Source organism: Streptomyces sp. NPDC104371, from assembly GCF_055583785.1.
Genome location: NZ_JBVJNF010000001.1, coordinates 909100 through 966770, shown reverse-complemented (window position 1 = coordinate 966770; position 57671 = coordinate 909100). Strand labels below are relative to the sequence as shown.

Sequence of the window (57671 nt, the reverse complement as noted above, 5' to 3'; positions counted from 1 at the left end):
TCGCCCGATGATCTTCACCAGCAGGTCCACGGAACTCTCCCGCCGGAACCGGGAGAGTTCGATACGGGTGTCCGCGGGCAGCCCGGTGAAGCGCCGCCACGAGGTGATCAGCACCCGCGAACCGGGCGATCCGGGCAGCAGTGGGGCGACTTGGCCTTCGGAGGTCGCGCCGTCCAGGACGACGAGGACTCGGCCCTCCGCCAGCAGGTCGCGGTACATCTCGGCGCGTTCCTCGACGCTGCCGGGGATGGCTTCGTCGGCCACGCCGAGCGCGCGCAGGAAGCGGCGGAGTACCTCGGCGGGGCTCGTCGGGTGGCCCGGAGCGCCGGACAGATTCGCGAAGAGCTGCCCGTCGGGGTAGTCCGGAGCGAGCCGATGGGCGACATGTACGGCGAGGGTGGTCTTGCCTGAGCCGCTCCGACCCGTGATCACGGTGACGGGGACGACGGTCCGGGGCGCGTCGGTGCGGGTGGAGGCGGCCAGAATGCGCTGGATCGCTTGCGCGCGGCCGGTGAAGTCGGGGATGTCGGCGGGCAGCAGCCGCGGAATCCGGTGCGCCGGAGGTGCCGGAACCACCGGAAACGCGGGGGGAGTCGGGCCGTTGCCGGGCCCGTTCGGCTGGGCGGCGTCCGCCGTGACCTTGATACAGGGCTGGATCCGAGGCGGCGCGTCCCACTCCTCTTCCCCTGCCAGGATCATGCGGTGCAGTCGTTGCAGTTCCGCGCCGGGCTCGATGCCGAGCCTCTCGACGAGCGCTGTCCGCGCCTGGCGGTACGCCTCCAGGGCCTCGGCCTGGCGTCCCGCGCGGTGGAGCGCGGTCATCAGGAGCACCCGCAGGCGTTCGCGCAGGGGGTGGGCGGCGACCAGAGCGCCGAGTTCGCTCACCGCGCGGTGGTGGTTGCCGAGCCGTAGTTCGAGTTCGAGGCACTGCTCCTGTACGGCGAGGCGGCGCTCGTCGAGTTGGACGGCGTTCGCCCGTACCGGCTGGCTGCTGATGTCGGTCAGGGCGTGCCCCTGCCACAGCTCCAGCGCGGCCCGTAACTCCTTGACCGCCTGCTGCGGTTGATGAGCGGCAGCGGCTCGTCCGCCCGCCGCGACCCGCTCCTCGAAGTCATGGAGGTCGAGTTGTCCCTCGGTCGTCCGTAAGAGATAGCCGGGCGAGCGGGTCACGATGGGGCAGGGGTGGGGGCCCGAGGCGAGCATGCGGCGCAGGGCGCAGATGCCGATCTGTACCTGCGTGCGGCTCGTAGCCGGTGGCTTCCGTTCCCATATGGCCTCCACCAGACGGTCGTTGGAGACGACACGTCCCGATTCGAGCAGCAGCATCGCCAGCACCGTGCGCTGACGCTGTCCGCTGACATCGATGCGCCTGCCGTCGTCCACGACTTCGAGCGGCCCCAGAATCCTGAACTGCATGGGCCCCCTCCGAGGCAGTGGCGGCTCATAGAGGGCGATGGCAACCGGCCTGACGTACAGGCCTGCCGGCCTCCAGCGCGCCTGGCGTGTTCGAATATCGGTGCAAGGGGTACGAAAAGCGGATACGGGACGTGCATTCGAATGATTGCATGATCGAAAGGACCCGTCAACGACTCACTTCCCTGGCCGAGCCCGTCAACTCCTTTTCAACGCAGGCGCGTTATGGGGTACCGCTATCGGCGAGTTCCGGGAATGGAACGTCCGAAATTCCATGTTTGAAGTGCGGCACCCCGGTTCTTTCCGGGTGTGAATCCCCGGGGATGATCGGGTTCCGGCCATCGGAAGAGTGCGACGACACGATCTTGGGCGTGCGCGCATGCGGTTCTCCAGGTTCGCGCAAGCAGATCCTGGCGTGCGCCGCATCGGAGCGGGCTACACCAGCGCCCCGTCCCCTACCACGACCCGCAGCGCGGCCTCCGACGGTGAGCCGGGCTCCGCCACGTACACCATGAGTTCCTGGCCCTCGTCCCCGTTCCCGGCCACAGGGAGGATCAGCTTCTCGTAGCCCAACTCCAGCTCACCCACCGCCGGATGCCACAGCCGGTGCCGACCGGTCCGCTTCTCCGCGACCGCCCGTGCCTCCCACAACTCCCGGAAGCGGGGGCTGAGCCGCCGCAGCTCCAGCAGTACCGCGCACAGCCGCGGCTCGTCCGGCGCCCGCCCCGATGCCGCCCGCAACCCCGCCACCAGTTGCTCGCGCACCGCCTCCTGGTCGGCGTGCAGTCGCCCGGCTGCCGGTTCCATGAACATCATCAGGGCGAGGTTGAGCCGGTCCTCGGGGACTTCTTCCAGTAGCGGCCACAACAGCCCCAACGCCCGGTTCCAGGCCAGGACATCCAGCCCATTTCCCAGGACCAGCGCGGGAGTCGCCCCCAACCCGTCGAGCAGCGCCCGCACCTGCGGCCGAACCCGCTGCCGCGGCACCGGCGGTGGGGCGCACACCCCGCCCTCCCCGGCCGGACCGCCCGTCGGCCGCACGGCCACGTTGTGCAGATAGCGGCGCTCGTCCGCGTTCAGCCGCAGCGCCCCGGCGACCGCGTCGAGGATCTCCGCCGAGACCGCCGTAGCCCGGCCCTGCTCGATCCGGGTGTAGTAGTCCACGCTGACCCCGGCCAGTTGGGCCACTTCTTCCCTGCGCAGCCCGCGCACGCGGCGCCGGTTGATCCCCTCGGGCAGCCCCAGCTCGGCGGGTGACAGGGCGGCCCGCCGCCCCTTGAGGAAGGGTCCCAACTCGGAGCGTGCGTCCACCATGCGGCCCAGTATGGCCCAGTGCCGTTCAGCACCGGACCTCCACCCGACCTGGCTCTTCGCCCAACCTGGTTCTGCCGGACCCAGGTTGGAGCGGATCTGGTTACGAGGCGCGGTCCGGCCGATCGTGGATGCGTCAGCGCACCCGCCGGTACCCGGCGGAACGCAACGCACGGCGCCCCACGAAGGAGAGACCGTCATGAAGTACCGCACACTCGGTGGAAGCGGCATCCAGGTCAGCGAGTTCACCCTCGGCACGATGATGCTCGGCGCGTGGGGGACGGCCGACCACGGCGAGGCCGTCCGGATCGTTCATACCGCACTGGACGCCGGAATCAACACCGTTGACACCGCCGACATGTACTCGCTCGGTGAATCCGAGGAGATCGTCGGCAAGGCCCTCAAGGGGCGGCGTGACGATGTCGTCCTGGCGACCAAGTTCCACAACCCGATGGGCGAGGACCCCAACCGCCGGGGCAATTCCCGCCGTTGGATCGTACGAGCCGTCGAGGACAGTCTGCGCCGCCTGGACACCGACTGGATCGACCTCTACCAGGTCCACCGTCCCGATCCGGAGACCGACTTGGAGGAGACCCTCTCGGCCCTGTCCGACCTGGTCCGGGCAGGCAAGATCCGCGCCTATGGCACGTCCGCCTTCCCGGCCTCGGAGTTGGTGGAGGCGCAGTGGACGGCCGAGCGGCGCGGCCTGGTGCGTCCGCGTGGCGAGCAGCCGCCGTACTCGATCCTCGCCCGTGGCATCGAACGGGAGGTACTGCCGGTCGCGCGGAAGTACGGGGTGGGGGTGATCACTTGGTCGCCGCTGAGCGGGGGCTGGCTGTCGGGCCGGTACGGCGGCCCGGACGGGGCGGACCCGCGCACCTCGCGCCACGGCAACACCGGGATGGTGGACTCACTGTTCGATATGAACCTGCCCGGCAACCGGGCCAAGCTGGACGCGGTCACCGAGCTGAAGAAGGTGGCGGCCGAGGCGGGAGTCTCGCTGCCGACCCTGGCCACGGCCTTCGTGCGCAGCCACCCCGCGGTCACCTCGGTCATCATGGGCCCCCGGACGATGGAGCACCTGGAAGGCATGCTGGAGGGTGTGGACGTCCGGTTGGACTCGGCGATCCTCGACCGTATCGACGAGGTGGTCCCGCCGGGAACGGACATCACTCGCGATGTGACCTTCTACGAGCCGCCCGCCCTGACGGACGCCTCGCTGCGGAGGCGGCGCTGAAGGTCAGTGACCGCCCTTGACTCAACGGGCCAAGACCCGGCGGACGTCGGAGAGTTCCGGCAGCGTCCGCTCGGTCTTGGTCCGGGCGTCCCCTTCCGTGCCCACAGTCTTCTCCGTATTTCCCCCTCAAATTCGGCCAGTTCAGAAATTGACCTGATCGCGCTCGAACAATCTTTTGGAATTGACGGTGACTTAGGCCGCGGGCAACCTTGCAATGGAATAGTCGCCGCACAAGAGGGGTGGAGAATGGCGGACGGAAACGGAAGCAAGGAATCTGCTGACAAGCCTTACGTGATCCACGGGCGAGGCAAGGACAAGGCTCCCGCGGGTGCGTTCTCACTCTTCGCCGACATCCACTACAACGTGGATGGAGAACGGGACACGATCCTCGTCATTCCGGCCAGGGGTACGGCGAACAACTTCAGTGACTACGGATTCGACCAGAGTGACGACGGAGTGAGCTCCGTCGTCAACAACACCAACGACGACAACATCCTCTTCACACGCATCAATCAGCGCGGCAGTCAACTGCCCGTCAAGGCCGGCACGTCGATCGGCGACATGACGAAGCTCCCGCTGGAGGGCGGCCGGGACAATTCGTGGAACGACAGGGCGCAGTCCGCCCTCGCCTTCCCCCGGCCGGTGCCGCTCCCGGTCTTCACCGCCCCTGCGGACGGCGGGCAGAGCGAGAACCGCCGCCAGCCCGTCCGGGGCACAGCCGCCCCCGACGTACAGCAGGTCATGCTCTACGAGGGTGCGGAGCACGTGGCCACTCTTCCGGTCAAGGACAGCGCCTGGGAGTACACCCCCGAGGCGGACTGGCCACTCGGGCAGCACAACCTCGCCGCCCTGGCCGTGCGCGACGACGTGACCTCGGGCAAGACCTCTCTGCGCTTCTACGTCACGCTCCCGAGCCCTGTCGTGGACATCAGGTCGCCCCGGAACGGCACGGAGATCGACACCGCGGCCTCGATCGACGGCGTCGCCTTCAACGCCGAGTCGGTGGAGGTCACCGAAGGCGGAACCAAACTCGGCAGCGCCAAGGTGAGCAATCACAACTGGGCCTTCCGCCACCAGGACGGATGGAGCGTGGGCAGCCACACGGTGACGGCGCGGGCCGTGCGCGACGGCCAGGAATCGGCACCGGAGACGGTCACCTTCACGGCGGCGAAGAAGAACCTCACCGTCGACTTCAAGTTCAACTCAAGCTGGCAGGACTGGGAGACCAAGAAGTACATCCACTCCTATGACGTCACCCTGTACGCGGGCGCATCCGACGTGACGCACTGGAATGTCGGGTTCGGTCAGCTTCCGGTCGGGGCGGTGCTCTTCAAGGAGTTCACCCATGCGTTCTGGGGCATGATCGTCGAGGACGGTTCCAACGGGGAAGTCCTCCTCGGCTCGCCCCCCGAGGGTGTCCATGTCGTGCCGAAGGGCGGCAAGCTGAATATCCGCGTCCTTGTGCTCTACCCGACGCAGGACGAGGCGTACAAGCACCTCTACGCGCTCTTCGCCAAGTCCCTTTCCGAGCACTGAGCGTAGCCGTACGGCGATCCCTCGGGGCGAGGCCGCCCACGGCCTCGCCCCGAGGGGGTTGTCCGCGAACTCCCCTGGAATTGTCCGTGATTGGTAACAGAGGCATCCTGCGGCCGTCGGCTCTCGTCCTGGCATGTGGTCGGATGGCGACCAGGGGTCGGCGAGGAACTGCGGGAAAGTGGGGCGGACATGGCACGGCACGGTGGCGGGCGGGGCTGGTACGGCAAGGTGCTCGGGGCGGCGCTCGGGGTGACGGTGCTGGCCGCCGGTGCCTCGGCGTGGACCGCGCAGGCCGGTTCCGCGGGTGACTCGTCGCCCCGTGCGACCGCGTCGGCCGCGCCGGGCGGTGACGTCAAGGCGGTGGGGGTGACCATCGCGCACGCCTCGGAGAAGGGGGACCATGCCGTCAACATCACCATCGACGACGGCCCCGACCCCGCGTGGACCCCTCAAGTACTCGACGTACTGCGGGAGTACGGGGTGAAGGCCACGTTCTGCATGGTGGGACCGCAGGCGAAGGCCCACCCGGACCTCGTGAAGAAGGTGGTCGCGGCCGGGCACCGGCTGTGCGACCACACGGTGTCGCACGACACCGCCATGGACACCAAGTCCGAGGCCTACCAGTCGCAGCAGATCCTCGACGCCGAGCGCATGATCACCGAGGCGTCCGGGGGCGTCCGGCCGATGTACTACCGGGCGCCCGGTGGGGCGTTCACCCCCTACAGCCGCAAGCTGGCCGCCTCCCGAGGCATGCGCCCGCTGGGCTGGAACGTGGACTCCAAGGACTTCGAACGGCCGGGCGCGGACGCCATGGTCGCCACCGTCCAGCGGGAGCTGCCCAACGGGCCGACGATCCTCTTCCACGACGCGGGCGGCGACCGCTCCCAGACCGTCGAGGCCCTGCGCCGCGTCCTCCCGTGGCTCAAGGAGCAGGGCTACTCCTTCGGCTTCCCCACGCACTGAGCCGCCTTCAAGACGTGTGCCGACGGGCGGCGTGCCACAGGTGTGTGTGGCACACCGCCCGTCGGCGACCCGGTCAGGGGCGCAGGATCAACCGGATCGGGTCGCCGGTCTTGTTCGTCAGCCGCTCCACCGCTTCGGCGGCCTGCGCCAGCGGCAGTTCGCCGCTGATCGACGCGGAGAAGTCCAGTCGGCCGCCCTGGAGCAGGGACAGCAACTGCGGCAGCGCGACCGGCATGTCGGAGCCGTAGTGGCCGAGGATCTGCTGCTGGAGGTAGCTGAAGCGGGTGCCGTCGGTGACGGTCAGCGGCTTGTCGGTCAGACCCACGAGGACCAGCCTGCCCTTGCGCGCGAGCACCGAGAGCGCCTGCTCGCGGACGGCCGGCACACCGGCGAAGTCGAAGGCGGCGGCGAGACCGGCGCCACCGGTCGCCGCGCCGATCCGCTCGCGCAGCGCCGGGTCGGCGGAGTCGAGCGCCAGGTCCGCGCCCTGGGCGAGAGCGCGCTCGCGGGCGGTGGGATTGGGGTCGACCGCGATGACGGGGCACGCGCCGATGGCCCGCAGCAACTGGACGGCGTGGACGCCGAGTCCGCCGACCCCCCAGACGCCGACGGCCTCGGCGGGCTTCACGGCACCCGTCACGGTGATCGCGCCCCACGGGGTGGAGACCGCGTCCGGGATGATCGCGCCCTGGTCGAAGGGGATGGCCGCAGGGAGTTCGGTGAGGGCGTTCTCGGCGGAGAGCGCGTACTCGGCCCAGCCGCCGTCGTAGTCCACGCCACGCGTGTACGTGACGCCGTCGCGGATCTCACCCGCGTACAGCACGACCCGCTGACCCGGGGTCCAGCGGGTGACGCCCTCGCCGATCTCCGCGATGGTCCCGGACACCTCGTGGCCCAGGGTGACCGTGTCGCCGCGCAGCAGCAGCGGCGTGAGAGTGCCGTCGATCAGGTGGACGTCCGACAGGCAGACGCCCGCGGCCTCCACCTTCACCAGGACCTGGCCGGGACCGGGCGCGGGCTTCGCCACCTCCTCGATGCGCAGGGTGCGGCTGGGGATGTGCAGCCGGGCGGCGAGCATCTGCTCCATGAATGGCCTCCTTGACACGGCGGCGACCTGGGGCCGCGGGCCCCTCAACGCAAGTCACCTTGCGATGAAACGTACGCTCGCGCTCCGGGTAACGCAAGTAGACCTGCGTTACCATGGATCATGCCCTCGTCCGACCGGAACGCACCGTCCCAGAACGTGCCGCCCTTGCGGCGCCGAGGAGCCCGTATGCGCTCCGCCGTCCTCGCCGCCACCGTGGACGTCCTGACGGAACACGGGCTCGCCGGTACGACCGTGGGCGCCGTCGCCCGCGCCGCCGGAGTCCACGAGACCTCCGTCTACCGGCGGTGGGGAACCCGCGAGAACCTCATCCTGGAAGCGCTGACCGAACAGGTCGACGCGGCGATGCCGGTGCCGGACACCGGACATGTCCGGGACGACCTCGCCGCCTACTTCGGCGCGCTGGCGCGGCTGCTCGCGACGGCGCAGGGCCAGGCGCTGCTCCGGCTGAGCGCCGAACGCGACGACACCCTGCCGGACCGCCGCCTCCCCTTCTGGACCGAGCGCCTCGAACGCGGCGCCGTCATGGTCCGCCGGGGCGTCGAGCGCGGCGAACTCGCACCGGACACGGACCCGGGCCTCGTCATCGAGGCCATCAGCGGCGCCCTGTTCACCCGCGCCCTGATCAGTGGCGCCCCGCTCGACGACACCCTCGCCGCCCGCCTCGTCACCCTGGCACTGACCGGCGCGCTCCCGCGGTCCTCGGCCGAGTAGGTACGGGGCCGCTAGGCCGTGCTCTTCGGTGGGGTCGACGAGCGGGACCTCAGATGGGCCGTGAGCGTCGTCAGGTGGGTCCAGGCGACGGGGTCGGTGCCGTCACCGAAGGGATAGTGCAGGGCGGGGTCGGCCGCGGTGCCGAGCTGCCGGGGCCTGATCGCTACCGGGGGCCTGCGGGCATGGGCCAGGCCGATGGCCCGTACGTCCCGGGCGCCGAGGGTGAAGGCGACCGGTAGGCATGTTGGCCTGTATCACGTGGCGAACTGGCCGATCCACCAGCGCTCCAGGAGGCACTTGGGCAGGTATTCGGACTCGACCTCGACCGGGATGCCCGCGTCGAAGGCCATACAGGCCATGGCCAGCGGCCCGAGAGCCACCAGCCCCTCACCGCGCCTGGACCGATCTTCGTTGCCGGTCCAGTACTCACGGTGCCAGGTGAGTGCCTTCTCCAGGGCGGCGTTGAACGGCTCCGGGTCTTGCCGCTGATACCGGTGGAAGACCTCCAACGGCGGATAGAGGATGTTCAATATGAGTTCGGTACTGGCGATGTGAGGTACCGCCGGGTCTGTTCCGTCGATGGCGGTCACGAGCGTGTCCCACATCTCCGGGCGGCCGAGCCAGGCGTTCTGCAGCGTCTCCACCCAGGCGTAGATGTACTCGTCGAACTCCATCCCCGAGGCGCGGAGGAACGAGACGGGGATACGGGCCAGTTGGTCGAGCCGCTCGTTCTCCCGGCAGATCACGGCGAGGTAGTACGAGGTGAGCCAGTTCCCCGCGTGCAGGTAGTCCTTCGGGCCGGTCGCGGGGAGGTTCTTGATCTGTCCGTGGCTGCCGATCCGGCACGGGACGGGGCCTTCGGGGGCGGCCCCTGAGATGAACAGCCCCGACCCGACCTGCATCGCGTGGACCCACGTCTCCCAGGTCGCGAACTCCTCGACGGCGGGATCCGCCAGGCAAGCCCATTTGGCCAAGGTCAGTGAGTAGCCCAGAGCGTCGTAACGATCGAATTCGGAGGTCTCGAGTTCCGAGAGGATCTCCGCCACGCTCCGGACGATCGGCGCCAAGGCCTCGTCCATGTCGGCAACCGGGAAGTCGTGGCGGGGGATCCGGGTGACCACGTGTCCTGCTCCGTTCGCCGGGCTCGGGGAAGCAGGCCAGGGAGTCGGGGAGTTGTGTCCTGGGCTGCCGTCAACTGGACGACGCCTCAAGGGCGTCAGCGGTTCCACGGGTATCACAGGTCTCTTCGCGCATGCGGAGGCATGCTGCTACCGTGCGTTCGCATAACGCTTGTTGTGTGAATGAGGTCTTCATGTTCTCTCTCCCGTTGCGGGACAACGCCCGCCTCCGTCCGCTCCAGATCGAGCACGCCGAGGAGTTCGCCACCCATATGGACCGGGCCCGCGAGCACATCCGGCCGTGGGTCGGGCCCGCGTTCGTCACCGACGACGTCGACGGCGCGCGGGCCACCTTGCGGCGGTACGCCGAACGGCAGGCCGCGGACGGTGCCCGTATCTACGGCATCTGGCTCGACGACGTGCTGGTCGGTGGTGTCATGTTCGTGGACTTCGACGCCGTCCGGGGCACGTGCGAGATCGGCTGCTGGCTGGAGCCGGGCGCCGAGGGCCATGGTCTGATCACGCAGGCGTGCCGCGCCCTGCTGGAGTGGGCGTTCGCCTCCCGGGGGATGCACCGCGCCGAGTGGCACTGCCGGGCGGACAACGAGCGCAGCTCCGCGGTGGCCGAGCGGCTCGGTATGACGCGCGAGGGTGTGCGGCGCGCGTACTGGCCCTATGGCGGCGCCCGTCACGACAAGGAGATGTGGGCGATACTCGCTCCCGAATGGCGGACCCGGCGATCCTGAGCGCGAACTCGGCCGCATCGACCGGTAGTTCACGTTCGCGTTCATGTTCACGTTGGCGTTCACGTTCACGGAAGCAGTTCCCCGAACACCCACCCGATCGGAGTGCCATGCCTGTGACCGTCCGATGCGCCGTCGACGGGGCCGTCGCCACCGTCACCATCGACCGCCCCGGCAAGCTCAACGCGCTCGACTACGCCACGATCGACGCGCTCGCCGCCGTGCTCGACCAGATCGAGGCGGACGACGCGATCCGCGCCGTCATCCTCACCGGTGCCGGAGAGCGCGCCTTCAGCGCCGGTGCGGACATCGGTGACCTCGCGACCAGCATCGCGGGGGGAGTGGACCAGGCTCTGCGCGAGATCGTACGACGGGGGCAGGGCCTCACCCGCCGGATCGAGCAGTTCCCGAAACCGCTCATCGCGGCGGTCAACGGACTGGCCTACGGCGGTGGTTGCGAGATCACCGAGGCGTCCCACCTGGCCGTCGCGAGCGAGCACGCCACCTTCGCCAAGCCGGAGATCACCTTGGGCTTCCCCCCGCCCTTCGGTGGCTCGCAGCGCCTTCCCCGGCACATCGGCCGCAAGCGGGCCCTGGAGATGATCCTCACCGGAGATCCGATCACCGCCGAGCGCGCGGCGGAACTCGGCATCGTCAACCATGTCGTCCCGCACGGCGATCTGCTCCCGACTGCCCGTGCGCTGGCCGACCGCATCGTCCGGCACGCCCCCACGGCGGTGAGCGCCTGCCTGGCCGCCGTGACGCGCGGCATCAACCTGCCCATCGACGAGGGGCTGGCCGTCGAGGCCTCGTGGTTCGCCGTCACCGTACCCACCGAAGGGGTGGCCGAAGGGCTGCACCGGTTCCTCAGCAGATGAGAACGGGGGGGGCGACCTTCCGTGTCCATACGAAGGGCCGGGTCGCCCCGGCCCTTCCCCTCACCTGATGCGTGCGGTCTCGGTCAGCTCACCGTGAGGTTGGAGTTGCCGCTGCTCTGGTAGCCCTCCGTCAAGAGGATCATGTAGTTGAAGGCGCCCATGTTCATGCCGTGACTGGCCCATGCGTCGAAGTGGTTGCCCGACGTGATGGTTCCCCCCACGCGCTTGGACTGACGCACGCTCCAGTACTGGTCGAACGTCGCGGTCCCGATGATGGAGGGGGCGTTGACCCGCCTCGTCTGGTAGATGTCGTACGTGCCGCCGTCGCTGCTGACGGCGCCCTTGTACGTGCCCGTGGGCCGGTAGGTGCCCCAGCTCTCGATGACGTAGTACTCCACGAGCGGGTTGAGGGTCCACCCGTAGAGCGCCAGATAGCCGTTGCCCGACGGGTTGAAGCCGCCGGAGTAGTTCACGTTCCGGCGGCTGCCGGTGCTCCAGCCCTTGCCGCAGGTGAAGTTCCCGCAGTTGGTCCACGAGGTGCTGTAGTTGCCGCCGTTCCCCAGGGTCATGGAGACCGAACCGCCACCGTCGGTCCAGAACGAGTAGAAGTACCCGTTGTTGGTGCCCGTCTGGTTGGTGGTGATGGTCGTGGCGGCCTGGGCGGTCCCCGGCAGCAGCAGCCCGGAGGCCGCCAGCGCGAGCGCACCGGTACCGGCGCCGGCGAGGAGTCTCCTGCGACTGATCGACGGGGTGGGGGGCTTGTCCTCCATGTGCATGCTTCCTCCTCGGAAGGCTCGTGGAGAACCCGTGGCCGCGTGCTGCGGCCTCGGGAGCACGGTTCGGTCCGCTGTCGTCCCAGCGGGGACCGAAGTCCGGTCGACGAGGACCGAAGTCCTGGGTCAGCGCACACGACGGCTCTCGGGCGGGCCGAGGTAACTCGGCCTGAGACCACCGGTGTTCACGACGAGGTTCTGGAGGACGACGGTGGGGTCCACCATCCAGAACTTCAGCACGTGGATCCCGGACTTCGTGATCCGGTGCGTGGTCGTGGTGACGTTGACGTTGTCGGAGGTGTTCCGCTGCCACTGCGTGTTCATCGTGCCGTCGTCGGAGCCGGTGAGCGTGGTGATGTTCACCGACTGCGGTCGGTCGTCGTCGAAGGAGACCGCGTAGGTGAGCCCGTCGCTCGCCAGGATGTTGTTCCGGGGTGACAGATACGCCGACACTGTGACCGGTCCGGTCGTGAAGAGTGTGACGGTGTACTCGAGGCGGGGGCTGTCGCCTCCCGGGGTCTGCCGGGACGCGGTGACCGGGAAGGGCTCCATGCCCGCTCCGGTCCTGCCGATACCGGGAATGCGCCGCCAGGAGACGGTACTTGTGCCATGGGCCTTGCTGTAGTGGTCGGCCTCGATGGAGACATGGCCGTCTGCCTCGACGAATCCGCGCAGGCTCCGCGAGGACACGTCCGGGTTGTCCACCGGGACCTTGACGGTCACCTTCTGGCCGCCGGGACCGGTGACGGCGAGAGGCACCGTGGTCCTGCCCTTGGGCGCGCGGGACCAGTCCGCCCGGACGGTGACCCGTACCTGGCTGTCGACGCGCCCCCTCGTCGCGTCGACGGACAGCCACGGGACCCCGGTCCGGATCTGGTAGTCGAAGGGCGCCGTACCCCGGTTGAAGATCTCGATGTACGGCACCGGTCCACTGGCATACGGACTGAGCGCGGGCAGGGTGCACTCGGCCGTGGCGCCGGGCCACGCCTGGTCGCTGCCGTCGACGGCGACGCCCATCCGGGCCGCCGAGGACGGGCTGATCCGCTTGACCGCGGGGAAGATGACATCGGGGAGGGCCACGTTGTCGATCTCCGGCTGCTGCCAGGGGGCGTTCGGGCCGTACCGTTCCACATCGCCGTAGTCGATGTGCGGCTGAGTCTGGAACCCCTTCCATTTCCCGTCCGCCACACCGTTGTTGAAGCGGTCGGCGAGAGCCTGGTCATCACGGAAGTACGACTCGGTGGCCGAGGCGAGGGAGTCGGTGGCGGCCCTGCCCTGGTCGGCGTAGAGGAGGTTGGTGAACTGCGCCTGGCGCAGGGCGTAGAGGTTGGCGGTCGCCTTGACCGGATAGAGGACGAGTTCGTAGTAGGCGTCCCGCTTGTGCCGCGGCAGGGCGCTGTCGATGCGCTCGGCCGCGGTGGACAGCTCCTGCCATTCCCGCGTGACGCGTTCCATCTCCCGGTAGTTGGTGATGCTGAACGGCGTCGCCTGGTCGTCGTAGACGACGGCGGAGGGGTCCGTGGGCAGGTCCTTGTCCGGGTCCACGGTGATCTTCCGGTTGAGCAACTCCGGCTTGCGCCGGGCCTGTAGACGTCCGTAGGTGTCCAGGACGGCGGCGATGGCGGTGGCCTGCCCGGGGCCGAAGTTGTCGCGCGCATAGCGATACAGCCACTCGGGGAGGTGCTCGGCCGTCCAACGGCCGGGATTCCACGCGTAGTCGAGGAAGAACTGCGTGGGCAGCTCGTTGCTCTTCAGATCACCGGAGTTGACCACCCACAGGCGCCGGATGCCGTAGGTGTAGGCCTGGTTGAGCTGGTCCCAGACGTTGGCCAGGTTCGCGGTGTCGACCCACTTGTAGTTGCGGCCCGCGCCGACGTAGTCGAAGTGGTAGTACAGGCCGTAACCCCCGCTGTGCGGTGGCAGGGACGGGCTCGGGACCAGGCGCAGATTGCCCCAGTTGTCGTCGTTGAAGACCACCGTCACGTCGTCGGGCGCCCGCAGGCCCTGCTCCCAATAGCGCTGGACCTCCTTGTACAGCGTCCACACCTGCGGAGTCTCCCGCGCCGGTCTGCCGGTGATGTCGGCGATGATCTCGCGCTGCGTGGAGACGATGCTCCGCATCAGGTCGATGCCGTCGCCGTCGGGAAGCGCGGTGTCGCCGTTGCCGCGCATACCGAGGGTCACCACGCCCTCGAACCCCTCGGTCACCTTGCGGCGGATGCCCTCCGCCCAGTACGCCTTGATGGCCTCGGCGTTGTGCCGGAAGCTCCACTCGCCCGTGCCGCCGTAGGGGTCGTGGCCCGGAGTGACGACAGTGCCCTCGCTGTCGCGCACGGCGGGTACGGCGTGCCGGTTCCACTCCTCGATGCCGCGCATCATGGGTGCCTCGTGGGAGGTGCCCATGACGATGCCGTACGCCGTCGCGGTGGCGTGGTTGCGCGGATCGTCCTCGGCGAAGGCGCGCCCCCACACCGCGGGCCAGAGGTAGTTGGCCTTCAGCCGCAGCATCAGCTCGAAGACCTTGGCGTAGAAGGCGTGGTTGAAGCCGCCCGGGTAGCCCTCGGCGAGACCGGGGCCGAAGTGGTCCGGCGCCCAGGTGCCCAGCGCGGGGTTCTCGTCGTTGATGAAGAAGCCGCGGTACTTGACGGCGGGTGTGCCCTGGGTGTGGCGGCCGGGCAGGACATGGAGCAGGTCCTGGTGGCTCGGGGTGGCGTCGGCCCACCAGTACCAGGGCGAGACACCGATGCCCCGGCTGACGTCGTAGATGCCGTAGACGGTGCCGCGTTGGTCGCTGCCCGCGATCACGAACGCGCGGTCGATGCCGGGCAGCGGATGGTCCACCACCTGCTCCAGGGAGGTCTCCCATCGACCGGCGATCCCGGTCACGTCCAGCTTGCCCGCCGCCACCAAGGCGTCGATCAGCGGGCTCTTGCCGAGAGTGCCGACGAGAACGACCTCGCGGCGGCCGGTCGGGAGGTCGTGGGTGTCGTGGGAGAGGCCGGGTCGGACACCCGTGACCCGCTGGAGGTCGTCCCGCAGATCCCCGACCGCGCGGACGACGCCCGGGTGGTCGGCGGCGCTGACCACGAGGGGGGTGGCCGTGCCGTGCTCGACGAGCGGGAAGGTGCCGGGACCGCGCGAGGTGGTGATGTACGCGCCGGGGTCGGTGGGCCGCGCCGGTCTGTCGGACGCGCCCGCCCAGGCGGGGCTCGATGTGCCCACTACGGAGGCGACGGGTGCGGCCAGGGCGGTGAGTCCGGCTCCGAGGGCCAGCGCCGTCCGCCTGCTCGGACCGCGGCTGTCATCGGCCGCCGATGCATGGGAGGCGTCGGGCGGTGGGGTGGTGGGTCTGCGCCGCGCGGAATCCATGCCGTCCTCCATGAGACCGGGAAGCCCCTTCGACTGCCGACCGCCCAGGGCCGTTCGCGGGTGTGCTCTGCGTGGGTGTGCCGTGTGTGGGTGCTCCGGCAGGAGCGGCTGCCGGAAGGTCTCGATGCGGGGAAGGCCTTCGAGGACGGTCCGCGCACCGGGGTGGAGCGTCGAGGAGCATCGAAAGGGGCCGATACGTCTTCCGGAAAGTTTCCGGAAGTTGTCGCGAAACGTTAGGGTCGGGCCGACTGCCCGTCAACCCCCGCAGCATCAACTGCCGTACGCCGTAGCAGGGTTGGCGTACGAGACACGAGGGACGGCGTCGCAGCGCACGGCCTTGGCGATCGGCGATTGCCTATGCTGAGAGAGCGCAGGCGAGGAGGCAGGGATGACAGCACAAGGCGCGGGCCGCGTCACGATCGCGGACATCGCCCGGGAGGCGGGGGTGTCTCTGCCGACGGTCTCCCGGGTGCTCAACGGGCGCGCCGATGTGTCCCCTTCGACCCGCCGCCGGGTCGAGGAGCTGCTGGCCCACCACGGCTACCGGCGTCGCGGCGCCCAGGCCGGAAGCCGGGCGGAACTGATCGATCTGGTCTTCAACGACCTCGACAGCCCCTGGGCCGTGGAGATCCTGCGCGGTGTGGAGGACGTGGCGCATGCCGCCGGTCTGGGCACGGTGGTCTCCGCGGTGCACCATCGCAGTACGTCGGCCCAGCAGTGGCTGGTCAACCTGAGAGCGCGGGCCTCCGACGGCGTCATCCTGGTGACCTCGGACCTGGCCCCCGAGCTGTACCCCGAGTTGAGCCGCCTGGGCGTGCCCACCGTCATCATCGACCCGGCGGGCGTACCCACCTTCGGCATACCGACGATCGGCGCCATGAACTGGGCCGGAGGCCGCAGCGCCGTCGAGCATCTGCTCTCGCTCGGGCACCGCCGCATAGGTGTCATCACCGGGCCGCCGACGCTGCTGTGCAGCCGGGCCCGCCTGGACGGGTACCGGGCGGCGCTGGAGTCGGCCGGTGTGGAGATCGACGACCGGCTCGTCCGGCAGGGGGACTTCTCCCACGAGGCTGGGTTCGGCTCCGGCACCGAGCTGATCGGCCTCGCCGACCCGCCGACCGCGATCTTCGCGTCCAGCGACCAGATGGCGCTCGGCGTCTACGAGGCCGCCCGGCAGCACGATCTGCGCATCCCGGACGACCTCAGCGTGGTCGGCTTCGACGATCTGCCCCAGGTCCAGTGGTCCCCGCCGCCGCTGACGACGGTCCGTCAGCCGCTGGACGAGATGGGTCAGGTCGCGGCCCGTACGCTGCTGCGGCTGATCCAGGGCGAGACCCTGGAGAGCCCCCACGTCGAACTCGCGACCCGCCTGGTCGTCCGCAGCAGCACGGGACCCGCGCGCCCCACTGGGTAGGGTCGTGGGTCACCGAGCTGGAGGGGCAGGGGTATGACCACCGAGATCGTGATCGCGCAGACGACCGTCGACGACGAGGACCGGGCGAAGGCGCTGGCCCAGGGCGCGGTCGAGCGCCGGTTGGCGGCGTGCGCACACATCGACGCGCCCCTCACGGCCGTCTACCGGTGGCAGGGCGCGATCGAGACCGCGCGGGAATGGCGCGTCTCGTACAAGACCACCACGGACCGGCTCCCGGCCCTCGCGGCCTGGGTGACGGAGAAGCACCCGTACGACGTGCCGGAGTGGATCACGCTCCCCGTGACCGGAGGTTCCGAGGCGTATCTGTCCTGGGTCGCCGAGGAGACGGCGGCCTCCTAGCGTCGGGACGCGCGGTCACAGTGTCGCGGTGAAGGAGTTCCATGGCTGACATGACACCGTTCCGCGCGGCGGTCGCGGCATGGGCGGCCGGTGGCCTCGACGGCGAACCCCTGCGCGAGTCGGCCGAGCGGTCGTCCGTCCGGACGGTCGTCCTGCTCGAAGGTCCGAGCGACGTCGCCGCGGTCGACACGCTCGCCGAGCGTCGTGGCCGGAACCTGGCGGCCGAGGGGGTCTTCAACTGCTGCTCTTCAAAGTCGGGTGAGTGAGCGTAACCATGTATGAGTGAGTGTCGTTGTCAGGGTATGAATCTCACGGAATGGGCGAGGACGCAGGGTGTGCATCCGCAGACCGCGTATCGCTGGTTCCGTGAGGGGACGTTGCCGGTACCGGCTCAACGGGTCGGCCCGCGCACGATTTTGGTGAACGTGGGCGTCAGCGCCGCGCGCGAGGCGATCGGCGGGCTGGGCCTGTATGCCCGTGTCTCCTCTCATGACCAGAAGACCGACTTGGAAGGGCAGGTCGCCCGGCTGTCCCTGTGGGCGGCGCGGGCTGGGCACCGGGTGGTGCGCGTGGAGGCCGAGATCGCATCCGGTATGAACGGCGCCCGCCCCAAAGTCAAGCGGCTGCTGGCTGATCCGGATGTGACCACGGTGGTGGTCGAGCACAGGGACCGGCTGGGCCGGATGAACACCGAACTGGTCGAGGCCGCCCTGGCCGCGCATGGCCGCCGCCTCGTGGTCCTTGATGACGGCGAGGCCGAAGACGACCTGGTGCGCGACATGGTGGAGGTGCTGACCTCGTTCTGTGCTCGCCTGTACGGTCGTCGGTCGGCGAAGAACCGAGCCCGAAAGGCATTGGAGGCCGCCGAGCATGGCTGACTCCACACTGCGCACGATCGAGGCGCCGTTCGTTGCGCCGGGCCCGTCCGGGGTGGCGATCCGCACCAGCATCAAGGGCATGTCCCAGCGCGACCGTGAGGTGCTGCCCCTGGTGGGCGCACACCTGGGTTCGCTGGCTTGTGCCGACCTCAAGGCACGTTGCCGGGCGGGTACCGACCACGACAGTGACCAGTGGGCGGAGCGCAAGCGGGCCCTGACCGAGGAGTCGTCCTCCCGCTGGGCCGGGAGCATCACGAAGGCCACCCATAACCAGTGGGGCCTCTCGCGCCGTGCCCAACTCGCCCATATCCACAACCTCGAGGCCGCAGTGCGTGCGCACGATCACGCACCGCCTGTCCCAGCCAGTCGGGGAGAAGGGCACGAAGCGGGCGCCGGGCGGCTACCGCACGAAGCAGGAGTGGTTCCAAAAGACCCGGCGGCTGCATGTACTGGAAGACCGGCTGGAACGCGAGCGGTCCGACCGCGAGGCTGGTGTCGTACACGTGGTGCGGGGCGGGAAGCGACTGGCTCGCAACCGGCACAATCTGGAAGCTTCCCAGCTCACCGAGTACGAGTGGCGCAGGCGCTGGGATGCCGAACGCTGGTTCCTCCAGGCAGACGGGGAGTCGGGGAAGCGTTCCGGGAACGAGACCATCCGCGTCAGCTCTGACGGCGAGGTCGACATCAAGCTCCCGGCTCCACTGGCGTACCTGGCCAACGCCCCGCGCGGCCGGTACATGCTCGACGGCCGGATCATCTTCAGGCACCGCGGCGAGGAGTGGGCCGACCGCGTATCGGCGAACCGTGCCGTCGCCTACCGCATCCACCTGGACGTGGACCGGGGCCGCTGGTACCTCACCGCTTCATGGACGATCCCTCCGGTCCAGACCGTTTCCCTGGCCGTGGCCAGGGAGAACGGGCTCATCGGTGTGGACACCAACGCCGACCACTTCGCAGCGTGGCGTCTGGATGAGCGCGGCAACCCGACAGGAGAGCCCCGCCGATTCCTCTACGACCTCGACGGGCCGGCCACCTACCGGGACGCCCAGGTCAGGCACGCCCTCACCCGTCTCCTTCACTGGGCACGGCGTGAAGACGTCTCCATCGCAATCGAGGACCTGGACTTCGGCATGGAGAAGACACGGGAGAAACACGGCCGCAGGAAGCGGTTCCGCAAGCTGATCTCCGGCATGCCCGTCGCCAGACTGCGGGAACGGCTCGTGTCCATGGCCACCGAACTCGGCATCAGCATCGTCGTCGTCGACCCCGCCTACACCTCCCGCTGGGGCGCCGAACACTGGCAGAAACCCCTCAGCAGCAAGTACCGCAAGACCACCCGCCACGACGCCGCAGGCGTCGCGATCGGGCGACGCGCCCTCGGGTACCGCATCCGGCGACGGACGGCACCGCCCCCACACGACCAGAGAGATCGTGTGGGGCATCGGACCGCCCAGGCCGGACACGACACCCGCGGGCGTGAGGAAACCCGCCCCCGCATCCCCGGACCACGGACACGATCCGTGTCACCGGACGCGGCGAGAACGCGGGTGACCAGCGCATCCACAACCGTTCGGGATACGCCAGTTGACCAGGTTCGGGTCCAAGACTCACTCCTGCTCACTGATTAGGAACGGTCTGCGTCCTGTCCATGGGCGGTGCGATGAGCGTCGGCCGCTTCGCCCGGCTCCTCGGACCGTCCGGCTGCGGGCTGCGCCTGACCGGGCTCTGCGATGCGCGGGAACGCGACTACTACGCGCGAGGCTGGGAGCGAGCCGGTGCGGATCCTTCGGAGTTCTTCGTCTGCGAGGCGGACCTGGAGGACGAGTTGATCCGCGCGCTGGGCGTGGACCTGGTGACGGAACTCGTCCGGGCGGAGGGCGATCTGCGCCCGCTGCGCACCTTCCTGCGCCAGCCCGCGCAGCGGGAGCGCACCGCGGGGCAGCAACTGCGGCGCTTCTTCGGTACGAAGAAGGGGCGAAAGGTTCATTACGGTCGCGTGCTCGCGGAGGCGCTCACCCCCGATCGCGTACCGGCGCCGCTGTCCGGCCTGTTCGCTGTCCTCTGACGCACATCCCTTCGGTGTGCCTCTCTCTGACACGCGCATCGCCGTTCTCGGGCTCGCATCCCAGAGAACCTCAAAGAACTCCCAAGAACCCCCCAAGAGGAGGAGCCCGTTCCGGGTGAGTTAGGTTAGGCATGCCTAAGTAACTCGTTCGGAGGTGGACCATGTCCGCTGATTTCCTGCTGCCCTCAGCTCCCACCCGGCGCACCGCCCTGCGCGGCATCGGTGCCGGCGCTTTCGTGCTCGCCGGAGCGGGCGCCCTCGGTGCCTGTTCCTCCCGGGAGGTCACGGACAAGTCCGGAGCCACCGCGGGGGCCGGCTTCACCATCACCGACCAACGCGGCAAGAAGGTGGCGTTCGACAGACCCGTGCGGCGGATCGCCACCGCGATCATCCCGTCGCCGTCGATGATCGCCGCCGTCGACGGCTCGTACGACCGCATCGTCGGCATCAACGAGTCCACGCTCCAGGCCAACAAGGAAGGCATCTTCGGCACGCTCTTCCCCGAGTCGAAGAAGACCGCCACCATCGCGGGCGCCGACTTCGTCCCGAACGTGGAGACCACGCTCTCGCTCAAGCCCGACGTGGTCATCCAGTGGGGCGACATGGGTAACGAGGTCATCGCCCCGTTGGAGAACGCGGGCTTCAAGGTGATCGGCCTCACCTACGGCACCCAGGAGCAGATGGAGACCTGGCTCGACGTCTTCGGGACGCTCGTCGGCAAGAAGAAGCGCGCCGCAGGGCTCGTCACCTGGATGCACGACGAGGACAAGGCGATCCGCTCCCTGGTCGCACCGCACACCAAGAAGCGCACCGAGGTGCTCTACCTGCGCACCGCCGCCGACGGCTGGACCACCGTCAACAAGTCCCACTACATGAACCACTGGACCGACATCGCCGGTGGCGTCAACGTCGCCCGCGACGAGGCCACCGGCACCCCGCAGGTCTCCGTCGAGCAACTGCTCACCTGGGACCCGGAAGTCGTCTTCCTCTCCGGCTTCGACACCACCACCCCCGCCGACCTCTACGCCGACAAGAAGCTGGCGGGCCTGCGCGCCGTCCGCGCCCGCCGCGTCTACAAGATCCCGCTGGGCGGCTACCGTTGGGACCCGCCGTGCTGCGAGTCCCCGCTGATGTGGCGCTGGGTCGCCCAGATCCTCCACCCGCAGCTCGCCACCCGGCTCGGCCTGCGCGACCGGATCGAGAAGACCTTCGACCACCTCTACGGCTACTCGATCTCGCGCGGCCAGATCGACAGCGTGCTGCACCTCGACATGAACAGCGAGAGCGCCGGCTATGACGGCTTCCGCGCCTGACCTCACGGCGGCGCCCGGCCCGCGGACACCCCAGGCGGAACAGCGGGAAGCCGGTGCCCGTCGCCGACGCCTCGGTGTCCCGCTGCTCGCCGCCCTCACCCTGCTGATCGCCCTCACCGCGCTCGCGGTCGGCCGTTACGTCGTCCCCCTCAACGAGGTCGTGCGGCTGATCGCCGGGCAGTTCCTCCCCGTCGACCGGACCTGGACCGGCACCGAGGAGACGGTCGTCCTCGATGTACGGCTGCCCCGGGTGCTGCTGTCGCTGCTGGTCGGCGGAGGCCTCGCGCTGGCGGGCGCCGCCCTGCAAGGTGTCTTCCGCAATCCGCTGGTCAGCCCGGATGTCATCGGGGTGGCCTCCGGCGCGTCCTTCGGCGGGGTGCTCGCCATGCTGCTGGGCATCGGCTCGTTCGGCGTGGTCACCGGCGCCTTCGGGTTCGGTCTCCTCGCCCTCGCCGTCGTCATGCTGATCGGACGCCTGGGCGGGGGCAGCCCGATCCTGATGATCGTGCTGGGCGGCACCGTCACCGCCGCCTTCTTCAGCGCGCTCGTCTCCTTCGGCAAGTACGTGGCCGACCCCGAGTCCCAACTGCCCTCCATCGTCTTCTGGTTGCTCGGCTCCCTGTCCACCGCCACCTACGCCAAGGCCGTCACCGCCGCCGTCCCGGTGCTGCTCGGCACCATCGTGGTCCTCGCCCTGCGCTGGCGGCTGAACGTCCTCTCGCTGGGCGACGAGGACGCCACCGCGCTCGGTGTGTCACCGCGGCTGACCCGCGGGGTGCTCCTGTGCGCCGTCGCCCTGATGACGGCCGGAGCGGTCGCCGTCGCCGGACTCGTCGGCTGGGTCGGCCTCGTCGTGCCCCACCTGGCCCGCCTGGTCACCGGCAGTGACCACCGGGTGCTGCTGCCCGCGGCGTTCCTCATCGGCGGCGCCTACCTCACCGTCATCGACACCCTCTCCCGGACGCTGACCGCCTCCGAGATGCCGCTCGGCATCCTCACCGCGATCATCGGCGCCCCGTTCTTCATCGTCCTGCTCGCCAGGTCGCGCGACCGGATGTGGTCCCAGTGAGCAGAACCGACCCGCCCCGCGCCGAGGCCCCGGCGGACCGCACACAGGCTGCCGCCTCCGCCGAACCGGTCATCGAGGCCCGCGCGTTGGGCCACCGCTACACCAAGGACCGGTGGGTCTTCCGAGGCGTCGACGTCACCGCCCACCGCGGCCGGGTGTTGGGCGTCCTCGGCCCCAACGGCCGTGGCAAGTCGACCCTGTTGCGCGTCCTCGCCGGACTCACCCGGCCCACCGAGGGCGGTGTCACCGCGCGCGTCCCGGTCGCGTACGTACCGCAGTCCCACGCCTCGCCGTTCGCCTACTCCGTCACGGACATGGTGCTGATGGGCCGCTCCCGGCACGTCAAGGCGTACGCCACCCCCGGCCGCCGCGACCGTGCCCTCACCGCCGAGGCGCTGGAGCGCGTCGGCATGGCCCATATGGCCGACCGCTCGTACGCCGAACTGTCCGGTGGCGAACAGCAGATGACACTGATCGCGCGAGCGCTCGCCGCCGAGTGCCAGGTGATGATCCTCGACGAACCGGTCTCCGCGCTGGACCTGCGCAACCAGGCCCGGGTACTGACTCTCCTCCAGGAACTCACCGCCTCCGGTCTCGGCATCGTCCTGACCACACACCACCCGGACCACGCCCTGCACCTCGCCGACGACGCGGTCCTGGTGCTCGGCCCCGACGACGTCCGTACCGGTCCGGCCGCCGAACTCCTCGACGCCGCCGCCCTGTCCGAGCTGTACGGCATCCCCGTCACCACGGCCCGGGTCGAGGGTCCCCGCGGCCCCCGGGCCACCGTCGTCCCCGACCTCGGCCCCACCCGTACCGACCTGTCCCCCTCTCTCCAGGAGGCCTCCGCATGAGTACCGTCCGCCTCGTCACCATGGGCCGGCCCATGGGCGTACCCGAGTGGCAGACCGCCGAACCGCTCGATGTGTACGACCTGTCCGAAGAGTTGCTGCTGAGCGGAGAGATCAAGGGGCTGTCGATCTCGAACAACATCGACCAGATCTTCCTTGAGCGCCGGGCGCCCCTGCTGGAGAGGTTCGTGCGCGAGGGCGGCCGGGTCCTGGTCAACGGGCATGTCGTGCGCCCGTACCTGCCCGGTCTCTCCCCGTGGCGCGCGCTCGACCACCACGGCCCGGACGATCTGCGCATCAGCCCGGTCACCCCGCACCCCGTCTTCGAAGGCGTCGACCACCTCGAACTCCTCTACCGTACGGGCGTTCCCGGCACCCCGACCGGTGCGGACCTCGCGCGCCTCGGCGTGGCCGGGTTCTACGGCCGCGGCTACCACGCGCGCGTACCCGAGGACGGCACCGTCCTCAACGGCATCGGCCCGCACGCCCTGCCGATCGACATCCTCTACCCGCTCGGCGAGGGCTTCGTCATGGCCCACGCCGGCAACGACCTGTTCATGTTCAGCGACCCCGACCGGTCCACCCGGACGCTCGGACCCCGTCTGCACGCCTGGCTGGAGGGCACCCTCTGATGTACCGACTCGGATTCCTGCACGGCGGCTCCTTCAGCCAGTTGACCACCCTCGCCGATCCGGCGGTCCAGGTCTGGCGGCCCCGTGACATCTACCTTCCGGACGCCACCGAGGGCGACTTCGACGGCCTCGACACCCTCATCGTCTCCGACCGGCTGCACCCCGGGCTGCTGACCAATGTCGTGCCCTGGATACGCGCGGTCGCCGAGCGCGGCGGCACGGTCGTCGTCCTCGGTGAGAACGGCACCCTGGACTGGCTCCCCGGACTGCGCGGATTCCGGCCCGCCGAGACCAACTTCTGGTGGTGGCGCACCCCCGGCGGCGACAACGGCGTCCGCCGCTCCGGCGACGGCCACGAGGCCTGGGACCACCTCACCGAGCGCGCCGTCCGCTGGCACTACCACGGACTCCTCGAACCCCCGGTCGGCGCAACGGCGTTGGCGTACACGGACCTGGAGCGGGACGGCGATCCCGCCACCCAGCAGGTCCTCCTCTACGAGGACCGCGTCTCCACCCCCGGCCGCCTGATCGTGACCACGATGGACCCGGTCTACCACCACGGCTCCCGCTTCATGCCGGGCGCCACACAACTCCTGCTCGGCCTGCTCCGCTGGACCGGCACCACGTCCCCGGCACACCTCAACTGAGGAGCAGGGCAGGGGAGTTGGAGGAGGCTCTCGCAAGTGACGGTAATCAGCGGACAATTCGCTTGATCGCCGCTGTGGGGAGTGGAAGGCTGACGCGCGGTCTGTGATCGCGCAGACGGACTCACGGTGAGGAACGACAGCCCCTGATCCCGGCACCCCACAGCGGCTGCCGCCGACACGCCTGCCCAAGCACACCGAGCCCTCCTGGGCTCAACTGTCCTCCTCATGAGGTGCCCACCATGGACATACAGGTCCAGAACTTCGCCGTCGCCCACCGTCGCCGCCGTCCCGCGGTCGTCGAGGTCGGCGGCTTCGTCGCGGGCTTCACCCCCGACACCGACAGCCCCTACTTCAACTACGCGACCCCACTGCCCGGTTCGGAGCCGTCCGACCGGGACGTGGCAGCCCTGGTCGAGGTCTTCCGGGAGCGCGGCCTGCTGCCCCGGCTGGAGTTCGCGCCGAACGCGGCGCCGCGCGTGGAGCCCGCGCTACGAGCGGCGGGCTTCGCCACCGAAGCGGTGCACGAGTATCTCGTCTGCACACCCGCGACCTTGACGCCCCCTCAGTTCTCCGACGGCGCACCGCCCGTGGACACCCCCACCACGGACGAGGAGTACGCCGCCCTGGACGCCGCGCTCGCCGAGGCGTTCGGCGAACCCATCGCGTCCTCCGCGGCGGGGGTCGCCCGGCTGCGGCGCGTCCAGGAGGGCGGCGGGGCCGTGCGCTTCGTCCGCGCGCCCGACGGCGGTTGTGCCGGTGGGGCGTCCTGTTCCGCCGTGGCCGAGGACACCGCCGAGCTGTCCGGTGTCGGGACCCGTCCGGCCTACCGCGGCCGGGGTATCGCCGCCGCGGTCACCGCCGCGTTGACCGACGCCATGTTCGCCCAAGGGGCGGGCTCGGTATGGCTGGAGTACTCCGGCGACGGATCCCGCCGCGTCTACGAGCGGATCGGCTACCGGCCGCAGGGCAAGCGCCTCTACCTCTCCCTGCCTCCGGAGCGGCGGCCCTGACCGTACGGCGGGGGCGCGTCAGATACGGAAGAGCGAGCCGACGAACTCCGTCAGCAGCCGCTCCTTGAGTCTGGCGGGCAGCGCGTCCAGCAGGGCCAGTACCGGCGCCATCCGCGACGGCAGGCCCTGCGCGTCCCCGCCGAGTCCGGCGAAGGCCAGGATCCCCGCCACGTCCTCCGGTGTGAGGGCGTCGGGGTCGAGCCCGGCGGCCAGGTCGATCACCGCCGGGTCCACGGTCACCGGGTCGCTCGCCCGCGCGACCGCCACCGACGCGGCCAGGTCCGTGAGCAGCGGTCCGACCCGGTCGCTGGTCGCCGGGGTCAGCGTCAGATGCAGGTTCGGCGGCAGGCCGTCGTAGGAGAGCTGCGGCTGGAGGTACCAGCCGCGCTCCCGCATCTCGTCCGCCACCTGGAGCACCCGCCCCGTATCGGGTGTGCCGTCGGGGCCGTACACCGTGAACGCGACCAGGCTGCCCGCCGGTTCGCCGAGTACGCCGACGCCGCCCAGGGCGCGCAGGCCGGGCAGCAGTCGGTCGGCGGCCAGCGCCACACGGCGGGCCAGCGCGGTGTACCCGTCGTCGCCGAGGTGGTGCAGCACCGCCCACGCCTGGGCCAGCAGCCCACCGGACTTGGTGCCCTGCGCGGTGGGGTTGACCACCGGATAGCCGGGCCAGCCGGCATGCGCGAAGTACTGATGGCGGCGCAACCCGTCGTCCCGGTACAGGACGACCGAGGCGCCCTTGTCGGCATACCCGTACTTGTGCAGGTCCACCGAGAGCGAAGTGACACCCGGCACAGACAGGCCGAACGGCTCAACGGGACGGCCCAGTTGAGCAAGGAACGGCAGGTACCAGCCGCCGATGCACGCGTCCACATGACACAGCACACCCCGCCGCGCGGCAGCCGCCGCGATCTCGGCCACCGGATCCAGCACCCCGTGCGCGTACGACGGAGCGGACGCGACCACCAGGACGGTCCGGTCGCTGATCGCGTCGGCGACGGCCGCCGCGTCGGCCCGGAACGTCACCGGGTCGACCGGGACCACCGCCGTCTCGACCCCCAGGTAGTGGGCCGCCTTGTGGAAGGCCGCGTGGGCCGTCGACGGCAGGACCATCCGCGGCGCGGTCACCCCGCGCACGGCACGGGCGTGGTCGCGGGCCGTCTTCACGGCCAGCAGGATCGACTCGGTGCCGCCACTGGTGAACGTGCCCTGCGCGCCGGGCGCCCCGAGAACCGCGGACACGGCGCCCACCACGTCGTTCTCCAGGCGGGCCACGCTCGGGAAGACCGTCGGGTCAAGGCCGTTGACCGTGGCGAACACCCCGTACGCGGCGGCGGCCAGCTCGTCCACCTCGGGCCGCCCGGCGTCGTAGACGTAGGCGAACGTCCGGCCGCCCCGGGTCGGCGCGTCCCCGGCGCGCAGGCCGCGCAGTTCGGCCAGCAGCTCCTCGGCCGACCGGCCCGTGGGCAGGCCGGGCGCGGGACGCTCGGTGGCCTCGGCAGCACGCTCACGGGGCACGGTCAGTTCCTCTCGGTCGCTTCGGGCGAGGTATCGGGGCCGAGGCGCGCGGACGCGCGTCGCCCATAGCCGACGCGTACCGTGCGGGGCGGCCCAGGTCCGCCCTCCGTCTCGCCCGCGCTCGTGGTGTCGGCCCTGCCGAGGGCGCTCATGCCTCTTCCTCGGTCGGCGACGGATCGTCCGGGTCCGTCATCACCAGCGCCGCCAGGTCGAGGAAGGCGTTGGCCGTACGGGTCTTGAGCCGGGAGAGGTGGAACGCGTGCCCGGACGCCAGATGGGGGTCGAAGGGGACGACGACCAGGTCCCGGTGGCGTTCCAGAAGCCCGGAGCGGGCGAGCACGGACGCGGGCTCGTTGCTCACGGTCCGGCTCACGGTGACCACCGCGCTGTCGGCCAGCCCGCCCCACCCGCGGTCCCGCAGCCCGTCCAGGAGCCCGGCGACGGGGTCGTCCTCGTGCGGGAGCGAGGTGCACACGACCAACTGATCGGTGTGCTGGAGCACGGTGTCCGCCATGTCGTCGAAGCGCTCCGCCGCCCAGTCGATCAGCACGATGGGGTAGTATCGGGCCGCCAGGGACAGGATGTGCCGGTACTCGTCGGCGTACGCCGCACTCGACGTGGCCCGCAGCGCCCGGTGGGCCAGCACATGCAGACCCGAGGGCAGGATGCTCGTGCTGCGCCACACCTCCTCGTACGGAGCGTCCGGCGCCAGCCGGGTCAGCGTGCGCGGGGTCGAGGAGGCGTTCGGCGGCAGATGGCTGTGCAGATCTCCGGTGTACGGCGCCCCGTCCAGCGCCAGCGCCGCCTGCTGACGCAGCGCCACGAAGAGCGAACCGAGGACGACCGTCGTGGTGAGCCGCCCGGAGTGAGGGCGCGCCCCGACGAGCGTGATCCGGCGGCTGTGCCGCAGTCGGCGGTGCGCCAGCGCCAGCCTGTGGTCGCGTGCTGTCCGGTCGAAGTAGCCGAAGGAGGGCGGTCGGGGCGGCTCGCTGTCCCGCCTCGGTACCCGTACCTCCCCTCTGGTGCGGCCGGTGACCGGTTCGCTCGGCGGCGCTGCCGTAAGGTCCGCCGGGCCCGGTGTCAGCGCGGGCGGCGCCACGCGCGTGCGAGACACGTCGGGTGCGTCGGCGTCCGGTGCGGGCCGCGCCCTGCCCTCCAGCGCTGCCGCGAGCGCCACGTACTGGGCGAGCTTGTCGGCCACCTCACCGGCCGCCGGACGTACCGCCGGATCGGAGTCCAGGCAGCGCAGGACGAGTTCGCGAAGCTGCTGCCAGGTGTCGCCCGACCACAGGTGCATGCCCTCGGGCAGGCCGTGCGGCGGCACCCGGGGAAGGCTGCTGACCAGCCGGAGGAGTTCACCGAGGGCCCTGATGTTGTCTTCCTTGGTGGGCGGGGCCCCGGCGCCGTGGTACTCGCCGTCGACGGCGCAGTCCGACAGCCCGGTCAGCAGCACCGTCCGCCGCAGCACCACGACCGAGTCCGCCGCCAGATCGGCGGGGACCAGTTCGTTGAGATGGCAGATGCTCAGCGCGGTGGCCAGGTGGAAGCCGAGCTGGAGGCTGGTGAGCAGGTCGAAGGCGCTCGTCCGGTCGGGACCGACGTAGCTCAGCAGATCGCTCAGGCGGGGCGGCTGGGCGGTGGTGGCGTCGATTGAAGGGAAGAGCCGTACCGCGATCCAGGCGGGGCGGCCGTCCAGGTCGGCGTTGAGCAGTTCGGGGGCGTACCGGCCGCCCATCCGCCGTAGGGCCTCCGCCTCGGTGGCCAGCAACTGAGCTGCAGACAGCGGGAGTTCGGGCCGTACAGTGCGCACCGCCACCTCTCCGAGGCGCGGTGCGTGGCCGAGATAGACGATCGTACGGCGGCCCGGCCGGCGCCCGCGCAGCGTGTACGGGCCGAGCAGGACCGGGTCCTGGGCGGTGAGTTCGTGCCAGACCGGCGGCCGGACCACCCGCTGCGGTGGCTCGGGGACGGTGGCCGGGGTCGGCGGGCGGATCCCGAACCGGTGCATCAGCCGTTGCTCCACGGCGGTGAAGGCGGACGATCCGCTCGGCAGCCGGTCCGTACCGTCCGGGTGGGCGAGCCAGGCCGGGAAGTCCGGGGACCGGCCCGCCAGTTGCTCCAGACGGCGACCGATCCGGCGGCTCGTGCGCACCAGTTCGCCGCTGGGGACAGCGTCGAGCAGGGCCGTCTTGGACTCCTCGGTGAAGTCGAAGACGCGATGCTTGGCGGGCAGCGGTCCGGGGACCGGCGCCGGGCGGGGACGCACCAGGCCGCCGAGGAAGACCTCGGCCAGATGAGCGGTGCCCGCCTGCCAGGGCACCGCGGACTGCACCAGCCGCATCACCGGCACGGTCAGCGGGGAGACCGCGGCGAGATGAGCGGCGAGCCGATAGGCCTCGGGGGAGGCCGCGTCCCGGAAGTGCTGGAGGCTGCCCACCTGGCGGGAGGCGAGCGGGGCGTGCTGCCGGGGCCGGGTCAGCAGGGGGAGCCGCACGGTGGTGCCCGGTGAGGTCAGCAACTCACTCCAGGCGCGCAGGGAACCGGCGGTCGGCTCCAGCACCGGGACGGGCAGACCGGTGAACTCGATGGGGAGGACGGGGTCGCTGATCCGCCAGGCCGTGCCCGCGCCGCCGGGCCTGCGGGTGGTGGCCTGCCAGCGGTCGGCCTGGATGCCGGAGCCGTCCCACAGCGCGGGCGGCAGCGTGTGCAGGATCGCCACCGGGCCGTTCTCCGCCCAGGTCAGCAGGGCGTCGTGGACCGCGCCGCTGCGCCAGCCGGAGCCCATGCCGTCGCTCACGACGAAGACCAGGGTCTGCCCGGAGGGGTCGACCAGCGCGGAGGGCGACAGCACGGAGCTGTGCGGGTCGAACGGATGGCCGCGCAGCGTCGGGCCGCCGGGGGTGCGGGTGTCGAGGCCGCGGACCTGGATGGAGCGGAAGGCACCGATGCGCTGGAGGGTCGTGAGCAACTCGGCGGTGAGCCGGTGCCACAGCAGCATGGACAGGCCGTCGTCGACCACCAGGACGAGGTTCAGCCAGCGCTCCTGACGCGGCCGGAGCACGACATCGGGCAGCCGGGTCTCGGCGAGCTGGGCGGCCGTGGCCGCCTCGTCCACCTCGTGCAGCCGAGGGTGGGGCCGTTTGCGCTTCAGCGCTCGCAGCGCCCGCCCGATGGCCAACTCCTCGCGCAGGGCCTTCTCTTCCGGGACCAGCAGGGGCAGCGCCGACGGGCCCGGGTCCGGGGCCGACGGGGGCGGTGTGGTCGGCAGGTCGGGCAGGCGCGGGAGTCGCGGTGCGGCGTGCAGCTCCGGCCGTGTCAGCGGGGGCAGTTCGGGGCCGGACCGCGGGGTGTCCGGTTCCTCGTCCTCGTCCGGGCGCTCGTCCGGTCGCGGTGGCTCCGGGGGCGCGGGCGGGGCCGAAGGCGCCGTGCGGCGCGACAGCCGTGGCAGGGGCAGGTCCTGGCCGTCCCGCGGCAGGCGCCCGGCCAGCCACAGCATGTCCAGCACCTCCTGCGGATCAGGGTCGTAGCCGACACCCTTCAGTACCCGCAGGAGCGCGCCGAGCCGGTCGCCCTCGCGCTCTCCCCACGGTGCGGGCACGGCTCAGACCGTTCCCGTGAGCTGGTGCAGGACGGCGTCCAGCAGCCCGTCGGCGTCCAGGTCCACGCCACCCGTGCGCAGGAACACCGCGTTGAGGAGTTGGTCGGTGGCGAGTTCACCAGGGGCGCGGCGGCGCAGGAACGCCTGGAGCAGGTCGTCCACGTCCGGCAGGATCTCCGGTCCGAGATGCGCGGCGACGATGGACCGCAGCCGCTCCTCGTCGGGCATCGGCAGATCGAGCCGGATACAGCGGCGCAGGAAGGCGGGCGGGAAGTCGCGTTCGCCGTTGCTGGTGATGATGACGACAGGGAACTCGGCGCACTCCACGCGGCCCTGACGCACCGTCACAAGACCGCGGTGGTCGGCCGTCAGCACGTCCACCTCGGCCGACTCCTCGGGCAGCCGGGCGAGTTCGGGAATCTCGAAGACGCCCTCCTCGAACACCGTCAGCAGATCGTTGGGCAGGTCCACGTCCCCCTTGTCCATCTCGTCCACGAGCAGGGCGCGCGGGGTGCGGTGCGGGGCGAGCGCGGTGCCGAGCGGGCCGAGCCGGATGAACGTGCCGATGGAGGGTTCCGCCTCGCCCCGGTCCCGGCTCAGCGTGGTCTCCCGCAACCGCCCGATCGCGTCGTACTGGTAGAGCGCCTCGTGCACGCTGGAGCGGCTGTTGACCGGCCAGCGCAGCAGTTCGCCGAGGCTCAGCTCATGCGCCACCGCGCGGGCCAGTGAGGACTTGCCCGTGCCCGCCGGGCCGGTCACGAGCAGCGGGCGGCGCAGATGCAGGGCCGCGTTGACGATGTCCGCGTGCTCTGGCGCGACCAGATAGGGCAGTGGTCCGGCCGTACGCCCGCCGGGGCTGAAGCGCCGCCAGGGCGGGGCGGGCGGCATGGTGACCGGGCGGGCCACCCCGTCCCCGCGAAAGATCCGCCAACTGCCGTGTGCCGACGTGGTCATCCGTTCTCCTGGGGTTCTGCCAGTTGCAGCCGGGGCAACGAGCGGTCCGCGTCCGACCAGGCGAGGACGGGGCGGCCCGCGTACTGATGGGGACTGCCCAGCCGCATCGCCCGGTACGCGCGCGTGCCCTCCGGCAGTGTGCGCACCGGCACCGGTGACAGCCGGGCCAGGGCAGGGGAGCGGTCGACCCGCTCGCGGTCCCACATCACCACGGGCACCCCCATCAGCAGGCAGGTCTGCACGATCTCGTCACGTGAACGCGGGGGAACGTCCACGGCGACCCGGACGGCGTCCTTCTCGGCCAACAGGGCGCCATAGACCTCACTGCGGCCCTGCGAGGGGTCGTCGAACGTCAACAGCGCGTCCGAGTCGAGAAGTCTCCAGCGGTGGCGCCAGTCGGGATGGAAACGTTCGTGACGGCGCAGGAGTTCCGGGCAGGTGACGACGACGGGGAACTCGGCGCCGAGCACCCCCGGCAGTTCGTCGGGCCCGAACTGATGGCCTTCGGGGTCGGCCATGCCCCACTCGTCCACGGCCAGGTTCAACTCGTCCCGTCCGACCAGGAGTTCCAGCACCGGCCGGTCCCGGTCCGGCGCTGCCCGGTACAGCGACTCCAGCACCCCGAGCAGCTCGCGGGCCACCTCCGCACCCGAGCGGGTGGCCTCGGTGTCCGTCGTCGTCCGGCGGAGGCCACCGCCCTCGTCGCACCACACCCGTAACCGATAGCGGTCCGCACCGGCCCGCTCCACCCGGGCCGTCACCCAGGTCGCGGCCGTCCGCCCGCGCGCCGCGCGCGCCCACTCCTCGGCGTCCGTGCGGCGTTCCAGGAGCGAGGTGTGGGGGATGCCCAGCCGGTCCACGACGGACATCGTCCACAGCCGCAGGGACGCCTGCTGCGCGGACGGCACGAGCGCGGCCAGGTACTCCACCACGCGCAGCAGCCCCGGCACCCGCAGACCGTCGGCGTCGGTACGGCTGTCGCCGGTGAGGCACTCCAGGTGGTCCAGGAGCCTCTTGGCGTCCTCGCCCGTGGGCAGCGCGGCGGCCAACGGCAGTGCGGCACGCGCCACTTCGGGCAGCCGGTTCCGCAACGGCGCGGGCAGGGCGTCCAGATGGCGCGTCAGCTTGTGGTGCTCCCGGGGGGACAGCAGCCGGGGCACCTGTGACATCCGGCCGGCCGCCAGCAGCGGGGGCACCGCCGAGGGTTCCCGTCGGTGGAGCACCTCCGTCAGCGCGGCCAGCGCCCGCGGCTCCGTCAGCAGCAGCGCCGTGAACTCCTCGGTGGTGGGCGCGGACAGACTGTCGTGGACTTCGTATCCGCAGTGTTCCGCGACGGCGCGCGCGTGCTCGATGCGCAGCCCCGAGGCCGGCATGTACCGGTCCAGCAGGTCTTCGAGCATCTCGTACGCCGGATCGTCCGGGTCGGGTTCCGGAGTCTCGAACAGCGTGCCCGCGCCGACCGTCCTCAGCTCGGCCTCGATGCGTTGCCAGGGGATGCTCCAGCTACGCCGTGCGACGTGCTGGGAGCTGTGGGGCAGCGGTCGGCCGGTGACCGGGTCGTGGGGCGGCATGACATGTCCGGCGATGATGCCCACCACCGCGTTGTCCGCGAGCGACCACAGCGGGCAGCCGCTGTACGAGGGGCCGATGGCCATGCCGGTGGCGTCGCCGTCGACGTAACCGACCGCCTCGTCACAGGACTTGACCCGCACGTCCGCGAAGGTGTGGCTCCTGCCGCTGCTGTGCCAGGCGCGCAGCGACTGGCCGATCGCCATCGGCAGCCACTGGGGCGGCGGCATCTGGTGCCGCGGTCCGGACTCCAGCCGCAGGACCGCCAGGTCGCCCAGCCACTCGTGGTCCTTGGCCCCGGGAACGCCCGGTGCGCCGTCCCGGCGGCGCGCGGGCACCCAGTGGGTCACCCGGGCGTCGATCCTGGAGGTGCGGGCCCGGCCGTGCACGGCGACCGGCACGGCGTCGTCGCCCGGGTGCCGCGGATCGAACGGTCGTCGGCCCAGCGCGTCGTTGACGACGTGGGCACAGGTCAGCAGGTGGTCCGCGGTCAGCAGGACGCCCGCGCCCACGCTCTGGGAGCGGACGGGCTCCAGCACGGAGACCACGCAGTGACGCGGGTCCGCCGCGGCCGAGGGGCCCGCCTTCATGAACCAGCCCATCCGTCAGTCCTCGGCGGGCGCGGGCCGCCAGGTGGCCGAGACGGTCAGATGAGCCTGCCCGTTCCCCGCGACGAAGCCCAGCTTGAGATCCTGCCCGATCTGCACGCCGAAGGTGACGTTGATCTCCTGGGGCGGCTTGTCCGTACTCACCACGGCGTCGTGGATCTCCTGGACGATCGGCCCCAACGGCCGCAGCGCGGTACGTACGGTCTCGACGGCGCGGTCGGCGACGCGCCGCCCGCCCCGGGACACCGGAACCGTGGCCCCCATGCCTTCCGGGAGGTCCTCGGCCGGTTCCGCGAGGTCGACCTCGCCGTCCTGCGGAATGAGCTGGAACCGGACGGGCGTCCCGTCCGCCAACTGGAGTTCACTGAAGTCCGACACCCTTGCCATTGTGCCGATGACGGCACCGCCGAGAACCCGGAAGAGGATATTCCGGATCACGTGCAACTCTTCCGTGACCCGGAATCTCGGCAGGCGGCTGCTCCTCGGCCGCGCGGCGGGCTACCCCAGCAGGCTCTCGCCGACCCAGCCGCCCGGTGCGCAGCCGGGCGGGATCGCGAAGACCGCGGAACCGATCGGGGTGGTCCACTGGTTGAGGAGATCGGAGGACGCGAGCCGACGCTGGATCGGCAGGAACTGTTCGCCGATGTCCCGCTGGAAGGCAGCGAACAGCAGCCCGGTGTCGGGCCGTCCGTCGGCGGCCGGGGCGTCGTCGTAGTTGTAGGGCCTACGGAAGATCCGCAGCCGGTCGTCCTCCACATGCGCCCGGCGGATGTGGGCGAACTCGGAGATCACCGGGAAGCCGAGCTTGTCCTTGGCGTCGAAGTCCGGCGCGTCGGCCTCCACCGTGCCGGTGAGCGGGGCGCCGCTGCCGAGCCGTCTGCCGACCGTGAACTCCTTGGCCTTGGTGTCGGCGGCGTCCCAGGTCTCCAACTCCATACGGATGCGCCGCAGAACGAGGGTCGTGCCGCCGCCGCGCAGCCAGGCGGGGCCGCTGTCCGTCCACACGGACCTGGTGAAGACGTCGCCACCGGGCGGCGGGTTGGCGGTGCCGTCGAGCTGGCCCATGAGGTTGTGCTGGGTGACGCCGTCGCTCTGGACGCCGCGACCGCGGCGGAAGCCGCGCTGGGACCAGCGCAGCCGGGCGAACGTGCGCGCGTCCTTGGTGAGCATCCGCTGGGCGTGCGCGACGGTGAGCGGGTCGTCGGCGCAGATCTGGATCAGCAGATCGCCGCCGCTCCAGCGGTCCTGGAGCCGGTCGATGGGGAAGTGGGGCAGGGGCGTGAGCGACGCGGGCCGCTGGTCGTCGAGTCCGGCGGCCTTGAAGAGACCGGGGCCGAACCCGAAGGTGACGGTCAACCGGGCCGGGAGCGCCGCGAGTTCCGCCTCGGTGTCGGCGAGCGCCGCCTGGCCCCGGGTGAGCCGTACGGCGTCGTCGGTGAGCAGGCGCATCATCCGGCCGAGGGCCGCGCGGTCCACCGTCTTGGCCAACTCGAAGCCGAGGAACACACCGTGGGCCTGGGCCGGGGTGGCGATGCCCGCCTGATGCCGTCCGTGGAAGGGGACCTTCTGCGCGCCGTACGCGGCCTCCTTCGGTCGTGCTGCGCCAGGGGCGGGGGCCGGGTCGCCGCTGTCGCCGGTCGCGGCGACGCCGATGCCGGCTCCGGCCAGGGCCCCGCCGACGGTGAGCGCGCCGCCGGTCAGCACTCGGCGGCGGCTGACCCCGGCGGTGCCCTCGGCCGCGGTGGCGGCCGGGGCGGGGTCGATGGGGGTGTCGTCCATGGCCGGGAGGTCAGCCCTTCTTCATGTCGGAGTCCATGCCGGACTTCATGTCGGAGCTGTAGTTCTCCTTGCCGCCCGCGAACGCCTTGGCGACGGAGGTGAAGCGCACGGTCTTGCCGTCCTTGAGCGTCAGGGTCACGGTGACCTCGTCACCCGGCTTCACCGCCTTGTCCAGCCCCATCAGCATCAAGTGGTCGGCGCCGGGCTGGAGTTGGTGGTGGCCCTGGGCGGGGATGACGAAGCCGCCCTTCTTGGGCCGCATGACGGGCTTGCCCTCGACGTCGGCGACTTCGTGCAGCTCCGTCTTCTTCGAGACGGTCGAAGTCGCGGACACCACGGTGACCTTGGCGTCGGTGGTGTTGACCAGCGTGCCGAAGACGGCCGTCATCCCGGAGTCGGCGGCCTTCGCCCACGGGTCCTCCACGGTCACCGGGGCCGCGGCCTTGGCGGGGGTGCTCGCCGTGGAGGAGGGGGACGAGGACGCCGACGAGGACGAGTCGTCGCTCGAGCCGCAGGCCGTGAGGGCGGTGAGGGATATCGCCCCGGCGGTCACGGCGGCGGCGAGGAGGCGCAGGCGGGCGTAGCGACCCTGAGCGGAGTGGGTGGCGGAGGTACGCATGGCGTGATCGGCCTTCTTCGGTTCGGTTGCGGCATCGGTCCCGCAGTCACAGCAGTAGTCGGGGCGGATCGCGCGAAAGTTCCCGGGCGTTCACGACGGATTCGCGGGAACTTTCGGGCGCCCCGAGCCGACGTACTGGTATGTGAAGCGACGAGCCCTCTCCCGTCCGGTCTCCGTACCGGCCCTCACGGCACTCCTGCTGGCCCTGCTGTGGGTCTTCCTGCCCGCACCGTCGGCATGGGCGCACGCGCAACTGCTCGACTCCGGCCCGGCCGCCGACACCGAGGCGGCGAAGACACCCACCGCGGTCACGCTGACGTTCGACAGCCCGATCAGCCAGGAGTACACGACGGTCGTGGTCGCCGGCCTCGACGGGACGTCCTACAGCGACGGCGCGGCGACGGTGACGGGCACCGAGGTACGGCAGAAGGTCGGCCCGCTGCCCAGGGGCAGGATCCAGGTCACCTGGCGCACCGTCGCGGCCGACGGGGCACCGATGCAGGGCCGCTACACCTTCACCAACGCCGACAAGGCGGCTCCCGCCCAGCCCACGCCCGCGTCGCCACCGGCCACGGGGGCTTCTGAGACCACGGGGGCTTCTGGGGCTTCTGAGGCTTCCCCCAACTCCGCGCCTCCGGTGACCTCCACTGACACGGACACGGACACGGACACGGACACGGGCACGGCGGGCACAGGCACGGACGACGCGCCGGACTGGCCCTGGTGGGCGGCGGCGGGCGCCCTGGTGGTCGCCACGATCACCCTCCTGGTCATCGGACTCCGCCGGCCCGCGTGATCAGACGCGAGGCCGTACGGTCCGTATGCCCATGATCAGGAGCGAGGCCGTACGGTGATCGCCACCAGCACGGGGCCCGAGGGGCCGTCGGTCCCGCAGCCGGGTGCCCCGTCGCCGGTGGCGGACGGGCAGCCGCCGCAGCCGCCGGAGGCGCAGCCCCGGCCGAGGTCGGTGGTGGCGAGGGCGCCGCGCTGGACCCAGTACTCGACCATCGCCTCGGCCTCCTCCCGGCTGACCCCCACCCGCTGGGCCACCTCAGCCAGACTCACCCCGCCACCACGGGCGGCGCGGATCTCGGCGAGTACGGCGCGCAGCGCGCCACCGCCGACCGGGGACGGCGCGGGGGCCGGTGCGGGGCGCCGCCACGGCAGACTCACCACAGCAGCGCTCCGATCTGGTACACCGCCACCGCCAGCAGCCAGGCGACGGCCAGTTGGATGCCGGTGCCCAGCAAGGTGAGCCGCATGCCGATCTCCGCCCGCTGCGCGGCGAGTGTCGCCATACAGGGCGTGTAGGCGAGCAGGAAGACCATGAAGGCGAGCACGGCGGGCACCGTGTGGCCGTGCGAGGTGCGGTCGAACGTGGACCGCAGAGCGGTGCCGAGCGAGCCCGCGTGGTGGTTGTCGCCCGGCTGCTGCACCTCGTACGTCTGCGCCATCGTGGAGACCACGGCCTCCTTGGCGACGAACCCGGTGATCAGGCTGGCCGAGGAGTGCCAGTCGCCGAACCCGGCCGGTTCGAACGCCGGGGCGACGGTCCGCGCGGTGCCGCCGAAGACGCTGTGCTCGAGCGGGACCTTGCCGAAACCGCCCTGGCCGCCGCCGAGCGGGATCGCCGAGAGCAGCCACACGGCGGCGACGGTGGCGACGATGACCCCACCCGCCGTACGCAGGAAGGCGCTCAGCTTCTGCCAGGACTGCATGCCCACCACCCGCGCGGTCGGCCTGCGGTACGGCGGCAGCTCCAGCACCAGCGGCTCGTCCGCGAGGTCACGGAACAGGACCCGGCGCAGCAGCCGGCCGATCCCGATGACCAGCAGGATGGACAGCACGTACATGGCGAAGACCGCGGTGCCCGCCCGGCTGCCGAAGAAGACGCTGGCGAGCAGGACATAGACCGTCAGCCGGGCACTACAGGTGACGTAGGGGATGAGCATGCCGACCAGCAGCCGGTGACCGCGATGGGCGAGGATGCGGGTGCCGGCCAGCGCGGGCACATTGCAGCCGAAGCCGACGATGAGCGGCAGGAAGGCGCGGCCCGGCAGGCCGATGAGACGCATCACCCGGTCGACGACGAAGGCGGCGCGGGCCATGTAGCCGGAGTCCTCCAGCAGGGCCAGCAGCACGAACATGATCGCCATCAGCGGTATGAAGGTGAGCAACTGGCCGACGCCGCCGACCAGTCCGTTCAGTACCAGTCCCGAGAGCCAGCCGGGTGCGTGCACCGCCTCCAGCGCGGCGGTCGCGGCGCGGTTCACCGGGCCGTCGAGCAGCGCCTGCAAGCCGTCCTGGAGAGGGACCGCCAGCGTGGTGGTGGCAGTGAAGACGCCCCACATGACGGCGAGGAAGACCGGGATGCCCAGCCAGCGGGAGGTCAGCACCCGGTCGACCCGGTCCGTCAGGGTGGGCCGGTCGGCGGCACGACGGTCGACGGCGACGGCGAGCACCCGGTGCGCCCAGGCGTAGCGGGCCTCAGCGACGAGCGTCTCGGGGTCGTCCTCCGGCAGTTCTACGAAGTCGGTGTCCGGGACCGTACCGTCCGGGGTCGTGCTCTTCGAGGCAGCGCTCTCCGGGTCGGCGGGAAGCAGGCGTCGCCCGGCCTCGCGGGCCTGCTCGCGCAGCTCCTCGGGGACGGTGGGGACGGGCTCGCCGCACAGCAGCGCGAGCGCCAGCCACCGCGGGGCGTAGCGCTCCCCGAGCCCCACCGCCACCAGGGAGGTGAGCGCCGCGGTCTCCTCCTCCAGGGCGCTGCCGAGATCGGCCGGGCGGGGCGGACGAGGGTCCGCGAGCATGGCGCACACCGCGTCGGCCAGGTCGTCCAGGCCCTGCCCCTGGTGCGGCAGGACCGCGACGACGGGAGTGCCCAAGGCGTCGGCCAGTGACTCGGCGGAGACCTTCAGGCCGCGGGCGCGGGCCACGTCGACCATGGTGAGGGCGACCACCACCGGGACGCCCGTGTCCAGGACCTGGCTGAGGAAGTAGAGGTTGCGGGCGAGGTTGGCCGCGTCGACGGTCACCACGACCACTTCGGGACGGCCGTCGAGGCCGTGGTCCACGAGCAGGTCGCGGGTGAGTTCCTCGTCCGGGGAGCGGGGTACGAGGCTGTAGGTGCCCGGGAGGTCGATCAGGGTCAGCCCGTCGGTGTACGCGGTGCTGTCCGGGCGCCAGGTGCCGCGTGCGACGTGAACGGTCTTGCCCGGCCAGTTGCCCACGTGCTGGCGGGCGCCGGTGAGCGCGTTGAACAGGGTCGACTTGCCGACGTTGGGGTTGCCCACGAGGGCCACCCGGGGCACCTCGCCGCGGACGGCGACGTCTCCGGCGTCCTCCACCGGGTCGCAGCAGGGCTTCTCCAGCATCGTGGCGCGGGTGGCGCGGCGCAGTCCGGCGGCCCGGTCCTGGAGCGCCATCAGCGGGCCACGTCCGGCTCGACCAGCAGCGCGCCCGCGGTGGCGCCGTCGAGGGCGACCCGTGCGTCACCCAGGCCCACCAGCAGCCCGCCGGTGGCTCCGCGGGCGATCACGTGCAGCAGCGCACCCGGTACGAAGCCGAGTTCCAGCAGCCGCAGCCGTTCTCCGGCGCGTACGCGGAGACGACGCAGGGTGAGCCGGTCTCCCGGGGCGCAGTCGCGCAGGCGCATGGACATCCTCCCTAGCGTCCGTTCGGACGAACCAAGGCTAGGCGTACCTAACTCGGCAGCGGAAGGCGGGGTGCGCTCAGACGCCTCCACCGGTTCCGGCCACCGGAGCCCGAACGCCTCGCACCGCGCCGCGTCGGCCTCATACCGCGTCGCGTCCACGGGAAAGGAAACGGGAAACAGCACCGTTCGCCTTGTCCGTCCCGTCGGGGTTGCCGCACGCTTTCGTGCGGCAACCCCGTTTACCTGGACGGACGGTCATGGAGGTTCTTCGTGCCGCAGCCGTCCACCCGCTTCGGTGAGGAGTTGAGGAAACGGCGTCTGGAGGCCGGTCTCAGCCTCACCGCGCTCTCCGCCGCCGTGCACTACAGCAAGGCACAGCTCAGCAAGGTCGAACGAGGCCTCAAGGCGCCCAGCCGTGACCTCGCCCGACTGTGCGACGCGGCTCTACGAGCCGACGGAGCGCTGATCGCCCTGGTCGCCGCGCCCGCTGCCGGGACGCCGGAGGCGGTGGCACCCAGTGGCTTCGATGAGGAGGAGTGGATGATGCGACTGTCTCAGGACGGTTCGAGCTGGTTCCAGCCCATGGGCCGACGACAGGTCGTCGGTGCGGGTGCCGCCTCGCTGATGAGCTGGAGTGTGAGTGGCCAGGGGGCCGTCTCCCCGGCCGCCGGGGGCAGCATGCTCGAAGCGTCCCGCTCGCTGTTCACGCACTACCGACGGCTCGGCCAGAGCGTGGAGCCCGGGTTCCTGCTGCCGGGCCTGATCGCGCAGACGCACACGTTACGGGAACTGTCCATGCACGCCGACCCCCGTATGCGCGGCAAGCTGCTGGCCCTCGGCTCCCGCTACGCCGAGTACATCGGATGGCTGGTGCAGGAGACCGGAGACGAACGAGCGGCACTGTGGTGGACACAACGCGCGGTCGATCTCGCCGGAGCGGCCGGTGACCAGGCGCTCTCCGGATATGCGCTGGTCCGCCGCGCGTTGGTCACGCTGTACCAGGAGGACGCGGAGCAGACGGTCGCGCTGGCCCGGCGCGCGCAGCAGGACACGCTCCCGCCGCGCATCCGCGGACTGGCCGCGCAGCGTGAGGCGCAGGGGCACGCGCTCGCCGGCCAGTACGACGCCTGTTTCCGTGCTCTGGACCGGGCCCGGACCCTGCTGGCCCGCCAGGAGAACGACGCCGACACCCCGGTGATCGGCAGCATGCACCTGCCCGACTCGGTCGGCATGGTCACCGGCTGGTGCCTGTTCGACCTCGGCCGACCGCAGCAGGCGGCCGAGGAACTGACCCGGCAACTCGCCCAGGTCTCCCCCGAGGCGGTGAGAACCCAGTCGCGGTACGGCGTACGGCGAGCGCTGGCTCTCGCGTCCGCGGGCGAGATCGACGAGGCCTGTGCGCTGACGGCGACGCTGCTCGACGGAGTGGCAGCGGTCCGCTCCGCGACCGTCACGATCGATCTCCGGCGACTCGCCCGCGTCCTGGGCCGCCACGCCGATCACGCTGCGGTGCGTCAACTGGCGGCTCGCCTCGGCACGTTGACGCGCTTCCCCACCACCTGAACGAGCGCTTGCCCATCACCTGAACAAGCGCCTGCCCATCACCTGAACGAACGCTTGCCCAGCACCTGAACGCACGCTTCCACCATCTGGACGAGGAGCATCACCATGACCGACGTCTTCATCAACTACCGTACGGGCGACGGCGACAAGACCGCGGCCCTGATCGACCACGAGTTGTCGCGCCGCTTCGGACGCGATCGCATCTTCCGTGCGTCGAAGTCCATCGCCCCCGGAAACCCTTACCCCGCCGACCTGTTGAAGGGGCTGCGGAGCAGTTCCGTGGTCCTGGCGGTCATCGGGCCGGACTGGACGAACTTCCAGAACCGGCTGTGCGACCCGGAGGACTGGGTACGCAAGGAGATCCTGGAGGCGTTCACGTGTGAGATCCCGGTCGTCCCCGTACTGGACGGCCGGAAGACGGACCGCCTCAGCCGAGACCGACTGCCGGCGGAACTCGCGTACTTGGCCGACCTCCAGTCCATCCCGTTCGACGGGCACGACACCGAGACGGGACTGAAGCGCCTCGGCGACCTGGTGGCCGAGCTGGCCAAACTGCACGACCTGGACCGGGACGCCGCCACGACGCTCGTGCCCGGCTCGGTGACGAACTCGACCGGAGACATCAACGGAACAGCCGTACAGAGCCGGGACTTCACCGGAGACGTCGGCGGGACCGTCATCAAGGGATCCAACGGACCCGTGCACACGGGAAACGGGAACATCTACCAGAACTCGCGTCACGTCTCGGGTCAGCGGAACTTCTCGGGCGCCGGTATGACGTACTACGAGGGCGACCATCACGGAGACGTCCGGAACCAGTTCGGCGCGCCCGACCGACGCGAGGGCGGCGACAACGGGTGAACGGGTCGCCCTACACGCGAGTCGGTCACGCCCAAGGCCCCATGCACACCGGCATCGGCGATATGTACGTCACCGTGGGCGGTCAGTTGGACGACGCGGACCGGTTCGCCTTCCGGCGCGTAGCAGATGATCAACTGGCTTGGCTACGACGGGCGTTGGTCGCCCCGACCGGCATGGGAGAAGCCCGCGACAAGCTGGCCGACACCGGCACCGTCATCCTGGACGGACACCCGGGAAGCGGCCGGACCTCGACGGCTCGCGTCCTGCTGCGTGAGTACCACCAGGACACCGGCGTCTTCCAGGAACTTCTCCCGGACGACGAGGACGAGTTACCGCTGAGGGACCTGGGACTGGTCGGAGCCGGTGACCGGCTGCTCCTGGATCTGTCGGCCGCCGACTTCCGTCGCTGGACGGCGGCCCAGTCGGACCTCTCCGCTCTTCGCAAAGCGGTGAACGACCAGCAGGCCCATCTCGCCGTCGTCATGCCGCACGGCAGCGCTCTCGACTCCGACTTGCAGTTCTACCGGGTCGAGATCGAACGCCCGGACCCCGTACGGGTCTTCCGGCGCCACCTCCGCGTACACGGCCTGCCGTACGAGCAGTACACACAGGCCGAGTCCGACCCGACCGCCAAGGAATTCCTGAAGGAGTTCCCGCACGAGCAGAGGCCGATGCGCGAGGTCGCGACCTTCGCCGACCTGGTGCGCCGGGCCCGCGAGGCGCGCCCCGACGACGGCTTCGCGGAGTGGTGCGAGACGGCTCACCGGGCGCGGGACGACCGGCGCGAGGCGATCGCCGCACTTGTCGCCGAACGAGCCGAGGGCCCACAACGGGCCTTGCTCATCACCCTCGCCATGCTGCACGGCGCCCATGCCGATGTCATCCATGAGGCGACCCAACTCCTGCTCAGGACAGTCAAGTTCCCTTGGGACGACCGGCCGTTGCTCCAACGCAAGGATCTTGCCGAGCAGTTCAAGGAGGTCTCCGCGGGCACCGGACCGGACGGCCACGTACGGTTCAAGGAGCTGGACTACGACACCGCGATCCGTGCTCACTTCTGGGACCACATGCCCGAACTGCGCCGGTATCTCGGCACCTGGACGGCGCGCAGCGTGGACCTGACCGGACCGCACGTCACCCGGGAGTTGCGCGCCGACCTGGTGGCGCGACTGGCCGCACAGTATCTGCGGACCGGGCACGAGGAAGGCCTGGCGTCCCTGGCCGAGGAGTGGAGCGCCACGACGCCGAGCCGGGCCCGACTGGAGGCCGCGGTCCACGCACTGGCCTGCGGTCTCAACCACCCCGCGTACGGCGGGAGTTTCCGCCGACAGATCTACCAGTGGTGTGCCGTCAAGCAGCTCAAGGGGGAGTTCGCACAGGTCCTCGTCCAGGTCTGCGCGGACGTCATCGCGGTCGGCCACCCTGATCAGGCCCTGGTCCGGCTGTACCACCTGGCTCGCCGCGAGCGCGACAGCACCCGTGCTCTGACCGCGCTGTGCGAGTTGGTGGCATCGAGCAGCCGTCTGCGCCGACGGCTGCTCGACCGCCTGGCACGCTCCGCCCTCTCGCCCTCCGAACTGGGCATCTTCCTGGAGGCCTGTGACCCGAAGCCACTGATCGCCTCCTATGACAACTCACGCGCCCTGATCGAGGAGAGGGGGGTACAGGACTCCGTGACCAGGTGCTGGCAGGCGGTGCTGGGCGGGCTCCCGCGTGCGAAGTGGCAGCGGTACGCGGGACGTTGGCTGCACGCCGCCACCGACAGCGGACGCCGCGGTGACCTGCTGCTGGACCTCGTCGTCGGCGCGGCCGACCGATGCGAGGGCAAGCGCGGCGCCACCTTCGCCGCGCTGTACGCGAGCGCCCGAGCCGCCGAGCGCACCTGCCCCGCGGGAGCCGAGCGGGCCACCGCGACCACCGACCGGTTGCTCCAGAAGATCTCCGCAGCACAGGGCCTCGGCCCGCACACCACGCCGCCGCGGGCGGCATCATCCAGGGGGACCACACCGTGACGACCGGCTGCAAGACGACGACCATCTTCCTCACCACCTTGTGCGGCCTGCTGCTGACCATCCTCGGTCTGACGCAGGAGTGGCCCACGGTGGCCTGGCCCGTACTGGCCGTGCTGCTCGTCGGAGTTCCCGCGGTGGTGTTCAAAGTCGCCGCGGTACGGCGCGGACCCTTGCAGGTCGAGGTCGAGGAACAGCGCACCGATCCGCCCATCGAGCGCAGGGAACTGCACATCAGGCGGGTGGCCCTGCCGAGCAAGTGGGCCGACTACGACTTCTTGTTCTCGGCCACCGTGCGGTGGTACCCGCTCGACGTGCCCGGCACCGATCCCGTCCTCAACCCGGCCGGTCTCGCGGTCGAAACGGTGCTGGACCGAGCACGCCGGATCACCGAGCAGCGGGAGCCGGGCCGCCCCTCCCTGGTCCAGCACGAACTGAGCGGGGCGCTCAGCACATTGAGCCCGGACCCGGCCGGGCATCTGCACGCCATGGCGGAGGACATCACGCTCGTCCTGCGCGAACACGACCAGGAGCGGCTGACCCAGCTCGCGGATGTACGCAAGGACAAGGCGGTGTGGGAACACCAGCGGAAGTACGAGCAGAGCAAGCGTCAGTACTTGAGCGAGGACGTCCTGAAGGACACGGGCAGCGCGGTCGTCTGGTGGCTCGCCAAGCACGACGACCATGTGGAGAAGACCGTGGCGGACCTCGGTCTGCTGGCCCGGCTCACCTCCGCCGCCAACGACACCGACGTACCGGAACGACTGCGTGATCTCATGCCCCGGCCGCACGGCGAACAGCCCGATGCGTACGAGATGCTGGAAACGGCTTCTCCCGTCGAACAAGAGCCGATGCCCGCGGACCTCTTCGAGGCGTTCCTCACCAGCATGGGGATGACGGAGGAGGACGACCGGCGGCCGATGGTGGCCAAGCAGTTCGCCGACGTCCTGCGGACCCAGGACCAGGACGAGATCGCCGAGGAACTCCTGCGCAGGCTCCACCCGCCGACGGGTTTCGCACCGGAGGGCGGTGAGCCACCGGCTTCCGCCCCCGGCACGACCGAGGGGACCCCCGATGGAGAGTGAGCTGACGGCTCTCGCCGCGTCAGGAGCGACCACCCTGGTCGCGCTCATGGTCACCGACTCCTGGTCCCACGCCCGCGAGGTCGTCAGACGGTTCTTCTCGCGTACGGGGTCGGGCAGCGCCGAGATCGCGGACCTCGATGCCGCCCGCGCCAGGCTGCTCGCCGCCGAGGCCGCGGGTGACACGCAGGCGAGGAGCCAGTGGTACGCCTATCTGCGCCACCTCCTCCAGACGGACTCCGCGACCGGCGACGACCTGCGCGACCTGCTCGCATCCCTCCAGAACGTCGCGCGCGCGGAGTCACAACGGAGCGCCGTGACCAACACCGTCAGCGGGGGAACCCAGCACGGCCCCCTCATCCAAGCGGGCCACATCTCCCACCTCACCCTGCACACGGATCCACCCGCCGACCCGGCGTAGGACCCCTAGCCTGGGAGTTCCTGTCGCAGGAGCTGGGCTTCGGCTCGGGGATGACGTGCTGGCGGTGGCTGCGGGACTGGAACGAGGCGGGCGTGTGGCAGCAGGTGCACGAACTCCTGCTCGCCGAACTGCGCGCCGACGACATGCTCGACCTGTCCCGCGTCTCCGTCGATGGCTCCCACCTGCGGGCCTTGAAGGGCGGAGACGCCACCGGGCCCTCACTGGTGGATCGAGGCAAGACGGGCAGCAAGCACCACGTCATCGTCGACGCCAACGGCATCCCGCCGGCCGCCACCGTGACCGGCGGCAACCGCAACGACGTCACCCAGCTCCTGCCGCTGATCCACGCGCCGTGCCGCCGATTCGCGGCAAGCGCGGACGGCCCCGCCGCCCCTACGTGCTCTACGCCGACCGCGGCTACGACCACGACTTCTACCGCCGCCAGATTCGTGCACCCGACGGCCTCCTGCGAAAGGGCAATGTGAGCGTGTTCAGTCGGTACGGCGCCCAGTGATGACGACACCCAGACTGATCACTGCCCTCACCGCCCGTCGAATCGCTCCAGCACAGCACGCACGTGCCTGCTCATGGCGGCACTGCCCTTGTGCCCAGCGTCGTCGAAGACCACCAGTTCCGCGCCTGGCCAGGCCCGCGCGAATTCCCAGGCGGCACTGAGCGGGCAGCTCAGATCGTGCCGGCCATGGATGATCACACCGGGAATCGCGGCCAGGCTCCCGGCACCCCGCAACAGCGCGCCGCCTTCCAACCATCCGTCGTTGGCCGCGTAATGGGCACAGATCCGGGCGAACGCCTGCACGGCGTCCGAGGCGTGGTCGCTGTACGGAGCTGGTTTGCCATGGGGCTCCAAGGAGAGGACGGCATCCTCCCAGGCTGCCCAGTTGAGTGCCGCCTGCGCCCGTACCGCCGTGTCAGGGTCTTCCAAGAGCTTCACATAGGCGGCGACCAGGTCACCATCGCGCTCGCCTTCGGGTATGCCGTTCCTGAACCGCTCCCACGCCTCAGGAAAGAGCCGCGCGACCCCTCCGCGGTACAGCCAGTCCACCTCCGAACGGCCCATCATCCAAAACGCGGGAAGCACCATCTCCGACACTCGTTCCGGATGCCGTTCGGCGTAGGCGACCGAAAGCGCCGAGCCCCACGACCCGCCGAAGAGCAACCACTGTTCAACCCTCAGGTGCGCACGCAACTGCTCCATGTCGCGCAGCAGCAGCTCAGTTGTGTTGAGACGCATGTTCGTCGCAGGATCGCTCGCATGCGGTGTGCTGCGTCCGCACCCTCGCTGGTCGAACAGGATGATCCGGTAGCGCTCCGGGTCGAATGCCTTTGGGGTGCCGGACGGACTCCCGCCCCCGGGTCCGCCGTGAACTATGAGCGCGGGCTTGCCGTCTGGATTGCCGCGCACCTCCCAGTACACGAGATTGCCATCCCCAGTGTCCAACATGCCGTGGTCATGGGCTTCGGTCGAGGTGAAGACAACAGGCATGCAAGAGCTCCTACTTCGGCAATACGGTTGTCCTGGACCGTACATGCATCCCCGCCGCTACCAAGGCGGGCTAACCGACAGCTCATCACCTGGGTCGCCTTCTGTCAGCACTCCTCAGGACCGAGCCCAGGGCCCGCCCGGAAGGTAGGCCCTGGGCTCGGGAGTTGTGTCAGGCGCCGCCGCGTCGGCGGACCAGCAGATCGGCGACCACCGGCCGGTGATCCGACGCCACGGTCGCTACCTCACGGGTGCCGGTCACGGTGATCTCGGGGGAGACCGTCACGAGGTCGATGCGCTGGGCCGGGTCGACCGCCGGATACGTCATGCCGCCGCTCGGCGCGGCATCGGCCAACGGCCCCCACAGCTTGGCCAGTTCGGGCGCGCTCGGTTCGGCGTTGAAGTCGCCGACCAGTACCTTCGGGCCCGAGTCCGCGGCCAGGACGGCCAGCATGTCGTCCACCTGGATCCGCCGGATCGACGGGTCGGCGCGGTAGTCCAGATGCGTCGAGTAGACGTGGACGAAGGCGCCCCGCACCTGGACCGTCACCTCGGCGAAGCCCGGTGCGGGTGCCGGTACCGGATCGGACTCCTGGGTGGACAGGCGGGTGATCTCGTGGTTCTCCGCGCTGATCACCGGGTAGCGGCTCAGCACCGCGACGCCGAACTGACGCCGCTCCGCGTGCCCCTCGGCCGGCGCGAGGTCGTAGATCGGCGCGAAGAAGACCCGCATCCGCAGCCGTCGGGCCAAGTCGCGTGCCTCGTCGGCGAAGTCGCTCCGGGTACCCCAGTGCACGTCGACTTCCTGGAGCCCGATCACATCGGCGTCGAGACCTCGGATCGCCCGCGCGGTGCGGTCGAGGTCGAAGACGCCGTCCTCACCGGCTCCGGCATGGATGTTGTACGTGGCCACGCGCAAGGACACCGGCGGGGCCGCCTGCTTCGCATCGCCGGACCGGAGCGGCGAGGCGGAGCCGGGCGGTGCCGCGCCGAGCGCGACGGCGGCGGCGAGAGCGACAGAGGCCAGCGTCCGGTGAAGTCGATGTCTGCGTGTCACACAGTCCTCCAGACAAGCGTGTGGTGAGACCGAGCCGGATCCCATCCGTACCCAAGGCCCGGGTGGGCGATACCCGTGCCGCGGCGCGCTGTTCACAGGTGGATCCAGCCGAGCGTGAGCGCGAGGACACCGAGGACCGAGCCGACCACCGACACTGAGAAGAGGGCGGCCTCCGGTCGGGAGAAGACCCTGCGCCCCTGCTCACGGCGCCCCATCGCGAACAGCACGGTCGCGGGCGCGTAGAGGATGAACGACACCAGGACGAACTTCAGCCCGGCCGCGTAGAGGAGGAACACGGTGTAGACCGTGGCCAGTACGGCGATGATCAGGTCGCGTCGGGCACCGGGTCGCGCGTGGCGCAAGCCGCCGGTGTGGCGCAAGCCGCCGGTGTGGCGTACGCAGTAGGCGGCGGCGAGCAGATAGGGGATCAGGACCAGGGCACTGGTCAGGTCCAGGGCGAAGTCGAAGGCGTCGTCGGAGAACAACGTGACGACGAGCATGACCTGGGACAGACAGGTGGTCATCAGCAGCGCCGGCAGGGGCACGTCCGCGCGGCTCACTCTGCTGAGGAACCGGGGCATGTCGTGGTCCTTGGCCGCGACGAACAGCACCTCGGCGGCCATCAGCGACCACGCCAGATAGGCGCCGAGCACCGAGATGATCAGGCCTACGCTCACGAACGCCTTGCCCCACGTGCCGACCGCGGCCTCCAGGACCCCGGCCATGGACGGCTGGTGCAACCGCGCGATCCGCTCCATCGGCAGGATTCCGTAGGACACGACGGTCACCGACGCGAACACGGCGAAGACACTGAGGAATCCGAGCAGCGTCGCCCGGCCCACATCCTCACGCCGCCGAGCGTGTCGCGAGTACACACTGGCACCCTCGACACCGATGAACACGAAGACGGTCACCAGCATCGTGCCGCGGATCTGCTGGAACAGGGGCCCGACGTGCGCCGCTCCCTGGATGTTGTCGGCGAAGACGGCGGGCCTGAGCTGGAACAGCGCCAGGAGGACGAAGACAAGGATGGGGACGAGCTTGGCCGCGGTGACGATCCGGTTGATCGCCGTCGCCTCCTTCACCCCCCGCCTGATCAGGAAGTAGAACCCCCACAGGCCCACCGAGGCGAGCAGCAAGGCCGGCACGGTGTCGCCGTTGCCCAGCGCCGGGGCCACCTGCCCGACCGTCGACATGATCAGCACCCAGTAGGTGACGTTGCCGACGCAGGCACTGGCCCAGTAGCCGAACGCCGCGAAGAAGCCGAGGTATTCGCCGAACCCCGCCTTCGCGTAGGCGTAGACCCCGGCGTCGAGGTCGGGGCGTCGCACGGCCAGCGTCTGGAAGACGAACGCCAGCATCAGCATGCCGAAACCGGCGATCACCCACGAGATCACCGTGCCCACGACGCCGCTCGCCTGCGCGAACCGCTGCGGCAGCGAGAACACTCCCGCGCCCACCATCGAGCCCACGACCATCGAGGTCAGGGTCAGGAAGGACACCTTCGCCGCCGGCGAAGCCGCCGCGGGAACGTCGGCCTCCCCCTCGTCTTCGCCATGCACCACCTGCCGAACGTAACAGCGAAACAGTCGTTTTGGCCGTATTGGTCACGTATATGGCGTAGGGGAGGGGAGGACTGTACAGGGGAGACCGCCGCGTGGTGCGGAGCCTTCGCCAAGGGCGTCGGCCTCATGTCATCAGGACACCAGAGGCTCCTCTTCCACCTCCGACAGCTTCACCGTGCACAGGCCCCCGCGCTCGGCCTTGACGTCCGTGACCTTCAACTGCGTGCCCGGCAGGAGAATGAACTCCTCCTCGCCGGTGAACGCCGAGAAGTTACGGATGCCCACGGCCCGCGCCGGCGTCACCTCGAACAGGGTCCGCTTGCCGCGACCGCCGAGGAACGCCTTGGCCACGTGCAGTTCGGACGTGCACGAGGACACGCCCCACCAGGTCACCGTCCGCCCGAGCGGGTACTGCGCCCGCAGATCCAGCGACACCCCGCGCCACAACGGGGCCGTACGGGCGGGGAGTTGCGACACCGCCGAGAACAGCAGCCGCAGATACGGCAGATACGGGACGAGCTTGGTCCGGTCCGGGGACCGCAGGATGGCGTTGATCTCCCGGTAGAACGCGGACTCGCAGGTGTAGAGGTAGAGGGCGGCGATCGCGTCGGCCGGCAGACCGTTCGGCGCCTCGTCCGCCCGCCGCTTGCCGAACTCGTGCGATTCGTCGATGTTCCGGCGCAGCCCGGACAGCAGCGCGGCGACCGGGCCGACGGCCTCGCGGAAGTCCATGAGCGGGGTGTCGAACACGCCCGTGATCGCGGGCAGGACGAGTCCCTCGTCCTTGACGCTGGAGAGGCGGTCCAGATAGAGCTGGTGCAGCTCCATGGTGGACGCGATGAACGTCCCCATACGGTCGGCTATGCCGCCGTCGGCCCCACCGGTCTCCGCTGTGAGCTTGTCCCAGCCGGTGCTCGGCAGCCAGTCGATCCCGTCCGCGCCCAGCGACGCGAGGGCGTCGTTCACCGTGGCGAAGTGGTCGCCCTCGCAGAAGATGTCGCCCTGCGCCGCGGGGTTGGCGTGGTCGATGTGCCGGACCTCGACGTCGGGGTACTTCTCCTGGAGCCGCAGAACGACCTTCTTCAGGCTGCGCGCGTGCGCCCCCCACCAGGCGAAGACGACACCGCGGTCCTCCTCGTCCTCGGCGTTCTGCTTGGCCTTGAGGATCTCCTCGACGATCCGCTCGGCTACCGGCCGCCAGAACTTGGTGTGCCGGTCGGGGCCGACCGCCCCGTCGCTGCTGGCCGTCAGGGCCGCGTTCAGCAGCAGCACACCCTGCGTCAGCATGGCCTGGAACCACTCGGGCGGCTGGACGGTGTCCTGCTTCTTCAGCAGCGCGCGGACGTCCGCTATCGGGGTCTTCTTGGGGATGCCGTACTTCCACATCGCCGCTGCCTTGATGATGCAGCGGATGCTGACGACCCTGCCGAACTGGCTGTCCTTCCAGTCGTGGAAGGTGTTGTCGAACATGGCGATGCCGGTGGCGCTCTCCGGCCGCGGATACGGGTTCTGGCCGAAGACGACGACCTTCCACTTGTGCGGCGCGTTCGGCTTGAGCGCCTGGAAGGTCAGTTCGCGGACCGGGACGACCTCCGCGCTGCGGGACGGGCCGATGAAGGAGGCCGCGTCCGGCTGGGCCTCGATGACCGGCTTCAGCAGCGGAAGCCAGGGCTCACCGCCGCCCTTGAACAACTCCGCGAGCGCGAGCGGGTCGCTCGGGTCGGACGGGGCAGGGGTCTGGGCATCGCTCATGATGGAGGGCTCCGAAAGGTCTGACAGCCGAACTGTGCTGGCACAGGGCATGATTGACGAAGTGCCACGAGAATAGAGGCACCCACTGACAATCCCCTTCCAGCGCTGGTGAGTGGGGAGGGACGACCGCTCTGTCAGTGGGACGCGCTAGCGTCTGGAGCAGTTGAGTGACCGCTTCGATCGGAGTGAACCATGACCGCAGACCGTCTCCGGACGCCGCTCAGGGTCGTACTGACCGACGTCAACACCGCAGTGGTGGAGGCCTGGCGAGCGGCCTTCGCCGACACCCCCGAGATCGAGATCCGCAAGGGCTCGATCCTCGACGAGGACGTGGACGCCTGGGTCAGCCCGACCAACTCCCGAGGCCGGATGGACGGCGGGGTCGACGCGGCCATCAAGCGGTATCTCGGCGCCGGTATCCAACTGCGGGTGCAGAAGGCGATCCGTGATCAGTTCGCGGGGTCGCTTCCGGTGGGCAGCGCGGTCTGCGTCGCCTCCGGGGCGGTCAAGCCGAGGTTCCTGATCTCGACGCCCACGATGGAGACGTCCTCACAGAACGTCAGCGAGACCCTGAATGTGGCCCTGGCCTGCGCCGCCGCGTTCCAGGCGATCCACCAGCAGAACAGGAAGGCGCCGGGCAGCATCCAGTCGGTGGCGCTGGTCGGTATGGGCGCCCACACCGGCCGGGTGCCCGCGCGGGTGTGCGCGAACCTCATGTGGACGGGCCACACCCTCTTCCACGACCACTCCTTCGAGGACTATGACGACCTGCGCCGCACGATCGTCGCCCAACTCGACGACATCGAGAGCGCACCCGTGGAGAAGCGCGTCCGCATAGCCCCGCCGAAGCGCCCCGCATCGCGCCGCTGACCCGGCCGCACGCCACAGGAGACGGCACAGGAGGTCGCGGGCAGGGAGCAAGAGGACACCTGTCGGGCATGCTCTCTGTACCGTGGGGTGGATGAGGCCCGTCACCGTGTCGATCGATGTTCCGTACACGCCCGAGCAGGTCTACGACTTCCTCGACGTCATGGCCCACCACGAGCGGTTCACGAACCACTATCTGACCAACTGGCGCTACAGCGGCCCCGACCGTGGCACAGGAGCCTGTGTCACGGTCACCGCGGCGCTGGGCGGTACGAAGACGGACGTCACCATGGAGGTCGTCGAGGTCGACCCACCGCGGCGCATCGTCGAACGGAACGTCAGCGCGGCCGGACGACGCATAGCGCACGGCACGTACACCATCGATCCACTGCGAACCGGCGGGAGCCGCGTCTCGTTCACGTACGCCTGGGTGCGGGCACCGCTCGCCGACCGCCTGCTGGCGCCCGTCGTCCGGGCCACGATGCGGCGCGCCAACCGCGTCGTCATGCGCCGCCTGGCCGCCGAGTTGACCCGCGACGCGCCCGCTGCCGGATCCTGACGTCGACCCTGCTCGGCCGGGAAAACGCTTGGACGCTCGGTGGGCCGTCGCGGGACACTGCCGTTCCCGGTCCGCCCGTACTTGTACAAATCGGTATCACGGTCGGGCTGTGCCGGGGCTCCGTCGTCGTGCCCCGCCTGTCACAGAACGACCGAGCGTGGGCACCTACTCGTCACCATAGGGTTGGAATGGGATCGCCTGAATCGCGTGAGGTTCCGCCAGGCAGGGGCTCGGTGCTCCTTGCACTCCGTTACTACGGACGGGAGTTGTCCCGTCTCCGGCGCTGGACGGCGCCCGCCATGCTGTTGCCGGCGCTCGGCAACATCGGTATCAACTACATCGCGCCGCTGGTCGTCGCGAAGCTGGTGGGCCGGATCGCCGGCGATACCGGCACGACCGTGAGTTCGACGCTGCCCTACGTCCTCGGCTTCGCGGGTGTACTCCTGCTCGCGGAGGCGCTGTGGCGCATCGGCCTGCACTGCCTGAACCGCCTCGATGCCCTGGGCGTCGAGCATCTGTACGTGGTCGGTATGGATGAACTGTTCGCCAAGGACGCGGCGTTCTTCCACGACCACTTCGCGGGCTCGCTGACCAAGCGGGTCCTGAGCTTCGCCTCCCGCTTCGAGGACTGTGTCGACACGCTGACGTTCTCGGTCGTGGGCAGCTTCGTGCCGCTGATGTTCGGATCGGTGGTGCTGTGGCGCTATGAACCGATGCTCGTCGTCGGCCTCTTGGTGATGATCGCGCTGACGGGCCTGTGCGTGGCGCCCCTCATCCGGCGCCGCCAGGCGCTCGTCGGCCGACGCGAGGAGGCCATCGCCCGGGTGTCGGGCCATGTCGCCGACAGCCTGATGAACATGGACACGGTCCGGGCGTTCGCCGCCGAGGACCGCGAGGCCGCCGAGCACCGCTCCCGCGTCGCGCAGTCGCGGCGACTCATGCTGAAGTCGTGGGACTACGGCAACCTGCGCATCGACACGCTGGTCGCGCCGATGTCCGTACTGACCAACGCGCTGGGCCTGTTCCTCGCCATCAGCCTCGACGGGGGTCAGCACGGCGTGGAGGCGGTCGTGGTCGCCTTCACCTACTACTCCAATGCGACGCGGATCATGTTCGAGTTCAACCAGATCTACCGGCGCCTGGAGAGCTCGATGACGGAGGCCGCGCAGTTCACCGAACTCCTCATGACACCGCCGACCGTGCTCGACCCCGCCTCGCCGGAGCCGCTGTCGCATCGGTCCGCCGATGTCCGCTTCGAACAGGTGACCTTCACCCACGCGGGCGCTGACCCCCTGTTCAAGGGCCTTGACCTGGCCGTACCCAGCGGGGCGAAGATCGGTCTCGTCGGCCGGTCCGGAGGCGGCAAGACCTCGCTCACCCGACTGCTGCTGCGGATGACGGACATCGACGCCGGTCGCATCCTCATCGGCGGCCAGGACATCAGCAAGCTGCGCCAGGCCGACCTGCGCAGCCTGATCGCCTACGTGCCGCAGGACCCGGCGATGTTCCATCGCACCCTGCGGGACAACATCGCGTTCGCCCGGCCGGACGCCACGGACGCCGAGATTCGCCGAGCTGCCGAGGCGGCGCATGTCACGGAGTTCGCCGACACGCTCCCGGAGGGCTTCGACACCATGGTGGGGGAGCGCGGTATCAAGCTGTCCGGCGGGCAGCGCCAGCGAGTCGCCCTCGCTCGGGCGATCCTGCGCGACGCGCCGATCCTGCTGCTCGACGAGGCGACCAGTGCCCTGGACTCCGAGAGCGAGATCCTCGTCCAGGAGGCGCTGTGGCGGCTCATGGAGGGGCGGACGGCGCTCGTGGTGGCGCACCGACTGAGCACCGTCGCCTCCATGGACCAGTTGGTGGTCCTCGACCGCGGACAGATCACCGAGCAGGGCACCCACCAGGAACTGCTCGCGTCCGAGGGCGCCTACGCGAAGCTGTGGCAGCACCAGTCCGGCGGATTCCTCGACGACACCACCCCCGCACGGGCCGACGTGACCTGAGGAAACCCCGCTGTCTCACCCCGAATTCCGTGGTGACCCATGCTGACCGGGGCCGTTCTCCCGCGTGTCCGGGGCCCGGCTCAGTGGAGCAGGTCGGCCAGGCGGCGCCAGTCCGCGCGCGGCAGGAAGTCGCGCGGCTGGTCGACGACCACCTGGAGAGCCACGTGGTCCGCGCCCGCCGACCGGAAGGCCCCGATCCGCTCCCGGATCCGGTCGTCGTCGCCCCAGGCGAACAGCGCGTCGACCAGGCGGTCACTGCCTCCGTCGGCGAAGTCGTCGTCGGTGAAGCCGAACTGCCGCAGCGCCTTGGTGTAGTTGGGCAGCCCCAGGTACACGGCGAGACTGCCGCGGGCCTTGGCTCGGGCGCTGTGCGGGTCGGTGTCCAGGACGACCTTCGTCTCCGGGGCGAGCAGCGGGCCCTCGCCCAGGATCTCCCGGGCCCGAGCGGTGTGTTCGGGCGTGACCAGGAACGGGTGCGCGCCGGCGGCCCGGTCACGGGACAGCTCCAGCATCTTCGGGCCGAGCGCGGCCAGGACGCGGCGCCCGGCAGGCACGCCCGCCGCGTCAAGAGCGTCCAGATGGCCGACCATGGCCGAGTACGGGCGACGGTACTGGTCCGCCCGTACGGCGTGGCTCACGCCGAGGCCGAGCAGGAAGCGCCCGGGGTGGGCCTTCTCCAACTCCGCCCAATGCGCGGCGGTCTCGGCCGCCTCGTACTGCCAGATGCTCTGGATACCCGTCGCCACGGTGAGGCGGGAGGTCGCCTCGATCAGCGGCACCGCGTGGCGCACCGCGCTGCTGGCGCCCAACCAGACGGCGCCGAACCCGAGTTCCTCCAATTCGGCGGCTGCCTCGGTCAGCTCCCCGCGCCTGCTCGGGTCTTCCGAACGCAGTGCCGCGCTCCAGACGCCGTACCGCCCGACGGCCTCCTGCGCGGAGCTCGTACGTCCTTCGCTCGTCCTGTCGCTCACCCGTCTCGTCCCTCCGTAGGCACCGCCGTGGCCGCCCACGCGGCACAGGGCTTGCTCGATCACAGCAGAGCCCAACGGCTCTCCGACGCGGCGTATTCCACAGGGCATCAGCGGCGCCATTACGCCAAACGTATTGATCCTCATATTGTCGGTATGTCGGATATGACACGTGTGGAGATCATCTGTACGTTCAATCTCGCATCGGCTCACAGCCGACGACTCTCAGACAGGAGAAGTGACATGGCAACGCGTTCCACCGCTGTTACCGCCGCAGTCGCGGCTGCCGCGGCGCTGGCGGCCACGGGCATCACCTACGCCTCCGCGGCCTCCGAGCCGGCTCAGGCGGCTCCGGTCGCCCAGCAGGCCATCGCCGCCCCCGCCTCCGTCCCCCAGGGCGGCGGCGACACAGGCAAGGGCTATGAGGGCAAGGGCAATGAGGGCCACGAGGGTGGTGGTGGCGGTGGGCACGAGAAGCGGCACCACCACTTCCACATTGGCAAGATCCGTGTCAATGAGCGTGAGTACCCGGCCATCCCGGACGGCTGTGTCGTCGTGGTCAGCGGCCTCGGCTCCACGAGCCTCAACGTCCGCAACGACAGCCACCGGACCGTCGAGGTCTTCAACGGTGCCACCTGCGACAACGGCGCTCCCATCGCGACCGTCGGCCCCTGGAGCCAGGCGGACGGCCTGTTCCTGCGGCACATCAAGGGCGGCGTGAAGGTCAAGCACGGTGTGGTGGGCAGCTTCCGCGTGATCAAGCGCCACCACCACGAGGAGAAGGGCGACGACTTCGACAGGGACTGAACGAGTCGCCTCTGAGGCAGAAACGAGAACCCCGGCCCGCCGGAATCGGGCCGGGGTTCCGGTCTGTCTCCCCGACCGGGGCGCCCGCATCCCACGCTAAACCTTTACCGAATCCTCCGCGTGTCGAGAGCGTACGGAGAGTGGTCCTGGGCTAGAGGTCGTAACCCAGAGCCGCGTCCGCCGGGCGTCGCCCGGTGCGAAGTCGCTCCGCGACCCCCTCACCCGTTCGGCGGGATTCGCCCGGTGGCGGAGCCGTTCACGAAGGGATCGGTCGCGCGGGCGACACCACGTGCTCACGGTGCTCAAGCGGCGCGGACGAGCCGCATATAGCGACGCCAGTTCCAGTGCGGCCCCGGATCCGTGTGGTCGCTCCCCGGAACCTCGATGTGCCCGATGATGTGCGCCCGATTCTTGGGGATGTCGTGTCTCTCGCAGATCGCCGCTGTGAGCTTGGCGGACTCCTCGTAGAGGGCGTCCGTGAAGTACTCGGGCCGGTCCACCCACCCTTCGTGTTCGATGCCGATGCTGCGCGTGTTGTAGTCCCAGTTGCCCGCGTGCCAGGCGATGTCGTGCTCACGGACGCACTGCGCGACGTTCCCGTCCGCCGATCTGACGACGTAATGAGCCGACACGTTCGTCTGCGGGTTCGCGAAGATGCCCAAGGTGCCCGCGTACGTCGTCTGTGTCACGTGGATGACGACGAAGTCGAGCGGATAGCTCAGGGGCCGGTCGGAAGCCGTGTAGTTCTCCGGATCCGCCGCCGTCCAGTCCGCGGAAGGCTGGTCGACGACTCGGGGCCGGGCCTGTGCCGACGTCGAGGGGAGGAGCGCATAGGGAACGGCGGCCAGGGCCGCGCCCTTCAGTAACCCGCGCCGGCTCATGAGCGGTCTCACCCGCTCCGATTCGGGGTTCCGCATGCAGACAGTGCCTTCCGTGGAGACGTGCCGGGATCGTTCT

General features: G+C 70.3%; 47 protein-coding genes and 5 pseudogenes (1 of these 52 running past the window's edge). 29 read left to right on the top strand and 23 right to left on the bottom strand.

The features are described 5' to 3' along the window. Both ACZ60T_RS04375 and ACZ60T_RS04370 read right to left on the bottom strand, forming a co-directional pair. Window positions 1-1416 carry the 5' portion of an AfsR/SARP family transcriptional regulator gene (locus ACZ60T_RS04375; RefSeq protein ID WP_469664304.1) on the bottom strand. Its footprint begins 768 nt before the window's first position, so the window shows 1416 of its 2184 coding nt (coding positions 1-1416); it begins with the start codon at window positions 1414-1416; its stop codon lies off the left edge, out of view. A 432-nt stretch (window positions 1417-1848) separates the two neighbouring features. Next, window positions 1849-2727 carry a helix-turn-helix domain-containing protein gene (locus ACZ60T_RS04370; RefSeq protein WP_469664302.1) on the bottom strand — a complete coding sequence of 293 codons (879 nt, stop codon included), beginning with the start codon at window positions 2725-2727 and terminating at the stop codon, window positions 1849-1851. A 196-nt stretch (window positions 2728-2923) separates the two neighbouring features. On the opposite strand from ACZ60T_RS04370, the gene ACZ60T_RS04365 reads away from it, so the two are divergent. The 3 genes from ACZ60T_RS04365 to ACZ60T_RS04355 all read left to right on the top strand — a co-directional run bounded on the left by ACZ60T_RS04365 (window position 2924) and on the right by ACZ60T_RS04355 (window position 6460). Continuing rightward, window positions 2924-3961 (top strand): aldo/keto reductase, encoded by a 1038-nt coding sequence (locus ACZ60T_RS04365; RefSeq protein WP_469664300.1) that lies wholly within the window; start codon window positions 2924-2926, stop codon window positions 3959-3961. A 246-nt stretch (window positions 3962-4207) separates the two neighbouring features. Beyond that, on the top strand, window positions 4208-5497 hold the full coding sequence (locus ACZ60T_RS04360; protein ID WP_469664298.1) for an Ig-like domain-containing protein: 1290 nt from the start codon (window positions 4208-4210) through the stop codon (window positions 5495-5497). Between the two features lie 189 nt (window positions 5498-5686). Beyond that, window positions 5687-6460: a polysaccharide deacetylase family protein gene (locus ACZ60T_RS04355; protein WP_469664296.1), complete on the top strand. Its 774-nt coding sequence runs from the start codon at window positions 5687-5689 to the stop codon at window positions 6458-6460. Window positions 6461-6533: 73 nt separating this feature from the next. Here the strand turns inward: ACZ60T_RS04355 and ACZ60T_RS04350 are convergent, their stop codons facing one another. Continuing rightward, window positions 6534-7547 carry a zinc-binding dehydrogenase gene (locus ACZ60T_RS04350; protein WP_365631000.1) on the bottom strand — a complete coding sequence of 338 codons (1014 nt, stop codon included), beginning with the start codon at window positions 7545-7547 and terminating at the stop codon, window positions 6534-6536. A 186-nt stretch (window positions 7548-7733) separates the two neighbouring features. Between ACZ60T_RS04350 and ACZ60T_RS04345 the strand changes: the two genes are divergently transcribed. Continuing rightward, complete coding sequence (locus ACZ60T_RS04345) at window positions 7734-8279, top strand: TetR/AcrR family transcriptional regulator (protein ID WP_469664294.1); 546 nt, start codon at window positions 7734-7736, stop codon at window positions 8277-8279. A gap of 11 nt (window positions 8280-8290) precedes the next feature. Here ACZ60T_RS04345 and ACZ60T_RS04340 read toward each other — a convergent pair. Continuing rightward, window positions 8291-8515, bottom strand: a pseudogene (locus ACZ60T_RS04340) (DUF6177 family protein); the annotation flags it as partial. 18 nt (window positions 8516-8533) lie between these two features. Then, entirely contained in the window at window positions 8534-9400 is an 867-nt protein-coding gene (locus tag ACZ60T_RS04335; protein WP_469664293.1) for an immunity 49 family protein, read from the bottom strand. 191 nt (window positions 9401-9591) lie between these two features. Between ACZ60T_RS04335 and ACZ60T_RS04330 the strand changes: the two genes are divergently transcribed. Together ACZ60T_RS04330 and ACZ60T_RS04325 are read left to right on the top strand one after the other, a co-directional pair. Next, entirely contained in the window at window positions 9592-10143 is a 552-nt protein-coding gene (locus tag ACZ60T_RS04330; RefSeq protein ID WP_469664292.1) for a GNAT family N-acetyltransferase, read from the top strand. A gap of 107 nt (window positions 10144-10250) precedes the next feature. Further along, a complete protein-coding gene (locus tag ACZ60T_RS04325) occupies window positions 10251-11018 on the top strand; it encodes a crotonase/enoyl-CoA hydratase family protein (RefSeq protein WP_469664290.1) in 768 nt (255 codons plus the stop codon). Between the two features lie 83 nt (window positions 11019-11101). Here ACZ60T_RS04325 and ACZ60T_RS04320 read toward each other — a convergent pair whose 3' ends face one another. After that, window positions 11102-11788, bottom strand: coding sequence for a glycoside hydrolase family 11 protein (locus ACZ60T_RS04320; RefSeq protein WP_469664288.1), 687 nt, complete (start codon window positions 11786-11788; stop codon window positions 11102-11104). Window positions 11789-11917: 129 nt separating this feature from the next. After that, window positions 11918-15160, bottom strand: coding sequence for a glycosyl hydrolase 115 family protein (locus ACZ60T_RS04315; protein WP_469664286.1), 3243 nt, complete (start codon window positions 15158-15160; stop codon window positions 11918-11920). A gap of 388 nt (window positions 15161-15548) precedes the next feature. On the opposite strand from ACZ60T_RS04315, the gene ACZ60T_RS04310 reads away from it, so the two are divergent. The 12 genes and pseudogenes from ACZ60T_RS04310 to ACZ60T_RS04255 all read left to right on the top strand — a co-directional run bounded on the left by ACZ60T_RS04310 (window position 15549) and on the right by ACZ60T_RS04255 (window position 25399). Then, window positions 15549-16574 (top strand): LacI family DNA-binding transcriptional regulator, encoded by a 1026-nt coding sequence (locus ACZ60T_RS04310; protein ID WP_469664284.1) that lies wholly within the window; start codon window positions 15549-15551, stop codon window positions 16572-16574. 33 nt (window positions 16575-16607) lie between these two features. Then, entirely contained in the window at window positions 16608-16934 is a 327-nt protein-coding gene (gene cutA / locus ACZ60T_RS04305; protein WP_469664282.1) for a divalent-cation tolerance protein CutA, read from the top strand. Window positions 16935-16975: 41 nt separating this feature from the next. Continuing rightward, window positions 16976-17167, top strand: a pseudogene (locus tag ACZ60T_RS04300) (ATP-dependent endonuclease); the annotation flags it as partial. A 69-nt stretch (window positions 17168-17236) separates the two neighbouring features. Further along, window positions 17237-17812 carry an IS607 family transposase gene (locus ACZ60T_RS04295; RefSeq protein ID WP_469664280.1) on the top strand — a complete coding sequence of 192 codons (576 nt, stop codon included), beginning with the start codon at window positions 17237-17239 and terminating at the stop codon, window positions 17810-17812. Continuing rightward, window positions 17805-19440 (top strand): annotated as a pseudogene (locus ACZ60T_RS04290) (IS200/IS605 family accessory protein TnpB-related protein). Before ACZ60T_RS04295 ends, ACZ60T_RS04290 begins: the two are co-directional and overlap by 8 nt. A 5-nt stretch (window positions 19441-19445) precedes the next feature. Beyond that, window positions 19446-19877 (top strand): annotated as a pseudogene (locus ACZ60T_RS04285) (ATP-dependent endonuclease); the annotation flags it as partial. A 161-nt stretch (window positions 19878-20038) separates the two neighbouring features. Beyond that, window positions 20039-21190, top strand: a complete 1152-nt coding sequence (locus ACZ60T_RS04280; RefSeq protein ID WP_469664278.1) for an ABC transporter substrate-binding protein — start codon at window positions 20039-20041, stop codon at window positions 21188-21190. Further along, a complete protein-coding gene (locus ACZ60T_RS04275; RefSeq protein WP_365630972.1) occupies window positions 21171-22259 on the top strand; it encodes a FecCD family ABC transporter permease in 1089 nt (362 codons plus the stop codon). The genes ACZ60T_RS04280 and ACZ60T_RS04275 overlap by 20 nt, the downstream gene beginning before the upstream one ends. Continuing rightward, window positions 22256-23113 (top strand): ABC transporter ATP-binding protein, encoded by an 858-nt coding sequence (locus ACZ60T_RS04270; RefSeq protein ID WP_469664276.1) that lies wholly within the window; start codon window positions 22256-22258, stop codon window positions 23111-23113. Before ACZ60T_RS04275 ends, ACZ60T_RS04270 begins: the two co-directional genes overlap by 4 nt. Further along, window positions 23110-23742, top strand: a complete 633-nt coding sequence (locus ACZ60T_RS04265; protein ID WP_469664274.1) for a hypothetical protein — start codon at window positions 23110-23112, stop codon at window positions 23740-23742. The genes ACZ60T_RS04270 and ACZ60T_RS04265 overlap by 4 nt, the downstream gene beginning before the upstream one ends. Continuing rightward, the gene (locus ACZ60T_RS04260; protein ID WP_469664272.1) at window positions 23742-24389 is read left to right on the top strand and encodes a hypothetical protein; all 648 of its coding nucleotides are present in this window, start codon (window positions 23742-23744) and stop codon (window positions 24387-24389) included. Before ACZ60T_RS04265 ends, ACZ60T_RS04260 begins: the two co-directional genes overlap by 1 nt. A 239-nt stretch (window positions 24390-24628) precedes the next feature. Then, the gene (locus ACZ60T_RS04255; protein WP_469664270.1) at window positions 24629-25399 is read left to right on the top strand and encodes a GNAT family N-acetyltransferase; all 771 of its coding nucleotides are present in this window, start codon (window positions 24629-24631) and stop codon (window positions 25397-25399) included. A gap of 18 nt (window positions 25400-25417) precedes the next feature. On the opposite strand, the gene ACZ60T_RS04250 is transcribed toward ACZ60T_RS04255, so the two are convergent. From ACZ60T_RS04250 to ACZ60T_RS04220, 7 genes are all read right to left on the bottom strand, one after another. Next, complete coding sequence (locus tag ACZ60T_RS04250) at window positions 25418-26869, bottom strand: pyridoxal phosphate-dependent decarboxylase family protein (protein ID WP_469664759.1); 1452 nt, start codon at window positions 26867-26869, stop codon at window positions 25418-25420. A 196-nt stretch (window positions 26870-27065) separates the two neighbouring features. Then, on the bottom strand, window positions 27066-30515 hold the full coding sequence (locus ACZ60T_RS04245) for an SAV_2336 N-terminal domain-related protein (RefSeq protein WP_469664268.1): 3450 nt from the start codon (window positions 30513-30515) through the stop codon (window positions 27066-27068). A gap of 3 nt (window positions 30516-30518) precedes the next feature. Beyond that, entirely contained in the window at window positions 30519-31469 is a 951-nt protein-coding gene (locus ACZ60T_RS04240; protein WP_365630958.1) for an AAA family ATPase, read from the bottom strand. After that, a complete protein-coding gene (locus ACZ60T_RS04235; RefSeq protein ID WP_469664266.1) occupies window positions 31466-33640 on the bottom strand; it encodes a VMAP-C domain-containing protein in 2175 nt (724 codons plus the stop codon). Before ACZ60T_RS04235 ends, ACZ60T_RS04240 begins: the two co-directional genes overlap by 4 nt. A 3-nt stretch (window positions 33641-33643) precedes the next feature. Next, on the bottom strand, window positions 33644-34033 hold the full coding sequence (locus ACZ60T_RS04230) for a CU044_2847 family protein (RefSeq protein WP_469664757.1): 390 nt from the start codon (window positions 34031-34033) through the stop codon (window positions 33644-33646). Between the two features lie 111 nt (window positions 34034-34144). Continuing rightward, window positions 34145-35425, bottom strand: a complete 1281-nt coding sequence (locus tag ACZ60T_RS04225) for a Dyp-type peroxidase (protein WP_469664264.1) — start codon at window positions 35423-35425, stop codon at window positions 34145-34147. A 10-nt stretch (window positions 35426-35435) separates the two neighbouring features. Then, on the bottom strand, window positions 35436-36044 hold the full coding sequence (locus tag ACZ60T_RS04220) for a copper chaperone PCu(A)C (RefSeq protein WP_469664262.1): 609 nt from the start codon (window positions 36042-36044) through the stop codon (window positions 35436-35438). A 142-nt stretch (window positions 36045-36186) separates the two neighbouring features. On the opposite strand from ACZ60T_RS04220, the gene ACZ60T_RS04215 reads away from it, so the two are divergent. Beyond that, window positions 36187-36840: a copper resistance CopC family protein gene (locus ACZ60T_RS04215; RefSeq protein ID WP_469664260.1), complete on the top strand. Its 654-nt coding sequence runs from the start codon at window positions 36187-36189 to the stop codon at window positions 36838-36840. Window positions 36841-36875: 35 nt separating this feature from the next. Here ACZ60T_RS04215 and ACZ60T_RS04210 read toward each other — a convergent pair whose 3' ends face one another. The 3 genes from ACZ60T_RS04210 to ACZ60T_RS04200 are packed head-to-tail and all read right to left on the bottom strand — an operon-like array spanning window position 36876 to window position 39696. Beyond that, window positions 36876-37220: a FeoC-like transcriptional regulator gene (locus tag ACZ60T_RS04210; RefSeq protein WP_365630946.1), complete on the bottom strand. Its 345-nt coding sequence runs from the start codon at window positions 37218-37220 to the stop codon at window positions 36876-36878. Continuing rightward, entirely contained in the window at window positions 37214-39466 is a 2253-nt protein-coding gene (feoB, locus tag ACZ60T_RS04205; RefSeq protein WP_469664258.1) for a ferrous iron transport protein B, read from the bottom strand. The genes ACZ60T_RS04210 and feoB overlap by 7 nt, the downstream gene beginning before the upstream one ends. After that, a complete protein-coding gene (locus ACZ60T_RS04200; protein ID WP_252427355.1) occupies window positions 39466-39696 on the bottom strand; it encodes a FeoA family protein in 231 nt (76 codons plus the stop codon). The genes feoB and ACZ60T_RS04200 overlap by 1 nt, the downstream gene beginning before the upstream one ends. Window positions 39697-39966: 270 nt before the next feature. Between ACZ60T_RS04200 and ACZ60T_RS04195 the strand changes: the two genes are divergently transcribed. The 6 genes and pseudogenes from ACZ60T_RS04195 to ACZ60T_RS04170 form a co-directional block, all read left to right on the top strand. Then, window positions 39967-41259, top strand: a complete 1293-nt coding sequence (locus tag ACZ60T_RS04195; RefSeq protein ID WP_469664256.1) for a helix-turn-helix domain-containing protein — start codon at window positions 39967-39969, stop codon at window positions 41257-41259. A gap of 105 nt (window positions 41260-41364) precedes the next feature. Next, a complete protein-coding gene (locus tag ACZ60T_RS04190; protein ID WP_469664254.1) occupies window positions 41365-42120 on the top strand; it encodes a toll/interleukin-1 receptor domain-containing protein in 756 nt (251 codons plus the stop codon). 41 nt (window positions 42121-42161) lie between these two features. Next, the gene (locus tag ACZ60T_RS04185) at window positions 42162-44132 is read left to right on the top strand and encodes a hypothetical protein (RefSeq protein ID WP_469664252.1); all 1971 of its coding nucleotides are present in this window, start codon (window positions 42162-42164) and stop codon (window positions 44130-44132) included. Next, window positions 44129-45214: a hypothetical protein gene (locus ACZ60T_RS04180; protein WP_469664250.1), complete on the top strand. Its 1086-nt coding sequence runs from the start codon at window positions 44129-44131 to the stop codon at window positions 45212-45214. The genes ACZ60T_RS04185 and ACZ60T_RS04180 overlap by 4 nt, the downstream gene beginning before the upstream one ends. Continuing rightward, window positions 45204-45632, top strand: a complete 429-nt coding sequence (locus ACZ60T_RS04175; protein WP_365630932.1) for a hypothetical protein — start codon at window positions 45204-45206, stop codon at window positions 45630-45632. Before ACZ60T_RS04180 ends, ACZ60T_RS04175 begins: the two co-directional genes overlap by 11 nt. A gap of 5 nt (window positions 45633-45637) precedes the next feature. Further along, window positions 45638-46083, top strand: a pseudogene (locus ACZ60T_RS04170) (transposase); the annotation flags it as partial. A gap of 90 nt (window positions 46084-46173) precedes the next feature. Here the strand turns inward: ACZ60T_RS04170 and pip are convergent. The 4 genes from pip to ACZ60T_RS04150 form a co-directional block, all read right to left on the bottom strand. After that, window positions 46174-47136 carry a prolyl aminopeptidase gene (gene pip / locus ACZ60T_RS04165; RefSeq protein ID WP_469664248.1) on the bottom strand — a complete coding sequence of 321 codons (963 nt, stop codon included), beginning with the start codon at window positions 47134-47136 and terminating at the stop codon, window positions 46174-46176. 169 nt (window positions 47137-47305) lie between these two features. Continuing rightward, the gene (locus ACZ60T_RS04160) at window positions 47306-48235 is read right to left on the bottom strand and encodes an endonuclease/exonuclease/phosphatase family protein (protein WP_469664246.1); all 930 of its coding nucleotides are present in this window, start codon (window positions 48233-48235) and stop codon (window positions 47306-47308) included. Between the two features lie 47 nt (window positions 48236-48282). After that, window positions 48283-49752 (bottom strand): basic amino acid/polyamine antiporter, encoded by a 1470-nt coding sequence (locus ACZ60T_RS04155; RefSeq protein WP_469664755.1) that lies wholly within the window; start codon window positions 49750-49752, stop codon window positions 48283-48285. Between the two features lie 135 nt (window positions 49753-49887). Further along, window positions 49888-51507 (bottom strand): ADP-ribosyltransferase domain-containing protein, encoded by a 1620-nt coding sequence (locus tag ACZ60T_RS04150; protein ID WP_365630924.1) that lies wholly within the window; start codon window positions 51505-51507, stop codon window positions 49888-49890. Between the two features lie 192 nt (window positions 51508-51699). Here ACZ60T_RS04150 and ACZ60T_RS04145 point away from each other — a divergent pair, with 192 nt between their 5' ends. From ACZ60T_RS04145 to ACZ60T_RS04135, 3 genes are all read left to right on the top strand, one after another. Continuing rightward, window positions 51700-52377, top strand: a complete 678-nt coding sequence (locus ACZ60T_RS04145) for a macro domain-containing protein (protein ID WP_469664244.1) — start codon at window positions 51700-51702, stop codon at window positions 52375-52377. A gap of 91 nt (window positions 52378-52468) precedes the next feature. Then, window positions 52469-52933: an SRPBCC family protein gene (locus ACZ60T_RS04140; RefSeq protein ID WP_469664242.1), complete on the top strand. Its 465-nt coding sequence runs from the start codon at window positions 52469-52471 to the stop codon at window positions 52931-52933. A 188-nt stretch (window positions 52934-53121) separates the two neighbouring features. Next, a complete protein-coding gene (locus ACZ60T_RS04135) occupies window positions 53122-54939 on the top strand; it encodes an ABC transporter ATP-binding protein (RefSeq protein WP_469664240.1) in 1818 nt (605 codons plus the stop codon). Window positions 54940-55019: 80 nt separating this feature from the next. Here ACZ60T_RS04135 and ACZ60T_RS04130 read toward each other — a convergent pair whose 3' ends face one another. Continuing rightward, window positions 55020-55910 (bottom strand): LLM class F420-dependent oxidoreductase, encoded by an 891-nt coding sequence (locus ACZ60T_RS04130; RefSeq protein WP_469664238.1) that lies wholly within the window; start codon window positions 55908-55910, stop codon window positions 55020-55022. A 240-nt stretch (window positions 55911-56150) separates the two neighbouring features. Between ACZ60T_RS04130 and ACZ60T_RS04125 the strand changes: the two genes are divergently transcribed. Further along, window positions 56151-56714 (top strand): hypothetical protein, encoded by a 564-nt coding sequence (locus ACZ60T_RS04125; protein WP_365630914.1) that lies wholly within the window; start codon window positions 56151-56153, stop codon window positions 56712-56714. A 302-nt stretch (window positions 56715-57016) separates the two neighbouring features. Here the strand turns inward: ACZ60T_RS04125 and ACZ60T_RS04120 are convergent, their stop codons facing one another. Beyond that, the gene (locus ACZ60T_RS04120; protein ID WP_365630912.1) at window positions 57017-57595 is read right to left on the bottom strand and encodes an N-acetylmuramoyl-L-alanine amidase; all 579 of its coding nucleotides are present in this window, start codon (window positions 57593-57595) and stop codon (window positions 57017-57019) included. Window positions 57596-57671: the final 76 nt, after the last annotated feature.

Coding starts and splice junctions, on each gene's coding strand:
- ACZ60T_RS04120 (WP_365630912.1), bottom strand. CDS start 57,595: ATGAGCCGGCGCGGGTTACTGAAGGGCGCGGCCCTGGCCGCCGTTCCC.
- ACZ60T_RS04220 (WP_469664262.1), bottom strand. CDS start 36,044: ATGCGTACCTCCGCCACCCACTCCGCTCAGGGTCGCTACGCCCGCCTG.
- ACZ60T_RS04365 (WP_469664300.1), top strand. CDS start 2,924: ATGAAGTACCGCACACTCGGTGGAAGCGGCATCCAGGTCAGCGAGTTC.
- ACZ60T_RS04200 (WP_252427355.1), bottom strand. CDS start 39,696: ATGCGCCTGCGCGACTGCGCCCCGGGAGACCGGCTCACCCTGCGTCGT.
- ACZ60T_RS04140 (WP_469664242.1), top strand. CDS start 52,469: ATGAGGCCCGTCACCGTGTCGATCGATGTTCCGTACACGCCCGAGCAG.
- ACZ60T_RS04260 (WP_469664272.1), top strand. CDS start 23,742: ATGTACCGACTCGGATTCCTGCACGGCGGCTCCTTCAGCCAGTTGACC.
- ACZ60T_RS04185 (WP_469664252.1), top strand. CDS start 42,162: ATGCACACCGGCATCGGCGATATGTACGTCACCGTGGGCGGTCAGTTG.
- cutA (WP_469664282.1), top strand. CDS start 16,608: ATGACCACCGAGATCGTGATCGCGCAGACGACCGTCGACGACGAGGAC.
- pip (WP_469664248.1), bottom strand. CDS start 47,136: ATGCCTGTTGTCTTCACCTCGACCGAAGCCCATGACCACGGCATGTTG.
- ACZ60T_RS04310 (WP_469664284.1), top strand. CDS start 15,549: ATGACAGCACAAGGCGCGGGCCGCGTCACGATCGCGGACATCGCCCGG.
- ACZ60T_RS04370 (WP_469664302.1), bottom strand. CDS start 2,727: ATGGTGGACGCACGCTCCGAGTTGGGACCCTTCCTCAAGGGGCGGCGG.
- ACZ60T_RS04280 (WP_469664278.1), top strand. CDS start 20,039: ATGTCCGCTGATTTCCTGCTGCCCTCAGCTCCCACCCGGCGCACCGCC.
- ACZ60T_RS04315 (WP_469664286.1), bottom strand. CDS start 15,160: ATGGATTCCGCGCGGCGCAGACCCACCACCCCACCGCCCGACGCCTCC.
- ACZ60T_RS04350 (WP_365631000.1), bottom strand. CDS start 7,547: ATGGAGCAGATGCTCGCCGCCCGGCTGCACATCCCCAGCCGCACCCTG.
- ACZ60T_RS04150 (WP_365630924.1), bottom strand. CDS start 51,507: ATGAGCGATGCCCAGACCCCTGCCCCGTCCGACCCGAGCGACCCGCTC.
- ACZ60T_RS04125 (WP_365630914.1), top strand. CDS start 56,151: ATGGCAACGCGTTCCACCGCTGTTACCGCCGCAGTCGCGGCTGCCGCG.
- ACZ60T_RS04320 (WP_469664288.1), bottom strand. CDS start 11,788: ATGGAGGACAAGCCCCCCACCCCGTCGATCAGTCGCAGGAGACTCCTC.
- ACZ60T_RS04190 (WP_469664254.1), top strand. CDS start 41,365: ATGACCGACGTCTTCATCAACTACCGTACGGGCGACGGCGACAAGACC.
- ACZ60T_RS04240 (WP_365630958.1), bottom strand. CDS start 31,469: ATGACCACGTCGGCACACGGCAGTTGGCGGATCTTTCGCGGGGACGGG.
- ACZ60T_RS04135 (WP_469664240.1), top strand. CDS start 53,122: ATGGGATCGCCTGAATCGCGTGAGGTTCCGCCAGGCAGGGGCTCGGTG.
- ACZ60T_RS04275 (WP_365630972.1), top strand. CDS start 21,171: ATGACGGCTTCCGCGCCTGACCTCACGGCGGCGCCCGGCCCGCGGACA.
- ACZ60T_RS04265 (WP_469664274.1), top strand. CDS start 23,110: ATGAGTACCGTCCGCCTCGTCACCATGGGCCGGCCCATGGGCGTACCC.
- ACZ60T_RS04330 (WP_469664292.1), top strand. CDS start 9,592: ATGTTCTCTCTCCCGTTGCGGGACAACGCCCGCCTCCGTCCGCTCCAG.
- ACZ60T_RS04295 (WP_469664280.1), top strand. CDS start 17,237: ATGAATCTCACGGAATGGGCGAGGACGCAGGGTGTGCATCCGCAGACC.
- ACZ60T_RS04225 (WP_469664264.1), bottom strand. CDS start 35,425: ATGGACGACACCCCCATCGACCCCGCCCCGGCCGCCACCGCGGCCGAG.
- ACZ60T_RS04255 (WP_469664270.1), top strand. CDS start 24,629: ATGGACATACAGGTCCAGAACTTCGCCGTCGCCCACCGTCGCCGCCGT.
- ACZ60T_RS04325 (WP_469664290.1), top strand. CDS start 10,251: ATGCCTGTGACCGTCCGATGCGCCGTCGACGGGGCCGTCGCCACCGTC.
- ACZ60T_RS04145 (WP_469664244.1), top strand. CDS start 51,700: ATGACCGCAGACCGTCTCCGGACGCCGCTCAGGGTCGTACTGACCGAC.
- ACZ60T_RS04360 (WP_469664298.1), top strand. CDS start 4,208: ATGGCGGACGGAAACGGAAGCAAGGAATCTGCTGACAAGCCTTACGTG.
- ACZ60T_RS04175 (WP_365630932.1), top strand. CDS start 45,204: ATGGAGAGTGAGCTGACGGCTCTCGCCGCGTCAGGAGCGACCACCCTG.
- feoB (WP_469664258.1), bottom strand. CDS start 39,466: ATGGCGCTCCAGGACCGGGCCGCCGGACTGCGCCGCGCCACCCGCGCC.
- ACZ60T_RS04160 (WP_469664246.1), bottom strand. CDS start 48,235: ATGGGATCCGGCTCGGTCTCACCACACGCTTGTCTGGAGGACTGTGTG.
- ACZ60T_RS04345 (WP_469664294.1), top strand. CDS start 7,734: ATGCGCTCCGCCGTCCTCGCCGCCACCGTGGACGTCCTGACGGAACAC.
- ACZ60T_RS04355 (WP_469664296.1), top strand. CDS start 5,687: ATGGCACGGCACGGTGGCGGGCGGGGCTGGTACGGCAAGGTGCTCGGG.
- ACZ60T_RS04230 (WP_469664757.1), bottom strand. CDS start 34,033: ATGGCAAGGGTGTCGGACTTCAGTGAACTCCAGTTGGCGGACGGGACG.
- ACZ60T_RS04235 (WP_469664266.1), bottom strand. CDS start 33,640: ATGGGCTGGTTCATGAAGGCGGGCCCCTCGGCCGCGGCGGACCCGCGT.